Below are 57671 nucleotides of genomic sequence, written 5' to 3' on the forward strand. Positions count from 1 at the left end.
CCACCAGCGAGCTAACCCGCTCTTTCATCTCGCGGGCAGCCTTGTTGGTAAAGGTTACCGCCGCAATATGGTGGGATTTGATGCCACAGGATTCAATCAGGTAGGCGATCTTGCGGGTAATTACCGAGGTCTTGCCCGAACCCGCACCCGCCAGTACCAGCAAGGGGCCATCGATGTATTTGGCGGCTTCTTTTTGACGGGGGTTTAGATGGGATAAATCGACCACGGGCGCTTCCTCTGAACTGGCTGGGCATTCTAGCTCAGAGGTGTGTGAATTTCAGTGTGGCAATTGCAAAAATGCCATTGTCAGAGTTGTTCAGACAGGATTGCACGACGGGTTTTTGGGCCACCGCAAAGCAGGCGTGATGGGCGCAAGCGCACCATCCTGTGCGAGACCAACCGTTATCCACAGCCTACGATTAGCGGCCGTCCTCTTCTTCCGGCATATCACCAAAGAACAGTTCGTTCTGGTACTGGCCGGTTTTGCCATTGTGGTACTGCAGCAAGGCGTACACACCCGCTCCGATCACCCCTAACAGAATCAGCAAACCAAAGAAACGGCCCACCGCCGCCCAGGCATTTTTGCGCTTGATGGCCTTTTTGCGATCAGTCGCCATACGCGGTGCTCTCCCGATAAACCCACTACTGCAAAGTGTGGTTCAAATCGGTCGATTTACCAGCCAGTACGGTCAATCGCTTGCGGGGTCAGCTGCCGGGTTAAGCGGTTGCTCCGGCAATTGTTGAATCAGCCACAGCACGGCAACGCCTGCGAACATCACCAGCGTCGACACCAGCAGTGCCAGCCGGTATTCATCGGTCATGCTCAGCACATAGCCGGTAACGACCGGTGCCACCATTTGAGACACGCTGTAGCCCAGCGTTACGGCCGCCATGTAGCTAGCCGGATTATGCGGAAAACGCCGGCCCACCAGTGTCAGGGTCAAATTCACGATGCCAATGAAGGTGCCACCCCACAACACCGCAGCCAGCAGGTTCAGCACGACCCAGTCACTGATAGCAGGCAGCAACATGGAGAAGGCTTGCATTACGTAAGCCAGAATCAACGCGCGAATCTGGCCGATGGCCACCGCCACCTTGTCCCACAAGAAAGTAGACGGCGCGGCCGCCAAGCCAACAATCACCCAGCACCACGGGCCTGCGCCATTCAACAGCGGCAGGCGTTCAAGAATATCCACAATAAACGTGGCGCCCATCACGTAACCACAACCACCACAGAAATAGGCCAGCATCATCAGCACCATCCAGCGTTTACTGGTGGCGTTAAACGCCGGGTTATCCATCGAGGGTTGTGACGCCAGCGACGCGGGTGCAGGCATCCAGATCCAGGCAGGCACCAAGAACAGTAATCCGACGATGCCCAACAGCAACCATTGCTGGTCCCAGCTCAGCTGCTCCAGCATCAGTCCGGTGCACACACCGGTAACCACAATGCCCAGTCCGGCACCGGTGAAATGCAACCCCAACTGGGGTTTGTGGCCAGTGCGTATCAGCCAGTTCAATGCCAGCCCGGACGCCAGCAGCAGCCCGGCAATGCCACTGAAGCCGCCAATCAGGCGACTGATGTACCACACCAGCGGATCGTTGCTGAGCCCCATGGCCAATGTGCTGAGCACCGCCAGAATCAGGCACAGGCGGTACAGGTAAAATTTGCGATGAGGGTCTTTGGTGAAGGTCGCCAGCAAGGTGCCTGCGGTGTAACCAAGGTAAATAAACGTGGCCAACCAACCAGCCACCAGCGGCGACAAACCGGCTTGTTGCTGCATCACCGGCAGCAGCGGCGTGTAGGCAAAACGGGCAATGCCCAGCGACAACACCAGAGCGCACAGCCCTGCCGCCATCACTTTGTAGCGTTGTCCATCGGTGGTTGTGGATTCAATTGGGGTAGCGACATCCGGTTGTGACAAGACAGCAGGCTCCAGCCAGGAGATAACAATCAACGCAACACATTACTGCCAAAGCCGGTGGTCGCCTATGCCGCTTTGGTGGGTTTTGTGATTGTGCCAAATGGCTGACCTGTTATGTCCTGTGATTGTGAGTAGATACAAGGAGGGAATTCATTCCCGATTTCAGGTCAGGGGGTCGGTGATGGCGATTTGACGACACGGTCAAGGCTGCGATAGCCAATGGCTTCCATCAGATGAGGTTTCTGAATCTCTGCCGATTGCGCCAGATCGGCAATGGTACGGGCCAGCTTCACCACCCGATGATAACCACGGGCGCTGAGGTTGAGCTTTTCAGCTGCCCGTAAGAACCATTGCTCATCATCGCTGGTCAACTTGCACATCACGTCGCGCTGCTGGCCTGCCAATTCTGCATTGGTGCAACCCTGACGGTTGAGTTGCCGGGTTCTGGCCGCCAGCACCCGTTGCTGAACCTCGCGGCTGGATTCTCCCGGTGGCGACTGCTGCAAGATGGCGGTGGGAACCGAAGGGACTTCGACGTGCAGGTCGATGCGGTCTAATAGAGGCCCAGAGGTTTGGCCCTGATAGCGGCGAATCTGCTCTTCGTTACAGCGGCAGCGCCCGGACGGGTCGCCAAAATAGCCACACGGGCAAGGGTTCATCGCTGCCACCAGCTGAAAACGGGCCGGAAAAGTCACACTGCGCTGCGCCCGGCTGATGACAATACGGCCGCTTTCCAACGGTTCCCGCAATACGTCCAAAACCTTGCGGCTGTATTCCGGCAGCTCATCCAGAAACAACACGCCGCCATGGGCCAGTGAGATTTCTCCCGGTCTGGGGTTGGTGCCACCACCCACCAGAGCAACACCGGAGGCGGTATGATGAGGTGCCCGAAACGGCCGCTGACGCCAGCGGCTGAGCCAGTCCGAGCCGGTAGCCGCAATGGAGTACACCGCCGCTGACTCCAGCGCCTCGTTTTCATTCATGGGCGGCAAGATACCCGGCAAACGGCTGGCCAGCATGGTTTTGCCGGTACCGGGCGGGCCAATAAACAACAGGTTGTGGCCACCCGCGGCAGCCACTTCCAACGCCCGTCGCGCTTGCGGCTGGCCTTTGACATCCAGCAGGTCGGCGACAGATATATCGTGTCCTTCATCTGTTAGCTCCGCCTGCACCTTGGGCAGGGTGTCGTCACCGCGCAAGTACGACACCACCTGCGCCAGCGACAAGGCCGTCGACATGTCACACTGTTCCGACAACGACACCTCGGCTTCATTACCCATAGGCAACACCAGACGCCGCCCGGCCTGACCACAGCGCACCGCGCTGGGCAAGGCACCGGTGATGGCTCGTAGTTCGCCGTTCAACGCAAGCTCCCCCAGAAATTCATGGCCCAGAACGCTGTCGACCGGCACTTGCCCGGAAGCCGCCAGAATACCCAGCGCAATGGCCAGATCGAATCGACCACCGTCTTTGGGCAAATCGGCCGGTGCCAGATTGATGGTGATGCGCTTGGCGGGAAAGTCGAAACCCGACGTCAGGATGGCGCTGCGAACGCGATCCTTGCTTTCACGCACGGCGGCTTCCGGCATGCCGACCAGACTGAGCGACGGCAAGCCGCCAGATAAATGGACTTCGACCTGAACATCAGGGGATTCAACGCCCAACTGGGCGCGGGTGTGCACACTGGCAAATGACATAAGCAATCCTTGCTATCGTTTGCGGACATAAAGAAGACGACGGGGTCGAGTGTATTTCCGGTCCCGGTTCGGTCAATGGTCGGTCCGGGCCAGCACTCGCTTTACAGTACTGACGATCAAGTTGGGATGCCCGCGCCAAATCCACGCTATCCTTACAGTTTTCATCGAGTAAGAGGTATTCCGATGCTGGCGCGTCTCCTAACCTTGGCGAAGTCTGTACTGATCGCCGCCCTACCATTGGCGTTGGCGGCCTGTGGTGGTTCATCAGGATCGGACAGTGAGGATAATACCATCGCCGTCAGCGGCCGCCTGTCGGTCGCCGATGGTGTCGCCGTTGACTCCGACATTAACGACATTTTCGCCACCTACGCCAGCAACGACACTCGTGCAGAAGCACAGGCCATCAACAGCCTGTTGTCGGTGCAGGGATTTGTTAATGCAGAAGGAACCGACGGCGATGTCTCCGGCTACCCGGAACTGGAACGCTTCGATGATGCCACCGACGTGCAGGATTTTTATCTGGTCAACCTGGCGGCAGCGCAAACCGTCAACCTGCGGGTCATCGACTACAGCTTCAGTTTCGATGACCCCGGCTATTACGGCGATGTCGATTTGCAGGTTCTTGATGCCAACGGCAACTCCGTTGCCATTTCGCACACCGATGGACCGCTGGAACGCATTACCGTCACCAGTGCCGGCCAATATTACATTCGGGTGTACGCCTTCGAAGGTGCCAGCAAGTACATCCTGAGCTTCGACTCAGCTTCTACCAGTAGCCGCAACACCACCGCCGTCAACCAGTTCGTGCCCGGCGAAATGCTGGTACAAAGCAGCGACAAAACCGCCGCCAGTGCCACGGCAACCGCCCGCAGTATTCTAAGCCAACGAGGCCTGCAAGCCGGTAACTCGGACGCTCTTGGCCATCGTGGCCCAACACTGGTGCAGTTCGACATCCCAACCGCTTCAACCCAACACGTCAGCCCGTTATTGAATGGCACAGCCGTGGATGACACCGAGGGTGACTATGAAGCCAAGTTCCAGACCATCATGGCCATCAAGGCCGTCGCCAAACAGGATGGGGTGGAATTGGCCGAGCCAAACTACCTTCGCCAACCGCTGGCGACCACGCCAAACGACACCCTCTATCGCTACCAATGGGATCTCGACATCATCGACCTGCCTGACGCCTGGGATATCACCACCGGCGAACGCGCCGACGGCGTCGACGTGGTGGTGGCCGTGATTGATACCGGCATTTACATGGATCACCCGGACCTGAGTGGCCAGTTAACCAGCGATGGCTACGATTTTATTTCCGACACCAACATCTCCAACGATGGCGACGGCATTGATGCCGATCCGGATGACCCGGGCGACAGCAATCTTGCTGGCCAAAGCTCCTGGCACGGCACTCATGTGGCGGGCACCATCGCTGCCGCCAGCGACAACTCCACCGGCATTGCCGGCATTGCCTGGGATGCCAAAATCATGCCGGTACGCGTATTGGGTGTGGGCGGTGGTAAAACCAGCGACATCGTTCAGGGCATGTATTACGCCGCCGGCCTGAGCAACAGCAGTGGCACCCTGCCAACCCAAACGGCCGACATCATTAACATGAGTTTGGGCGGTACCGAATCATCGACATTTGAAGCCAACGCCGTCAGCGATATCTACGACGCAGGCGTGTTGGTGGTCGCCGCTTCCGGCAACGACGGCACCAGCGAGATCACTTACCCGGCAGGCTACGACCACGTGATTGCTGTCGGTGCCACTGATGGCTACGACAACATTACCGATTATTCCAACTTCGGCAGCCATCTCGACCTGTCGGCACCCGGAGGCGATATTTCAGCCGATGCCCAGGACGACGACCAGGCAGATGGCATTGTCAGCACCGTTGCTGACGACACCAATGGCAGTCGCGAGGCGGCCTATGCCTTGTATGAAGGCACCTCGATGGCGACCCCTCATGTCGCCGGTGTGCTGGCGTTGATGAAAGCCGTGTATCCGGCCATCACCGTGGAAAATGTGGAAGCGCTGATCGCCAACGGCTACATCAGTGATGATCTGGGTGCGGAAGGCAAGGACAACTACCACGGCTATGGTCGCATCAATGCTCTCAAGGCCGTCACCTGGGCGCAGACTCTGGCCAACGGCGGCAGCGTTGATTTGCCAGTTATTTTGGATACCGACCCGGACACCCTGGCCATTGGTCAACAGGACAGCGCTACCTTTGAAATCAGCAACCGTGGCGCCGGTGATCCAACCATCACCAGTGTGACCACTACGGCCAGCTGGCTGAGCATCAACGTTTCCAGCGTCGACGCCGATGGCTTTGGCAGCTACACCGCCACAGTGGACCGCAGCGACCTGGCCGACGGCAGCTACAGCACAGAAATACGGATCACCTCAACGTCATCCGATTCCGATGACGAAACCACCCTGCCAGTGACCATGCAGGTCGGCGACTTTGATACCGAAGGGGAGATGGTGCAGCAATATGTGCTATTGCTGGATGAGAGTGGCGCAACCGTTGATACCGTGCGCGCGGACGCTAATGGCAACTACCAGTTTGGTGTTGCCGATGCGGGTAACTATTACATCCTCGCGGGCTCCGATATTGATGTCGACAACCACCTCTGCACCGCAGGGGAAACCTGTGGCCACTACCCGAATACTGCGGAGCCGGAGCTGATCACCGTCGCTGAGCGGGCCATTAGCGGTCTGGACTTTGAGGTTGATTTACAAACGACCCGTGGCGTCAGCTATCGCCGTCAGTCCAAAGGCACAGGCAGCGACAGCGCCGTCATCAATAAAGTCATCACTCAGGATTAACACCTCTGTTGCAGGGTGGGAGAAAGGGTAGCCGTACTTGCATGCGGCTACCCTTGGTTGCAAATTCATACGGGTATCATTAACGAATTCACCTTGTTGCCGTGACATTCCGACTAGACTTAATCGTTATGGTTATCAATACGTGGTTCGGAAAGGGGTTGTTCATGGCTTTTTCGTTGCTGAAGCAAACACGCACCCGATATTGGCCCGCTCTGGCCTTGAGTCTGATGTTGGTGGGCTGCGGTGGCGCAGCGGGAGGCACAGACGACCCTGTGGATAACACCATCGATTCTGTCACTGACCCAGATACCGACACCGATTCAAGTACCGACACCGATTCAAGTACCGACACTGACTCAGATACAGACACCGACTCAGATACAGACACCGACTCAGATACCGACACTGACTCAGATACCGACACTGACCCAGATACCGACACTGACCCAGATACAGACACCGATTCAGGTACTGACACTGACCCAGATACCGACACTGACCCAGATACCGACACTGACCCAGATACCGGAACTGAACCAGAGCCGGTGGCCGTCAGCCTCAGCGGCACCGTAACCGCTAGCGGCGGCATTCTGGTTGATGGCGACATCAACGATATCAACGCCGACTACGCCAGCAATAACAGCCTCGCCAATGCCCAGCTGTTCGACAGCCAACTGACCATCCATGGCTTTGTCAGCCAACAGGCGACCGGAGCGATTCTATCGGGCAACGCCGCGCTGGAACGCTTTGCCAATCAGGCCGATGAGTTCGACTACTTCTACACTACCCTCGATGCCGGCCAGCAGCTGGTTCTGACCGGGCTCGACAACAGCGCAGACAACGCCGCAGAACTGCCGGATCTGGATCTCTATCTGGTCGATAACAGCGGCAATCTGGTGGGCCAGTCAATCAGTACGGGCAACGATGAAGCCATTACCGTCACCACCCATGGTGACTATTACTTACTGGTCGCCGCGTTCAGCGGATTCAGCAAGTACACCCTCCGCATTGTCGATGGTTCACAAGCAACGGCTAGCCATAACGGCTCTACCGATGCCTTTGTCAGCGGCGAAATGCTGCTGCAAACCGCATCAACCACAGACCGATCCATCCAGAGCAAGACGCAAACAAAACAGGCCGAACAAAAAGCACTGATGGCATCCGGGCTGACGAGCGGTTTTGAGTTAAGCGCCACCACCCAAGGTCCAACCCGGGTTCGTTTCGAGATCGATACCGCTTCACGCACGGCCTTGAACAGCGGCCAGGATGTATCCGCTGGCGACTACCAGGACAAACTCCAGACCCTGAATGCCATCAAGCGCGTCGGTCAGCAACCCGGCGTGCTGTACGCCGAACCCAACTACATTCGCCAGCCATTCAATACCCCGAACGACACCTTTTACCGCTTTCAATGGCACCTCGACATCATCGATGGGCCGACTGCCTGGGACATTACCACCGGTGAACGCACCGATGGCAGCGAAGTTGTGGTGGCCGTCGTTGATACCGGCGTATTTCTGCAACATGAAGACCTCGTCGGCCAGCTGACCGACGACGGCTACGACTTTATCTCCCTGCCCAGCATGTCGAACGACGGCGATGGCCTCGATAACGATCCCAACGACCCCGGCGACAGCACCACTCAAGGGCAAAGCTCGTGGCACGGCACCCATGTGGCCGGCACCATTGCCGCAGCAACCAACAACAACCTGGGCATTGCCGGCGTTGCCTGGGGTGCCAAAGTGATGCCGGTGCGGGTACTGGGCATTGGCGGAGGCACCACGTATGACATTCTGCAAGGCATGTACTACGCCGCCGGACTGCCCAATGACAGCGGCACCGTGCCGAATCAGGCCGCCGACATCATTAACCTTAGCCTCGGTGGCACCGCCTACTCCTTTGCCGAAGAGCAGGCCGTCAACGACATTCATGCTGAGGGTGTGATCATTGTGGCCGCTTCTGGCAACACAGGTAATGACGTGATCAATTACCCCGCGGCTTACGACTATGTAGTGGCGGTGGGTGCCACCGATAGCACCGACAGCATCACCTACTACTCCAATTACGGCAGCCATCTGGACTTGTCGGCTCCCGGTGGTGACACCCGCCTCGATACCAACAGCGACGGGCAACCGGACGGCATTCTCAGCGGTCTGGTGAACGACTCGGGGACAACACCGACATCCGGCTATGGTTTCTACGAAGGCACCTCCATGGCTGCGCCTCATGTTGCCGGGGTTATTGCCCTGATGAAGGCCGTTCACCCATCACTGACAGCGGAACAGCTCGATCTGCTGATCATGGCAGGTCACCTGAGTGACGACCTCGGAGACACAGGCCGGGACGACTACCACGGCTACGGCCGCATCAACGCCTTGAAAGCTGTTACGGCCGCGCAACTGGCAGCCGACGGCGACACCGTCGTGTTACCCGTGGTGCTGAGCCTGGACAGCAGTAGCCTCAACATTGGCTATGCAGACCATGCCAGCGTGACGATCAATAGCATTGGCGGCGGCACGCCGGAGTTAACGTCGGTGCTGAGCGATGTCGACTGGCTATCAGTCACTGCGGAAGCGGTCGATGCACAAGGGTTTGGTCGCTATCAGGTGACACCCAATCGCACCGAACTGAGCGACGGCAGTTATAGCGCCACCATTACCTTCAGCACCGACGACGGCACACAAGCACAGGCGGAAGTCAGCATTACCGTGGGCGATCTGGGCAGCGACAGTGATCTATCGGTTCAATACGTGATCCTGATGGACGAAGCCGGCAACACGCTGGCTGTGACCCTCACCGATACTGAGGGCCAGTATCAGTTTGATGATGTGACAGGCAATCAGAGCTACCAAATCATGGCGGGATCGGATCTGGATGCCGACCTGACCCTCTGCAGTAGCGGAGAAACCTGCGGCCAGTACGGCGGGCAAACCGGTGATGACAGCACAGTGGACGTAGCCGAGGAAGATCTGACGGGGCTCGATATCAGCGTCGAGCTGCAAACTGATGATCAGGCAGCCCTTGCACGACCTTGAATTGCACGACCTTGACCCGGTTTCAGAAAAGCAAAAAGCGAATAGAAAGAAGCAGGAACTGACCCGAGCCGCATGTCCGACTGGTTGAAAACGGAGAACAACCAGCCACACCAGCGCCGCTCGGGTCAGTCCCTGAAACTTTAAAAGGAAAACGATCAGCCGACCAAGGCAGCCTTCACACTGTCAGACATTGGTGTGGTCGCACGGCCAATCAGTGCACTCAATGTTTTACTGTTGTCGAATAAACCACCTTTGGATGCGCCGGTATCGGATTCTGCCAACATCACCGCCAACCCTTCTGGCAAACCGGCCTGCTTCAGCGCACCGGCGTAGTCTGCTTCAGGCAGGTCCACGTAAGGGATTTGCTGACCCGACTGCTGGCTGATTTCCGCTGCCAGCTCGGCCAGACTGTAAGAGTGATCACCGGCCAGCTCATACACCTTGCCTGCCTGATCGTCCGCAGCCGTCAGTACCGCCACGGCGGCCGCGGCGTAATCCGCACGGGAAGCTGACGCAATACGGCCTTCACCGGCACAGCCGTACAGCGCATTCAGCTGCAGCGCGGCAGGCACACCGGCGGAGTAGTTTTCGGAATACCAACCATTGCGCAGCAGCACATGAGCCAAACCACTCTCAGCCAGCAAGGCTTCGGTTTGTTTGTGCTCTGCCGCCAAAGGCAGCGGCGACTCTGCGGCATTCAGAATTGAGGTGTAGGCAACCAGTGCCACACCGGCTCCCTTGGCCGCCTCAATGGCGTTCTTGTGCTGCACAAAACGCTGACCCACTTCACTGGAAGAAATCAGCAACAGCTTGTCGGCACCGGCAAAGGCAGATACCAGGGTTTCCGGTTTGGTGTAATCGGCTTCACGCACGACCACGCCCTGCTCGGCCAAATCCGCCACTTTTTCCGGGCTACGCACCGCAGCAACGATTTCCGTGGCAGCAACCTTGCCACTGGCCAACAACTGTTCAATCACCAGACGGCCCAACTGGCCGGATGCACCTGTTACAACAATCATGGGACTCTCCTGTTTTTCTTTCTGTGTAAAAGCGAATGACAACAGGCTAATACCAATGCTAACTTTTAGTAAGTACACACAAAAAGGTTAGTATGATGAAATCGTCGACCACGCCACCAGAAAAGGCCCAACAAGATACCCAAACGGCCACCCTGACCGACAAGCTGAGAAGCGGCAATTTGTTCGCAAATCCTTGTCCTTCAAGGCAAATTCTGAAAAACGTCAGCAGTCGCTGGGGTGTGTTGATCCTGATTTCCCTGCGCGATGGAACACACAGATTCAGCGAATTGCGCAAGCGCATCGGTGGCGTCAGCGAAAAAATGCTGGCGCAATCGCTGCAAGCACTGGAAGCCGATGGCTTTGTGCAACGCATCGCCTATCCGGTAGTACCACCCCATGTGGAATACAGCCTCACCAGCATCGGCGAGGAAGTCGCCCGCTTGGTAGCCGCGCTGGCCGACTGGATTGAAGTTAATACAGACGACATTGTTGCCGCCAAAGAACAGCGGGCTGCGGAAGCTGAGGTCTGATGTATTGGTGGGCTTGGCGTTTGGCGTCTGGCGTCTGGCGTCTGGCGTCTGGCGTCTGGCGTCTGGCGTCTGGCGTCTGGCGTCTGGCCAATAGTGTGAGAGAGAGCTTGCTCTCGATAGACACAAACCATCGGCAGCAAGCTACCTCCCACAACTTTCTTGTAGGTCGGATAAGCTTGCGCCATCCGACAAGGAGACCACCAAAACACGTCAGATGGCAGCCGCTTCGCGTCTGTATCTGACCTACGATGATTCTCCCAACACCCAACCAATCCTACAAATGCGCCGCCCGGAAGTGCCAATCACGGGTGCCCATACGGTTATAAACCGCTTCTCTTAATACCGGGTCGATCTCGGAGGAGTTGGGATCAAACAGCCCACACATGGCGAATGCCTTGCGGAAATTGATTTCGGCACCGAGGTATTCGTACACCACCCGGGCGCAGCAGGGCATGCGTTCGCCACTGCCCGATACCCCGATACGTAACCCCGACAAGCGGGTAATGCGGTTTTTGAACGAGGGGAACAGGATGGTTTGGGTCATCTCGTTACCGGTGAGGGATTCGTAATCCGATAAGAAAATACGGTCGCTGAGGAAATTCACCAGCCCAACGTATTTGCCGTGGCACATTGGACTATCGGGTGTTTCACGCAGCCGTTCACTGCGCTGGTAATAAATGCCGTCGCCCTGACGCTCGATGCAGACCAGTGTGCGCAAAATCTGGCCGGGGCACGCCATCGACAGGTAATACTCAAAGTAGTAACCCAGATAACGGTCAACATCGTCGCTGTTAAAGCCCTGCAAGCGTTGCAGATGCTCGGATTCCATCGGTGCCTCAGTCGTCGAGACACTGTTCACCGCCACTGGCCGCACCTGAATCAGTCGTCGGAACTGGTCATGGGGCAGCAGAATTTCATGCTCTTCCACCCCAAAGAAGTCGCAAATGCGCCGCATGGTGTTGGCCGATGGTCGGGCCTTGCCAGCCAGATAGCGATTGAACTGTGGGCGGTTCAGCGTCAGCTGCCGACACACTTCGGCAATCGAACGGTAGTAGCTGCTGAGTAATCGCAAATTGTGTGAAAAGTCTTCCATCTGGAATCCGGTGTGACTGGTGGGGATGCGGCTTGCGGGTTGTACAGCATCACATTATACCAGCCGAGCTGATGCACTTTTGTTCAAAAGTGGCGCTATTTGATGCCACAAAGGCTCCCATTAGCGACAAATGGAGACAAGTCGACAACTTCTTCATACCGAGCGGCTTTGTTGCAATAAATCCGTCATCAATAAGAACAAATCCCGCTCTGCCGGGATGGAGAAAAAAATGCTCGATTATCTGAATGACCTGCTGTGGGGCAAGGTCCTGATTGCCTTCCTGATCGGCCTCGGTTTGCTGTTCACGGTTGGCTCCCGTTTTGTTCAATTCCGCTACTTCGGTCGTATGTTTGGCATCCTGCGTGCTAGCGAATCTGCTCGTGACAAGCACGGTCACTTGAGTTCTTTCCAGGCACTGTTGCTGTCGGTTGCCGGTCGTGTTGGCGGCGGTAACATCGCCGGTGTTGCGGTTGCGATTACTCTGGGTGGCCCGGGTGCGATTTTCTGGATGTGGGTGGTTGGCCTGATGGGTATGGCAACCAGCTTCTTCGAATGTACGCTGGCACAGGCTTACAAAAAGAACGATTCTGACGGCGCTTACCGTGGTGGCCCTGCTTATTACATCCGTCGTGGTCTGGGCAAGCAGTGGACCTGGTTGGCCGGTCTGTACTCTGTATTGCTGCTGCTGACCTTCGGTTTTGGCTTCACTGCCATGCAGTCATACTCCGTAGCGACCTCTTTCGAAGACGCTTTCGGTATTCCTGTTTACCACACCGGTATTGGCCTGGCGCTGATCGTTGGTCTGATCATCTTCGGTGGCGTGAAGCGTATCGCCCGCGTTTCTGAAATTCTGGTACCGGTAATGGCCGGTGGTTACCTGGCCATCGCGCTGGTGGTTCTGGGCATGAACATTTCTGCAGTGCCTGACGTGATCGCCCTTATTGTGAAAAGCGCTTTCGGTCTGGAACAGGCTGTTGGCGGTGGTGTTGGTGCTGCGATCCTGATGGGTGTCAAGCGTGGCCTGTTCTCCAACGAAGCCGGTCTGGGTTCTGCTCCAAACGTTGCAGCTGTCGCATACGTTCCACACCCTGCTGCTCAGGGCATCGTGCAGTCTTTCTCTGTTTTCATCGATACCATCATCCTGTGTTCCTGTACTGCGTTCGTGATTCTGTTGAGCGGCATCTACGATCCAGCCACCATTGGTGAGCACGGCGGTGTTGCCCTGACCCAGATCGCGCTGGCAGATCATGTCGGTGAATGGGGTCGTGCGTTTGTTTCCGTCGCCCTGCTGATGTTTGGTTTCAGCACCATTCTGTACAACTACTACCTGGGCGAGAACTCCCTGAGCTTCTTCCGCGAAGGCAGCGCAACCCTGCTGAACGGCTTCCGTGTGGTACTGATCTGTCTGTGCTGCTGGGGTGCCATCATGGATCTGGGTACGGTATTCGCCTTTGCCGACGTCACCATGGGCCTGCTGGCACTGGCTAACCTGTTCGCTCTGGCGCTGCTGTTCAAGAAAGGCCTGCGTCTGATGAAGGACTACGACGAGCAGCTGAAAGCCGGTATCAAACAGCCGGTATTCGATGCCAAGCAATTTGAAGACATGAACGTTGATGCTGCTGCCTGGGAACTGGAACCAGAGCATCAGGCAGTACTGAAACAGCGCGCCAAATAACACGCTTCACAGCTTTGACGGGCGGTCGTTTGGTCGCCTCTGCCCGTCACCCCTTGCGCCACTCCACCCCGCTCTCACCGTTGGAGTGGCGCCCTTTTTAACCAAACCTCTATTTCTTATTCCCTTACTTCCACATTTTCGGGGTGGACACTATGACTACGCGACGCGAACACGATTTACTGGGTGATCTGGACATTCCGGCCGAGGCCTGGTTCGGCGTTCAAACCCAACGAGCGGTAAATAACTTTGCCATTACCGGCGTTCCTATCAGCCATTTTCCACAATTGATTCGCGCGCTGGCACTGGTCAAAAAGGCCGCCGCCAAAGCCAACGAAGACATTGGTTACCTGCCAGCAGCCAAGGCCAGTGTCATCATGGATGCCTGTGACGACATCATTGACGGTGCCTTGCACGACCAATTTGTGGTCGACCTGATCCAGGGCGGTGCCGGTACTTCCACCAACATGAACGCCAACGAAGTGATCGCCAACCTGGCGCTGCACAAGTTGGGGCATGGCAAGGGCGAATACCAGTTCCTGCACCCGAACGACGACGTTAACTGCTCGCAGTCCACCAACGACGCCTACCCGACCGCCGCCTGTCTGGCCATTCAATTTGCCGCCGAGCCGCTGATGGAAGCCATCAAGAGTCTGGTTGCGGCCTTTGAAGCCAAGGGCAAGGAATTCGCCGATGTGGTGAAGATGGGCCGTACCCAGCTGCAAGACGCCGTGCCGATGACCCTGGGCCAGGAATTCGAAGCCTTTGCGGTTAACCTCAACGAAGACATCGACCGTCTGAAAGAAGTCTGCCTGCTGCTGTGTGAAGTAAACCTGGGCGGTACCGCCATTGGTACCGGCATCAACACCCATCCGGATTACGCCCAAAAAGCCGTCAGCTACCTGGCCGAGTTCTCTGGCAAGCCGATGGTACCGGCCGCCAACCTGGTCGAAGCCACCTCCGACATGGGCGCGTTTGTGATGTTCTCTGGCGTGCTACGCCGTTTTGCCATCAAGCTCAGCAAAATCGCCAACGACTTGCGCCTGCTGTCCAGCGGCCCACGCACCGGCTTTGGCGAGATCCGTTTGCCGCCGATGCAGCCAGGATCATCCATCATGCCAGGCAAGGTGAACCCGGTGATTCCGGAAGCGGTTAACCAGACGGCTTTCCAGGTGATTGCCAACGACCTCGCCGTCACCCTGGGCGCTGAAGCAGGTCAGTTGCAGCTCAACGCCATGGAACCGCTGATTATCTACAATCTGTTGAATTCCATGCGAATGCTGGGTAACGCCTGTGATATGTTCGAGAACAAGTGCATTCGCGGCATTGAAGCCAACCGCGAACGCTGTGCCGAGCTGCTGGAAATCAGCATTGGCAGCATCACCGCACTGGTGCCACACATTGGCTACTCGAATGCCTCCCGCATTGCCAAACAGGCGTTGCACAGTGGCAGCACCGTACGGGAACTGATTCTGTCCGAAGGACTGCTGGATGAAGCCGAGCTCGAACGACTGTTAAGCCCACAGTCGATGCTGGCACCCAAAAGCCGAGACAAGTGAGGGCCATGAATGAATAACACCAAGAGAATACTGGTGATCTACACGGGAGGCACCATTGGTATGGTGCCGTCCGATCAGGGTTACGTTCCAGCGCCGGGCTTCGAAGCCCGGGTACGTAAACACCTGAATGATGACATTGTTCAGCAATTGCCTGAGTTCGAAGTACTGGAGATGGATCAGCTGATCGACAGCTCCAACGCCGTGCCTGCCGATTGGGCACGGGTCGCGACGCTGTTGCAGCAATACTGGCAACAATACGACGGTTTTGTGGTACTGCACGGTACCGATACCATGGCCTATACCGCCGCGGCATTATCTTTCATGATAACGCCAATGGATAAACCGGTTATCGTTACTGGTTCCCAGATTCCACTGGGTGTTATTCGCTCAGATGCTGTCGATAATTTAACCAATTCTTTGCTATTTGCGACCTCAAATGAACTGTTTGAGGTCTGTATTTGTTTTGGCAATCGTTTATTGCGCGGTAACCGTGCCAGTAAACTGAAAACCACCGCACTCGATACTTTTGACTCGCCCAACTTTGATCATTTGGGAAAAATGCAAATAGACGTCGAATTGTACGGCGATTTATTACTACGCGGTGACAAAGCCGACTTTTGTATTCCCGAGTTCAGCAATTCGTCCGTAAAACTACTGATGCTGTATCCGGGCATAACCGCCGATATGATCGAAGCGCCTCTTAAGGCCGCTGATACCCACGCTGTGATCATGATCAGTTACGGCGTTGGCAACCCGCCAGACGCCAACCCCACGCTGATTCCGGCGCTTGAAGAAGCCATTTCACGGGGCATCACAGTGGTTAATTTGAGCCACTGTTTATGGGGCGATATTGAGCAGGGAGCCTACTCAACCGGCGCCACCCTGAACCGCATTGGCGTGATTGGTGGACGCGATATCACCCTCGAAGCCGCCTTCGCCAAATTGCACTGGCTCACTTCCATGGGCTTTGAACAGAATGGAATCAGTGCCGGATTTACGACGCCGAAGGCCGGTGAGATCAAGGCTTGAGGACATTGTAAATAAGCCGTCATCATAGGTGTGACATATTTGTCAATTCCCAATTTATTCAATAAAAACGGGAACCATATCATGACATTCGGCGCAGATTGGGTAGATACTCAGGCCACGTGAACGCAGCGTATTTCCGCCATAACCCTGTGATATGAGTCACCTATCGGGAACTTCTAATCATCAATATAAGCGGTTTTACGGTTGATTAACCGATAGGGTTTGTTTTATATACTTACCCGCCAATTGGAAAACGCCTTTAGGCTTACTCTAAAAAACGGAGAACATCATGAAAAAACAGGTTCTGGCTCTGGCTATCGCAGCCGCCACTTCCGCCCCAGCATTCGCTGTTGAAGCTACTACTGACTTCTACGGCTCCCTGCGTCTGAAGCTGACCGACGGTAGCGATTCCGCTATGGACGTTACCAACAACTACTCCCGTATTGGTATCAAAGGTTCTGTTGAAACTGATCTGGACAACGTAAAAGCCCTGTACCGCTACGAAGTGGGTGTTGGCAAGTGGGACAACGATGACGAGCCTACCAACGCTAACGAAGGCAACATCCGCAGCCGTCTGGCATGGGTTGGTCTGGAAGGCGACTTCGGTACTGTTAAAATCGGTCAAGACTGGACTCCTTACGCTCAGGCGCTGACCTTCACTACCGATATCACCAGCTCCTACTCCCCAGCTCAGTTCTTCGGTAACCACTACCGCGCTGACTCCCAGATCTCCTACTACTCTCCAGACATGAGCGGCTTCAAGTTTGCTGCTGCTGTTATGTCTGACAACGACGTAGAAAGCGGTTCTGGTGCTGACTCTTTCGAAGTGACCGGTACTTACTCTGCCGACATGTTCACTGTTTCCCTGGGTACTATCCAGGAAGAACTGGAATCCATGCCAGACGTAATGTCTCTGGGTCTGGGCGTGTCTGCTGACGCTCTGTACGTTGGCGTTCTGGTTGAAAACCTGGACGACACTGACACTGAAGACAGCCGCACTGCTCTGTCCCTGGCTGCTCAGTACGACGTTGAAACCGGTGCTATCGTTGCTTACGCATACGACCTGGGCGATGACGACAACTCCAACGGCTTCGCTGCTGAATACCAGCACTCTCTGGGCGACGCTACCACTCTGTGGGTTGAGTTCGCTAACAACAGCTCCGACAGCTCTGACGACACTCAAGACTACTCTGTTGGTCTGAAAGTAGACTTCTAATTGCTGCTTTAGCAAATTAGAACGTCAGAAAACGGCCCTTCGGGGCCGTTTTTGCGTTCAGGGCCGATGTATTAGCGACTGATTCCTGACCTCACAACTCCCCGCTTTCCAAACTCACACGCCCCCCTCAAGCCCGCTGCAAGCGCCACTGCTCCGGCGTCATGCCCACCTGATTACGGAACATCACAATAAACGCCGAGGCACTGTTGTAGCCGAGGTCCAGGGCAATGCTCTCAACCGCCTGACCGCTTTCCAGCAAGGCAAACGCCTTCACCACCTTCAAACGCTGACGCCACTCTCGCAACGACAAGCCTAACAGCCGATCGAATTTACGAATCAGCGTCCGCTCACTGGTGTGTACCAGTGCCGCCAACTGAGCCGCTGTGCGTTCATCCGCCGGGTTTTGCCACAAGATGTCCAGTATTGGCCCCAATACGCCGTCATCCGACATCGGCAAGTAGGAACCCTGCACCTCTGCGGCAACCAGTTGATCCACTAGCACGCGCAACAACCGCTGGGTCGCCGCCGCCGGCTGCTGACTGGCATCCCGCAACTGATTCAGCAGCGCCCGGGTCAGGGCATTCACCTGCAACAGAGCAGCCTGCTGCGGCAATCCCTCACACAGGTCCGGCCGGATATAGAAGGAGCCATGACACGCCTGCGCCCGGCTGATGCCATTGTGCTCGGTGTTGGGTGGCAACCAGATGCCAAACTGCGGCGGCGCCACAAAATGAAACCCTTCTACCTGTACCTCAATCGGCCCGGTGTAAGAGCACACAAACTCGCCCCAGGCATGGGTATGAACCGGGTACAGGGTGTCATTGCGGGTAACCGCCGCCCGGTACACCAGCGCGTCGGTTTCTGCACCGTACAACACCACACTTTCTTGCGGGTCAGCGCTGCCCGTATGGCGGGAATCAAACTTGGGAGACAGCAACTCCCGTTGCGGGCTGCTGTTGGGGCCATGGGCCAGGAATCGCGGATTTGGCATTTATTCATCCACAGATGGCGTTAATTCAATATCGATATTCAAAAGTGCCAAACCATAATAGCCAATCCAACCCATCTTGTCCGGTGACCATCATGCCAAGCAACAAACCTCTCGATGCCCTTGCCATTGGCCTGATGGTGATCACCACCTTTGTCATGAGCCAACAGCAGATCCTGTCGAAACTGGCCGCGGATGATATGAGCCCAACCTTGCAAATCGGCTTGCGCTCATTGTTCAGCGTGATTCTGATTGGCGGTTGGGTCTGGCTGCGCGGTCTGCACCGCAGCTTTGTCAGCGGTGCAGTGTTACCCGGTATGCTGGCAGGCGTGCTGTTCGCGCTGGAATACCTGGGTCTGGGTGAAGGCCTGAAGCACACCACCGCCTCTCATGCGGTGGTGTTCCTCTACACCGCACCGGTGTTTGCCGCACTGGGGCTGCATTTCACCGTCGCTCACGAACGGCTGTCCAGTATTCAGTGGCTGGGCGTCTTTGCGGCCTTTGGAGGCATTGCCCTGGCGTTCCTCTGGAACGACACCGCCGGTGGAGAGAGCAGCCTGCTGGGCGATTTCTACTGCGTTTTGGGCGGTCTGGCCTGGGGCGCGACCACGGTGTTGATTCGCAACACGGTATTGAGTCAGGCGCCGGTGATGCAAACCCTGACCTGGCAATTACTGGGTGCCAGCGTGATTCTGGTTGGCTACGGCCTGATCAGCAACGACAGCCCGATTGTGTGGAGCAACAAGGTGCTGTTGAGCCTGTCGATTCAGACGCTGATCATTTCCATTGCCGCACTGCTGACCTGGTTCTGGCTACTGCGTATCTATCAGGCGTCCCGGCTTGGCGTCCTATCCTTTATGACTCCCCTGTGGGGAGTGGCCATGGGCGTGCTGCTGCTGGACGAGCCGCTGGAAGCTGGCTTTGTTGCCGGTGCGCTGCTGGTACTGGGGGGGATTTTGCTGGTCAGCGGTGACGACTGGTTGCGCCAGCGTGCCATCAAGCGCCAGCAGGCATTGCAGAACTCCGCCTCAACAACTACAGCCAAAGACCCCCAAACCGTGTTGTAATCGAACATCCAGGCGGCCTGTTGCGCCGCCATTATGGACAGGAGAGCGCTATGGCCGACGCTAGTTACAATACCAGCCAGACCAACAGCCAGACCAACAGCCAGACCAACAGCCAGAACACCACGCCAGACTCCGTAACAGCCATCAATCATCTTGAACAGTGGTTGCAGAAGCACAAGATGCAGCCACTGATTCAGGCGCCAATGGCCGGTGTGGCCACGCCAGAATTGGCCGCAGCGGTGAGCAATGCCGGCGCACTGGGGTCGATTGGCATTGGCGCCACCTCCGTTGATCAGGCCCGCGATATGATTCGGGCAACCCGGGCACTGACCGACAAACCATTCAATGTAAATGTGTTCTGCCATGCTGAAGCCCAACGCAACGCCGACCGCGAAGCCAACTGGGTTGCCAGCCTGACGCCCTTCTTTGACGAATTTGAAGCACCAGCCCCGACACAGCTCAACGAGATCTACACCAGTTTTATCCACAGCCCCGAAGCCCAGGCCATGCTGTTGGAAGAAGCCCCCGCCGTGGTCAGTTTCCACTTTGGCTTACCAGACAAAGAACTCATCACAGCTTTCAAAGCCGCAGGCACCCTGACGTTGGCAACGACGACCAACTTGCACGAAGCCGAACAAGCTCGGCGGGCCGGTATCGACGCGATTGTTGCCCAGGGCTATGAAGCCGGTGGCCACCGCGGCATGTTCGATCCCAGCGCCAGCGACCAGCAATTGCCCACCGCCGTATTGGTACGAATGCTGGCAACCGAACAGCCGTTACCAGTAATTGCCGCTGGCGGCATCATGGACGGGGCTGGCATGAACGCCATGAAAGCCCTCGGTGCTACCGCCGTTCAACTGGGTACCGCCTTTGTGCTGTGCCCGGAATCCGCTGCCAATGCTGGCTATAAAGAGCGTCTGAAAAACGCCACAGAACACACCACAGAGATGACGCTCGCCATTTCAGGGCGTCCTGCACGTGGGCTGAGCAATCGGCTGACTCGCCATGGTGCCGAAGCCGCCATAGCGGTGGCAGATTACCCATTGGCCTACGACGTCGCCAAGCAACTGAATGCCGCTGCCAGCGCTCAGGGCAGTCATGAATTTGCAGCCCACTGGGCAGGCCAGGGCGCGCCACTGTCACGGCAAATGACAGCGGCCGGGATGGTGAAGGTGCTGATAGAAGAAGCGGACTGGTAAGGCTTATTCCACCGTGACGCTCTTGGCCAGGTTACGAGGCTGGTCGACGTCAGTGCCTTTGATCACGGCAACGTAGTAGCTCAGCAGTTGCAGCGGCAAGGTGTAGACGATGGGTGCGATCACGTCGTCACAGGCAGGCACCGGCACCACGATCATGTTTTCAGCGGCGCTGATGGCGGCAGACTCTTCCGCGAAGACGTACAGCTCGCCGCCACGGGCGCGCACTTCCTCAATGTTGGATTTGAGCTTTTCCATCAGGTCGTTGTGAGGCGCGACCACAACGATCGGCATTTCTGCGTCGATCAACGCCAGCGGGCCGTGCTTCAGCTCACCGGCTGCGTAGGCTTCCGCATGGATGTAGGAGATTTCTTTCAGCTTCAACGCCCCTTCCATCGCAATCGGGTACTGGTCCCCACGGCCCAGGAACAAGGCGTTGTGCTTGTCGGCGAAGTGCTCCGCCAGACGTTCGATGTCGTCGTTCATCGACAGTGTTTGCTGAATCAGGCCCGGCAGGCTTTCCAGTGCCTTGGCGATGCGCTGTTGCACGTCGGAGGCATCGGCAGTGCGTTCGGCCAAAGCGGCAGTCAGCAGCAGCAAGGCTGTCAGCTGGGTGGTAAAAGCCTTGGTGGAGGCAACGCCAATTTCAGCCCCGGCCCGGGTCAGTACCGTCATATCAGACTCACGCACCAGCGAGGAGCCCGGCACGTTGCAGATCGACAGAGTTTTGGTGATGCCCAGTTCCTTGGCCTGACGCAGCGCGGCCAGCGTGTCGGCGGTTTCGCCACTTTGGGAAATGGTCACCAACAGGGTATTCGGACGAATTACCGGACGGCGGTAACGGAACTCGGAGGCAATTTCGACGTTGCAGGAAATCCCCGCCAGCGACTCAATCCAGTAACGAGCGGTTACCCCGGCGTGGTAGCTGGTGCCGCAGGCAATGATCTGAACGGCATCGACGTCGGACAGGTCGCCCAGCGCTTCCAGATTGAGCTGGCCATTCAGCAAACGGCCCTCCAGCGTGTTGGCAATCGCCTGCGGCTGCTCGTGGATTTCTTTCAGCATGTAGTGGCGGTATTCGCCTTTGTCACCAGCGTCGTGCTCAACCGAGCTTTCGCGCACTTCACGCTCTACCGGCTGGTTTTCAAGGTCAAAAATACGCACGCTCTGGCGGGTAATTTCCGCCACATCACCTTCTTCCAGAAAGGCAAAACGACGGGTGACAGGCAGTAGCGCCAGTTGGTCGGAGGCGATAAAGTGTTCGCCGATACCAAAGCCCACCACCAGCGGGCTGCCCGAACGGGCTACCACCATGCGCTCTGGCGTCTGGCGATTGATCGCCACCATGCCGTAGGCACCTTCCAGACGACTGCGAACCTGCTGCACCGCCGTGAGCAAATCGGCACCGTCGCTGACCGCACGCGCCACCAGATGCGCGATCACCTCGGTATCAGTCTGCGACTGGAACTGGTAACCATCGGCTTGCAGTTCTGCCCGCAGGGCTTCGTGATTTTCAATAATGCCGTTGTGTACTACGGCGATATCGCCGGACACGTGTGGGTGCGCGTTGGCTTCGGACGGCTCGCCGTGGGTCGCCCAGCGGGTATGAGCGATACCGGTACCGCCAGGCAGGCCTTGTTCAGCCACTGCATCGGCCAGCGCTTGCACTTTGCCCAGACGACGCAGGCGTTGCAGTTGAGGCTCACTGGCACCGGCGTCCAGCACGGCAACACCGGCGGAGTCGTAGCCACGGTATTCAAGACGACGGAGTCCTTCCAGCAGAATTTCAACCACATCACGCTGGGCAACCGCACCCACAATGCCACACATACGAGCTTCTCCTGAACCAAGGCTCTGACGTTAACAACAACCAATTCGCAGACTCAGACACCACCAGTGCGGCAGAAATTCCGGCTGCAACAAAAGAGCTGAGGTTAACACAAAGGACTGTAAAGAATTGAGCGACGGGCAGGTTTCGGGCGGGATTTCAGAGTGAATCAACCACTACCTGATTGCGGCCACCTTGCTTGGCCCGGTACAAGGCTTTATCGGCCCGTTCAAAGACGGTTTCCAGACGTTCGCCCTTACGGGCTTCGGCCAGTCCGAATGACATGGTGATGGACACCGGGTCACCCTTGAAGTGGTACGGCAGGGATTCAATAGCCGCGCGCAACTGTTCGGCACTCTGACTGGCTTCTGTCAGGGTTTGGGATTGCAGGATGATGACAAACTCTTCGCCGCCATAGCGGGCCAGAAAGTGCGGTTTGGCCACATGCTTACCGAGGGTTTTGGCGATCAGCTTCAGCACCCGGTCGCCAGCCTGATGACCAAACTGGTCATTAATGCGCTTGAAGTAATCAACATCGGCCACCGCCAGCACCAGCGAGCCCCCCTCGTCCAGCTGCTTCCAGAGCTTGCGGGTGTGAGCACTGTAGGCATGGCGGTTGGGTAATCCGGTGAGGGCGTCCTTGTAGGCCAACTGTTGCTGGCGCTCAAACGCCTGCCGCGTGGCACTGGCCTGACGTTCAACGTCCTGCAACCGTTGGTTCAGTGCAACGATTTCCTGCTGCTGGGCTTCTTCGCGCTGCTGTTCGTGGGCGTCGAAGGTTTCCAGCGCCGAGACGATGGCCACCAGATGGGATTGCAGCCGCGCGCCCAGGGTTTCGAGTTCGCCGTCGTCATTGGCGAGGCTGCGTAAATGCCCCACCTGCTGCTGCACTTCGTTGCTTAAATTCAATCGCGCCTGCTGGCTGCCTTCACTGCTGAAGCACTCTTTTTGCAGGTGCTGTTGCAGGTTCATCAGCTGATCATCCAGCTGGTGCAGGAAGCTCTGCATCGCTGTCTGGCTAGCTGACAGTGCCGTCATGACCAGATCAGCCAGCTGCTCCAGCAGGTCGACCAGATCGGGCAAGGAAGGCCCAGCCAGCAGTTGCTGGCGCAAGCTTTGGGCAGCGTCCTGCTGGCTATCCGACAGGTTCAGCTGATCCAGCAAACGCAGCAACCCCTGACACAGGTTCTGCTGCACCTTCATGGCTTCTTGCAACGTCTGGTCATCTGCCTCAACCAAGGGGGAATCTGGCATTGATGCGGTGCTTTCTTCCAAATGGTTGCCTTCTTTGCCAACGGCGACTTTCTTGCTGCCAAACAGCCGCTGCCACAGTGACGGGCCTGTTTCGGCTTCCGCATTGGCGCCAGCCACTGGGGATGATGGCATGGCGTCGAGCCAGTCGGCGACCAACTGCAAGGCACTCAATGAGGTATCCAGCTCACTGTCGAGCCGTTTGCGTAACGACCGTAGCCGCTGCAACTCAGTGCTCTCAAGCGGTAAATCCAGCAATGTGGCGGCAGAATGTTGCAAGGCCTGCAGTAATTGTTGATTCGTCGCCGACTGACGGCTTTCAAAGGAACGGATCAGGGTTGATAGTGAGTCGGTTTGAGGGGCGTTGCCCTGCTTCTTGATTTGCTGTCGCAGGCCCTGCAATTCAGGATCGAGCGCGCTGTCTTGCCCCTCTGCCAACAGGCAGACCACCACAAAGGAACGCCGCCAGGCTTCCTGTTGTTGCTTCCACGCCTCCTCATCCTGTTCCTGCTGCTGCAACAGATCGAGGTATTTGGCTCGCCAGCGCTCTGCGTCGCCGAGGGACTTATCCATACGATTTATCCAAACGATTGTTCCATACGAGGGCCCGCAGGTTCAGTGCATTCTGTCATTAGGGGACATCTATTTAATCCTGCACGGCTCTGCGCGAGTGTTGCCGTTGTTCAGTGCAAGGCGACGGATGCAGCGAAATGACGAACCTGTCCGGTCGAGTCTTTTCAAATTCGTCAACACCGCACTGGGCGGCGGCAATCCGCGCCCTGCGGGGGCTGCCGGATGATCTCGACTCTGTGTCGCCGACTTTTGACTTGACCCGTCAGGCCTGCAAGTCGGCTTCGTGATTCGAAACCACCCGGTAGCCCAGAGTGAGCACCGGATAAAATAGATGTCCCCATTAGTATAGATTCCCTTGTCGATTCGGCTAACGCAGTGATGTAACAAACGGTTGCAGCCAAACGGCAGGCACAAAAAAACCGGGCATTGCCCGGTTTTTACTGCACAGACGGCTGATTAGTTGCCGTTGCGCTCTTTCTCGATGAGGAAGTTCACCACATTGATCATATTGTCCTGGCCGCCAGCAGAGCTGGCGGAAACAACGTACTTGCCGTTAACAATCAGCGCCGGAACACCACTGATCTTGAACGAACGAATGCGCTGATCAGCTTGCTTCATGCGGGATTCCACCGCAAAGCTCTCGTAGGTTTTGTCGAACTGATCGGCGGTGATGCCGCCGTGCTGTACCAGGAAGTCGCGCTGGTCATCTTCAGACAGCAGACGCTGCTTTTCCAGATGGATGGCACGGAAAATCGGCGTGTGTACCTTGTCGAGGATGCCCAGCACGTCAGCGGTGTAGAACAGACGGGCATGAGCCACCCAGGCTCGACCGAACATCGCAGGCACCGCGGTGAATTTCACATCAGATGGCAGCTCGGCCTTCCATGGCTCAACGTAGTTTTCCAGGTGGAAGCAGTGCGGACAGCCAAACCAGAAGGCCTCTTCAACGTGGATTTTGCCATCGGCCATTACCGGCACCGGTTGACTCAGGGTGGTGTAGCCATTGCCGTCGCTGTAGGTATCTGCGACAGCCAGTGAGGCCAGCATCATCAAGGGTACGGCCATCCAACGTTTGATCTGCGCGAGCATAGGGGTCTCCATTTCAATGTCGCAAATTCTTGTTCGCTATTGAGCGTAATTCTCACATAAAGGTTCCGTTGCATACTAGGGACCCTCTGAAAAACTCCGCACAGCTCTGCGCGAGTCCTGCAGGTTGTCAGAACAAGGCGGCGAATGCAGCGGAATGACGAACCTGTCCGGCCGAGTCTTTCCAAATTCGCCAACACCGTTCTGGCGGGCTGCAAGCCGCGCCCTGCGGGGATGGCAGGGCATTGATGACGAACGGCCAGATTCGAGAGGATAAACGGTAGCAACCGCTTTGTATGCCGGCAGCCAGGTTGATTTATGAAAACACAAAAAAAGCGGCCGAAGCCGCTTTTTTCAATCTCAGGTTACCCGAATTAACGCAGGCCCTGAATGTAGTTGGACACGGCTTCGATTTCAGAGTCGTGCAAACGGTAGGCGATGTCACGCATCATGCGGGTGTCGCCATCGTTCATACGGGTGCCGGCACTGAAGGCATGCAGCTGCTTGCTGGTGTAGGCATCGTGCTGACCAGACAGCATTGGGAAACCCGCCAGGTCCATGCCTTTACCGGCTGGGCCATGACAGGCCATACAGGCTGGCACACCTTTTTTCTCGATGCCTGCACGATAGATCTTCTCACCCAGAGCCACCAATTCTTCCTTGGCACCGCCACCAGTCGCGTCTTGCGCGCTGAAGTAAGCGGACAGGTCGGCAATGTCGTTGTCGCTCAGGTTGGCAACAAACGCGGTCATTTCCGGTACCGAACGATTGCCATCGCGGATGTCCTTGATCTGCTTGATCAGGTAGCGTTCACCCTGACCGGCAATTTTCGGAAACGTTGGCACCATGCTGTTACCGTCTGCTCCGTGGCAGGCTGCACACATTACAGATTTTGCTTTGCCCGCTTCCGCGTCACCACTGTAGGCGGAGTTCGCGTCACTGGCATGTGCCGCGGACATGAGTCCGGCTGAAACAAAGAGGCTAATCAACAGGTTTTTCATCGTCAGATCCAGGTTGTAAGTGAATTCTTATCGTTGCAGGCGTTATATCTCCACGAGCCTGTTATTTTGGCGTAGACATAAAGGTGATCAGCGCCTTGTATTGTTCGGCTGTGCAATCCATACACAGCCCACGTGGAGGCATGGCATTAAAGCCATTGGTGACGTGGTTTACCAGCGTATCCATACCCTTCTCCAGGCGCGGGGCCCAGGATGCGGCATCATGGGCGGCAGGCGCTCCCAGCATGGCGGCAGTTTGAGGGGAGTGGCAGGCAGCACACGCCATGTTGTACTTGGCTTCGGCATCGAAGGCTTGCACGTTGGCAGAGAGGGCTACTGCAGATACGGCGAACAGGGTAAGAAGTTTGTTCATATTCAGATCTCTCATCATTATTAGTTTGATACTTCTGAAGGTCTCTCATTGAGCTCTTGGCGGCTTTGTTGAGACTCTTACCCATGAATGATACACGCTGTGGTAGACTGACTACGCCATTCATTAGGTCATGCATTATATATCATCAAAAACCGGACGGTCATTACGTTTACCCCATGCCAAATCAGCATTCCTTGACTTATACCAAGACCCACTACCTTCGTAGTGCCGCAAAGCTCAGCCAATGTCCTGAGGAGATTACCCGGGAAGTTGCATTTGCCGGTCGCTCCAATGCTGGCAAGTCGAGCGCGTTGAACTGTTTGACCGGCCAAAGAAAGCTGGCCCGAACCAGTAAAACGCCTGGCCGCACGCAATTGATCAACTATTTCCAGATTGGCGAACTGCCACTGGCGATTGTCGACCTGCCAGGATACGGCTATGCCAAAGTACCGGTGGGCGTAAAAAATGCGTGGCAAAAAGAACTGGGTGACTATCTTCAGAACCGGGATGAATTGGTAGGCCTGGTACTACTAATGGATATACGTCACCCACTGACGGATTTCGACACTGGCATGATCCAGTGGGCGGAAGACAACGGCATGCCGTTGCATCTGATTCTGACCAAGGCCGACAAGCTAAAGCGCGGTGCGGCCCAGAACACTCTGCTGCAAGTGCGCAAAGCGGTTAAAGATATGAGCACTCCCGTGACGGTGCAGACGTTCTCGTCATTGAAAGCCCAGGGGCTGGATGTGCTAAAGCAGCGCCTGAATGAGCTGCTGGTGCCGGATCAGGAAGACGACGCCGACAACGCCGAAGTCGATTTGCCGGAATCCCCGGAGTCTAACGACTAACACGCTGTCTTACTTGCCCTTACTGCCCTACCGAACATCTATTCACGGCTACCTGCCAAACCCGGAGGCCACTCCGGGTGACCCATATTTGGCCAGCACCAATCAGGCCCCTGTCACAATAAATAACAAAAACCCCACCTTTTTGCTGTTATCGGGAACTTTGTCAACGAATCCCTGTTCTATATTCAACATATTCCCGGTGTGGAATTGTGATGGTGCGAACCGTCATCTCTTCATAGGTAGTTCTACTCTTCGGTTATTCCCCCAGAATCCGAAGCTGGCCCGCCCGTTTCCCCTTACGCGCGGGTCTTTTTTTGTCTGTTGTTTATGTACCGCTCAGCCCCGTAGGGTGCGCACTGCGCACCACACAGCTGGCCAACATCAGTGCGCCTGTTCCCAGTTATCACCAATGCCCGCTTCTACCAGCAATGGCACCTTCAGTTCCGCCGCCGCTTGCATGCGTTGCTTAAGGGCTTCAGCAAAAGCCTCGGCTTGCTCTGCCTTCACTTCCAGAATCAGTTCATCGTGTACCTGCATGATCATGCGGGCGTCGAAGCCGGATTCTGGCAGCCAATCGAACACCTGTACCATGGCGCGTTTGATGATGTCGGCGGCACTGCCCTGCATTGGCGCGTTGATCGCGGTACGCTCGGCATGCTGGCGACGCGGCACGTTGCGCGATTTGATTTCCGGCAGGTACAGACGACGACCAAAGATGGTTTCAACGTAGCCTTGCTCTTTGGCGTGCTCGCGGGTGTTTTCCATGTAGTCGGCCACGCCCGGATAGCGCTGGAAGTACAGGTTGACGTAGTCCTGCGCTTCGTTGCGGCCAATGCCCAACTGCTTGGCCAGACCAAAGGCCGACATGCCATAGATCAGACCAAAGTTAATCGCCTTGGCGCTGCGACGCTGGTTATCGGTAACTTCGTCTTCAGCCACTTCAAACACTTCCGCAGCAGTAGCACGGTGAATATCGCGGCCCTCACCGAAGGCTTTCAGCAAGCCGTCGTCGTTCGACAGATGCGCCATGATGCGCAGCTCGATCTGGGAGTAATCCGCCGCCACCAGCTTGTAGCCTTCCGGCGCAATAAACGCCTGACGAATGCGGCGGCCTTCCTCGGAGCGCACAGGAATGTTCTGCAGGTTAGGGTCACTGGACGACAGTCGACCTGTCGCTGTGACCGCCTGATGATAGGAGGTATGCACGCGGCCAGTTTTACCAGCAATCATGGTGGGCAGCTTGTCGGTGTAGGTGCTTTTCAGCTTCGACAGACCACGGTGATCAATGATGATTTGCGGCAGCTCAAAGCCGTCTTCCGCCAGCTGCACCAGCACTTCTTCCGCGGTGGATGGTGCGCCTTTCGGGGTTTTCTTGATCACAGGCAGTTCGAGCTTCTCGAACAGGATTTCACCCAGCTGCTTCGGTGAACCGAGGTTGAACACCTGTCCGGCGGCATCGTGGGCTTGCTGCTCCAGCTGTTGCAGCTTCTGTTCAATTTCGGCGCTTTGGGCATGCAGCTTGTCGGCATCGATCAAGGCACCCAGTGATTCCATTGCCGTCAGCACCGGCATGGCAGGCATTTCGATGTCGCTGAACACACTGGCGAGGCTGCCGTGCTTCTGCAGTTTAGGCCACAGGGTCTGGTGCAAACGCAGGGTAATATCAGCGTCTTCCGCAGCGTATGGGCCTGCGACATCCAGCTCAATCTGATTGAAGGTTTTCTGCTTGGCACCCTTGCCAGCAATCTCTTCAAAGCTGACGGTTTTGTAACCCAGATATTTCAACGCCAGGCTATCCATATCGTGGCGGGTGGCGACAGAATCCAGAATGTAGCTTTCCAACTGGGTGTCGAACTCCACGCCTTTCAGCTCGATGCCATGGTTGGCCAGCACGTGAGCGTCGTACTTCATGTGCTGGCCGACTTTTTTCTGGTTTTCGTCTTCCAGAATCGGCTTCAGCTGCGCCAGAACCTCGTCCCGGTCGAGCTGCGCTGGCGCGCCTTCGTAGTCGTGCGCCAGCGGCACATAGGCGGCCTTGCCCACTTCGACAGCAAACGACACACCGACGATTTCGGCTTCCTTGTACACCAGTGATGTGGTTTCGGTATCGAAAGCGAACAGCTCGCTGGCTTTCAGCAGCTTGATCCAGCCATCGAGACCTTCCTGAGTCAGGATAATTTCGTATTCGCCTTTTTCGCTGGATACCGCTGGTTCGTCGTCAACGTTTTCTTCAGCAGTCCCAACAGAGCCAGCCGCAGTGCCCGTCACAGAGCCTTCCACAGAACCAGAGGCTTCAGAGGCATCCGACAGCTCGGCAATCCAGCCCTTGAACTCCATGGTTTTGAACAGCTCCAACAGTGCTGGCTTGTCGATTTCGCTATTCTTCAATTCACCTAACGGCTGTTCCAGTTCAACATCGCATTTGATGGTTGCCAGCTCTTTCGACAGCAGCGCCTGATCCTTGTGTTCTTCCAGTTTGGCGGCCATGGTTTTGGCACCACGGAAAGACAGATCTTTTACCTTGTCGAGGTTGGCGTAGATGTCCTCCAGCGACCCCAAACCGGCCACCAGACCAACCGCGGTTTTTTCACCGACTTTCGGTACACCCGGGATGTTATCGACCTTGTCGCCCATTAAGGCCAAATAGTCGATGATGTGCTCAGGCGGTACGCCGAATTTTTCTTTCACGCCGTCAACGTCCATAAACACGTTGGTCATGGTGTTGATCAGCGACACATGCGAGTCCACCAGCTGCGCCATGTCCTTGTCGCCGGTAGAGACAATCACCTTGCAGCCACTGGCCTCGGCCTGTGACGCCAGCGTGCCAATCACGTCGTCGGCTTCAACGCCTTCAACAATCAACAACGGCAGGCCCATGGCGCGGATGATGTTGTGGATAGGTTCAATCTGCTCGCGCAGCTCACCCGGCATCGGCGGACGGTTGGCCTTGTACTCGCTGTACATGTCATTACGGAAGGTTTTGCCCTTGGCATCAAACACCACCACCATCTGGGCACCTTCGTAATCCTTTTGCAGTCGCTTGATCATACTGATCACGCCCTTCACCGCATTGGTATGAAGGCCGTTGGAATTGGTCAGCAGCGGGATCGCGTGAAAAGCGCGGAACAGATAGGAAGAGCCGTCAATCAGAACGACTGTCTTGGACGCTGTCTCAGACATAGGAAGTTACCCGGGCAGTAGCGGTAGAGTGACGCAGACTTGACCAAAACGCTGGGGTTGCTGGCCAAGGGCACCTACAATAGAACGAAGATTTGAATGGAAGGCATCCTAACATGAAGACCAACAATCGTCTGGCTCGCAACGCACGCACGTTACTCTTTTCACTGGCTTGCTGCCTGCCATTGGCGACGGTCTTAATGCCAGCGCACGCGGCCGGTTCGACCGAAGAAACCGTGACCATCCGCAACGATGGCGACAAAACGTATTATGAGTTCCGGGTGAACGGTGAACTGGTTGAAATCAAGGTGCAGCCGAAGGTCGGCAAACCCTACTATCTGGTGCCGTCACCGGATGACGACCAGAACCTGATGCGCCGCGACAACCCCGACATTACGGTGCCGAAATGGGTGATTTTCCGCTGGTAAGTCAGATCAGCGATTTCAGACCAGGGATTGCAGTGCGGTGCGCAGCTCACGGGCGTTCCAGATGCCCTGAGCGCCGTACCAGAGGCTGTTCAGACAGGCCAACTGACGGTTGGCTTGTTGCCAGTCAGACTGTTCCGGATCGATGCCAAGGTCGACCAGCAGCATGGCTTGTTCGGCAGGGTTGCCTTCCGACATCTGTACCAGACTGGCGATGTCCCACAGCGGATGACCCACTGTGGCGTACTCCCAGTCGATCAGTCGCCATTGGTTGTTCGACCACTTCCAGTTGTCCGGATTGGGGTCCATATGGCACAGCGAACGCTCCGGCCCGGGCAGTTCGGCCATGCCCGCTTGCAGTTGCTGTTTAAGCTGCTGCCAGTCGCTGTTCCAGCGCCCTTCCAGACGCTGTTCAATGGCCTGCCAATACACCTCGGCCTTGGCGCACACATCCATCACTTCCAGACCAAAATGCCATTCGCTGGTCAGCGGCAGGTCATGCAGGCTGTGCAGACGTTGTTGCAGCTGTGGCCAGGGCTGATGCCCCTGTTTCAGCACGTCACGTAGCGACGGGCCATCGAGGTATTCCACAATCCAGTACACATCGTCCGGGCAGCGGTACAACACCCGCGGTGCCAGACCGGCTTCCGCCGCTCTTTGCTGAATGAAGTATTCGTGGTCGCGACGGATATCCAGGTCGCCGGAGTTGGCGGCGTTGATGCGGATTACCCAGCGCTGTTCGTTAACGCTGAGCAACCAGCTCTGATTGGTCAGGCCGCCGCACAGTGGCCGCAGCTGATTGGGCTGCGGTGGTTGTTCAAGCAACTGCCAGAGTCTCGAGTCAGACAACACCTCAGACAACACGTCAGCCGACTGGTGTGTGCTGGCAGCGGCTTGCTGCGCGGACAGCAGAGTAGAAGAAGGCATTAATTCGATATCAGGCTGACTGACCCAGCGCCAGATCCTCCTGCTGACTGCGGTAGTCTTTCAGCCACAGCCAGAAACCGCCAACGGCCAGCACCACGTAAATGGCCATCAGGAAGGCGGTTGGGTACAGTCCACGGTCGATGTACAGGTAAATCGCCACGGCATCGATGACCACCCAGTAGATCCAGTTTTCCAGTACCTTACGAGTCACCATCCAGGTGGTAATCACTGCCCCCAGGTGGTGAAGGAGTCCAGATACGGCAGCGCCGCCGAGGTGTTTTCCGTCAGCAGGTAGCCGCTGGTAAAGGTCAGCACGGCGATCGCCAGTAGCACCAAAGCATGCTGTTTAAAACCCCAGCTTTGCACCGGCAATGGTGTTGAATCGGCGCTTGAGGCCTTACCAGCACTGCTGTTACTGCCCGAACGCCAGGCCCACCAGCCGTATACCGCCATGACCAGATAGTAGACATTAAGTGCCGATTCCATCACCAGACTGACATCCCAGAACAGCCAGCTAAAAATGGCGGTACTGCCAAACGCGGCATACCAGCAGAGGTTATTCTGGCGCATGGCGAACACCAGATAGGCAACGCCGAGAATCACAGCAATCCATTCGGCCATGCTCTGGGCGGCAAAGCCTTCAACGATGGCATTTACGATATCAGTCATAGTCAGTATCCGGGGTGGAGAAATCAGCCGTGGGGTTTCAGTGCAGGGTCGAGGTTAACCCCCGGGATCATCTTGTAGACAAAGATGGCCTTGCCGTAAGTTTCGAACGAGCGCTTCATTTCGGCACTGATGGTGTTCATCACCAGGTCGTATTCACCAAACACCTGAGTGCTCATGGTGTTGCACTCCACCACCAGGCCTTCTACCGCTTGCAAGCGTTCGATAAACGCCTTGATGGCCGGTTTGTATTCGTCAGCCAGTGGGTATTTGCTGATATCAACGGAAAGCTCCATAGCGGGCTCCTTGCAAGGTTGGGTGTATCGATGGGGTGCCCGGCTGGCTACAGTATGCCTCCCGCCGGGCGTCTGATTCCGCATCAGAAGTAGTATTTGCCTTCTACGCCAAACAACCGTGGGGTGCCGTACTGCACCCAGCGCTCATTGGTATAGCCATCACGCGGGTCATTACCGAAGTGGAAACCACGCACTTCGTAATCAACGTTGGTCAGGTTACGGCCATACAGCGCCAGTTGCCACTGGCTGGCATCGTAGCCAATACGCGCATGCCACAGCTGGTAGGCGCTGGATTTTTCGTTATGGCTGTCGGACAGGTAGAAGCTGTCCTTGGCTTCCTGCTCTACCGTCAGGCTGAAGCCGTTACCCAGCAGGTAGTTCAGACGGTTGGTGAAGCTGTATTCCGGCGACTGAGCCTGCTCGCGGCCGTTCATGCTGAACGTGCCATCGTCGGTTTCATACTGGTAGTCGAGGAATTCGGTTTTCAGGTAACCACCGGAGAAAGTCCAGTCAACTTGCTCGGAGAGTGCCAGGTCGAACTCCACTTCTACACCGTAGTTCTGACCTTCAGCCGCGTTGGCCAAGTAATCCTGGAAGGTGAAACCACCGCTTTCGTTTGGAATCGCGTACGAGCTTTTCACCTGCTGGTCCTTACGCAGGATATAAAACGCGGCAACGCGGGTTTGCAGGCGGTCGTTGAGGCTGCTGGATTTCAGACCGGCTTCCCAAGCGTAATTGTATTCGGTATCGAAGGTGCGGTTGGCTTCGCTGATGTCCGGGTCGGTGTTCACGCCACCGGCTTTGAAACCACGGGCCAACGAGGCATAGGCCAGCTGGTTCTCGTTGAGCAGGTATTCGGCGGTGATTTTACCGCCCCAAAGGTTCTCGGTGCGATCTTCATCAATGCTGTTGCTGTCGTTGTAGTCGGTCGACCAGCGCTCGGCACGCAAGCCCAGAGTCAGACTCAGCTGTTCATTGATGACGCTGCTCAGCTCGCCGTAAAGCGCCTGGGATGCGGTCTCCAGTTTGCTGTCGAACGGGTCCTCCCAGGTGTATTCCCGATCCAGTGATTCGTCCCGGCTCATGCGGTAGTAGCCCACCACCCAATCAGTGCTATCGCCAAACAGACGGCCTTGCTCGGATGAGGTCAGGCGCAGGTCCAGTTCACGACGCTGATAGTCACGCAGGTAACGGTCGGTAGACGAGTAGCCATCGATATCCGCCAGACACTCCCCCTGGGTGGTATCACACGGGTCCGGTGTATACACAGGGTCGTCAGACATCCAGATGTACTGGCCGTAGGCCCAGTCTTCGTCGTAGCTGTATTCGGTATCCGAGTTGCTGCCAGACAGATGGACACGCAGGTCGAAGGCGTCAGCGGCTTCGGAAGTCCAGGTCAGCGCGGCAGCGTTGGTGTTCTGCACGTCCTTGCCCGGCTCATCGGAATAGGTGGTACGGGTATTATCCAGCGAGAAACCGTCGTAGCCGTTATCCACGTTAATACGCAGCAGGGTCAGATCGAGCTGGTTGCGAGCGTTCAGCTCCACCGCGGCTTTCAGACGCAGCAGCTGCTCGTCGATGTTCTGGGTATCGTCACGATCCAGATACGCATTGCGCATATAGCCATCGGAGGTGTTTTTGTGGGCCGCCAGACGCAGTTTCACCTTGTCGGATACCGCACCGGATACCGCCGCCCCCAGGGCGCGGGTGTTGTAGTTGCCCAGCTTGCCGCTGACCATGCCTTCAAATTCATCGGTCGGAGCGTTGCTTTCAATATTGATCATACCGGCCAGTGCGTTGGCACCAAAACGGGTGCCTTGCGGGCCACGCAGTACTTCTACCTGCTGCACATCAAACAGGCCAGCACCACCGCCCAAACCGGTCATGTCGATGCCGTCCACACGCAAACCCACCGACGGGTTCACCGGGTCGACAAACTGGCTGCGCTCACCAATACCGCGAATCTGGTAGTAACGGCCACGGGACGCGCCGGAACTGAAGTTCACGTTGGGGGCCAATGACAGCACGCTTTCCAGATGATCGGCGGAACGCTCTTCAATGGCTGCCGCGCCAACCACGGTGGTGGCTTCCGGAATGGTTTGCACATCGGCCTGACGGAAGTCGGCGGTCACCACCACTTCTTCGTCAATGTTATCCACAGTGCTTGCCTGAACTGGCAAGGCAACGGCGGCAGTCAGTGCTACTAACAAGGGAGATTTCTGGAACTTCACTGGGGTCAATCCTCTTTAATACTGAGCAAAAGGAGACCCGGTTCAGACGGAACTGCGTAGGTGATTGCGTCAGGCAACCGCTAGAAAAAACCGAACTGCCGCAGAGCTGCGACACTCGCCCATTCCTACGCCGGTACTAACCGGATCAGGTTCTAGGGGTTTATGCCGATAGCAAGTCTCAGGCTACAAAGTGAGCCACCCCCTGGGACGGGCGCAATTATACAGTTTTCGGCCGACAGGCCAAGATTTATACAGGGTTGTACACGCTGACCGGGGAAAACGACTATTCCCCCTGAGAATCGACGGTCACTACGGTGTAGGGGACATCTATTTAATCCGGTGCTCACTCTGGGCTACCGGGTGGTTTCGAATCACGAAGCCGAGTTGCAGGCCTGACGGGTCAAGTCAAAAGTCGGCGACACAGAGTCGAGATCATCCGGCAGCCCCCGCAGGGCGCGGGTTGCCGCCGCCCAGTGCGGTGTTGACGAACTTGAAAAGACTCGACCGGACAGGTTCGTCATTTCGCTGCATCCGTCGCCTTGCACTGAACAACGGCAACACTCGCGCAGAGCCGTGCAGGATTAAATAGATGTCCCCTGTAGCGACAGGCGTCATCAAATTCCACTTGAATTCCGCAGTAAAAGACTCAATTTTATAGTCATAGATTTCGTGATTAAGCGCTTATAACAACTCGGGAGAATCCGCTCATGTTGCGCATTGCATTATTCCTGGCCACTAACCTGGCCGTTATTTTTATTGCCAGCATTACGCTGCGATTATTGGGCTTCGAAGGCTACATGAACGCCCAGGGGCTGAACTTCGGTGCCTTGCTGGTGTTCTGTCTGGTGTTCGGCATGGTCGGCTCGTTTATTTCCTTGCTGCTGTCCAAGTGGATGGCCAAGAAAGGCATGAACGTGCAAATCATCGACTCACCGCAGAACGCCGGTGAGCAATGGTTGCTGAGTACAGTACAGGAGCTGTCTCAGAAAGCCGGTATCAAAACCCCGGAAGTGGGTATTTTTGCATCTCCGGCGCCTAACGCGTTCGCCACCGGCTGGAACAAGAACGACGCACTGGTGGCAGTTTCCACCGGTTTGCTGCAACGCATGGACAAAGAACAGGTAAAAGCCGTGCTGGGCCACGAGATTGGTCACGTAGCCAACGGTGACATGGTGACACTGGCGCTGATTCAGGGTGTGGTGAACGCCTTTGTGATGTTCTTCGCCCGCATCATCGGTAACTTCGTCGACAAGGCGATTCTGAAGAACGAAGACGGCCCTGGTATTGGTTTCTTCGTTGCGACTCTGGTTTCTGAACTGGTGCTGGGTATTCTGGCCTCGTTCATTGTTGCCTGGTTCAGCCGTCGTCGTGAGTACCGTGCCGATATCGCCGGTGCCGACCTGGTCAGCCCGGTAGCTATGATCAGCGCATTGGCGGCGTTGCAGGACGCCTACGACCAACCGTCCGAGCTGAACGGCGAACTGGTGGCCTTTGGTATTCGTGGTGAAGGCAAGCTGTCTGCACTGGCGGCGTCCCACCCACCACTGCCAGACCGTATCAACGCCCTGAAGCAGCGTTACGGCGTGTAATTCGTCTGGCGTCTGGCGTCTGGCGTCTGGCGTCTGGCGTCTGGCGTCTGGCGTCTGGCGTCTGGCGTCTGGCGTCTGGCGTCTGGCGTCTGGCGTCTGGCGTCTGGCGTCTGGCGTCTGGCGTCTGGCGTCTGGCGATCAACATCGTAAACGCCAGACACAAAAAAACCGCCACTCTTGCGAGGGGCGGTTTTTTATTACCCGAAAGTCAGGTCGCAGATCAAACGTCAGCGATGGACTTCAGTGGGTAGTTGGCAGGCAGTTCGGAAACGCCAGCAACACCGGTTTCGATTGCAGCTTGAGCAACGGCACCGGAAACAACACCCAGCAGACGGGAATCAACGGCTTTAGGAATGATGTAGTCCTTGCCGAATTCCAGAGAGTCCAGACCGTAAGCGTCCAGAACTTCCTGAGTCACAGGCTCTTTCGCCAGCGCAGCCAGTGCCTTGGCAGCAGCCAGTTTCATTTCTTCGTTGATGCGCTTGGCACGTACGTCCAGAGCACCACGGAAGATGAATGGGAAGCCCAGTACGTTGTTTACCTGGTTAGGGTAGTCAGAACGGCCAGTTGCCATGATGGCGTCTGGACGTGCTTCTGCAACGATCTCCGGCATGATTTCCGGAACCGGGTTGGCACAAGCGAAGATGATCGGGTTTTCAGCCATGGTAGCGATCTGTTCGCCAGTTACCATGTTTGGACCAGACAGACCCAGGAAGATGTCGGCACCGTTCAGTGCGTCGTCGATGGTGCGCTTGTCGGTATCAACAGCGAACATGGACTTGTACTGGTTCAGGTCGTCACGACCGCTGTGGATCACGCCTTTACGGTCACACATGAAGATGTTTTCTGGCTTCATACCGGCCAGGATCATCAGCTTGGAGCAGGAGATCGCTGCAGCGCCAGCGCCCAGTACGGCCATTTTGGCGTCTTCGATCTTCTTGCCAACCACTTCCAGTGCGTTCAGGGCACCGGCAACGGTCACAATCGCAGTACCATGCTGGTCGTCATGGAATACCGGAATGTCACACTGCTCGATCAGGGTGCGTTCGATTTCGAAGCACTCAGGAGCCTTGATGTCTTCCAGGTTGATGCCACCGAAGGTGTTGGCAATGCGACGTACGGTGTCGATGAACGCTTGTGGGCTTTCGCTTTCCACTTCGATATCGATGGAGTCAACGCCAGCGAAACGCTTGAACAGCAGGGACTTACCTTCCATTACTGGCTTGGAAGCCAGCGGACCCAGGTCGCCCAGACCCAGAATCGCAGTACCGTCAGAAATTACGGCAACCAGGTTACCCTTGGCGGTGTATTTGTAGGCATTCTCAGGATCGGCGGCAATTTCCTTTACCGGCTCAGCCACACCTGGGCTGTAGGCCAGTGACAGGTCGCGAGAGGTCGCTGCAGGCGTGCTCAGCTCAACGCTGATTTTGCCTGGCTTTGGAAATTGATGGTAATCCAGAGCTGCTTGCTTGAAATCTTCTGACATAGTGCTCATCCAGTCGTTTTTTGTGTTGTGAATACCTCACGACCGCTGCCTAACACCATTGTCTAACTGGACAGCGGGCAAAGAGGGGCATCTTTAATAACAAAAAGAAATTGGCTTTTCCACTAAATCAATGGAAATGGTGACTATAAGCAGAACAGACATTTATGCCCATTTTTCACAGCTCAGTTGGTAGAAGTACCTACAGGGAAGCGTAATGTCACTCTTAGTCCCGGTTCGCAATTGCGGGCATATACATTTCCTGAATGGAGTTCCGCCACGCGATAAACCAGCGCCAGACCAAGGCCGTAACCGGAATCAGAGCCGATTTTGGGACTGCGAGCCGGGTCAATCTGGGTAAATGGCGTGAAAATACGCTCCAGCATGTCGTCTGGCACCCCTGGACCCTGATCCTGAACCGAGATTTCGACCCACCGTTCGTGCTGTTGCACGCTCAGGGTCAGCACACCGCCTTCTGGCGAAAAACGGATGGCATTACGCAGCAGGTTGTCGACCGCCCGCTCTACCAGCATCCAGTCCCAGTGGCAGGCATCAAGATCGGTCTGAATATCGGTGTTGAGGGTCAGCCCCTTGTCGTCGATTTCCACTTCGGCATCCATCAGCCAGATTTTGACGTGATGGGCCGGGTTGTCGGTTTCGGCCTGCAATTGCCCGGCGTTGAGCTGTGCCAGCCGGGCCAGATCGAGAATCTGGGCAATCAGGCCATCCACCTGCTCGACCGCCCGTTCAATGCGGTCGTGTTCTTTCAGCACAATGCCATCGGTGTCTTTTTTACGAGCAATGCCCAGTGCCATTTGCAATCGGGTCAGCGGCGAGCGCAGTTCGTGGGAGACATCCCGCAGCAACTGTCGTTGGCTTTGCAGCAGCCGGTTGGTCGCCCCGGCCATGCTGGCCACTTCAGCGATCAAGACACCAATTTCATCGTGACGGTTCTCATCAGCACCCAGCTCGGACACGTCGAAGTTACCCTGCGACATTTGCCGCACTACACGCTGCAAACGCCGCATCGGGTGCGTCAGGCTCCAGACCAGCGCGAAACACAACAGGGTCACGACCACAAACACCACAATCGGCAGCACCCAGCGCCGGTTGTCGTCGAGGAAGTTCGACCAGGCCTGACGGGAAACCCCCATATACAGGTAATTGCCGCTTTGCACTGGCCCCAGCATTAGCCAGCCATCGTTCTGGCCGTACATCACCTTGCCTTCCAGTGCTGCGGTATCGGCAAACTCTTCGAGATCGTGGGGTAACTCACCGACCCGGTTTACCTGCACCGACACCAGATTCCAGCCAGGCTGCAATTGGCTCCAGAGCATGCGACCTTCGGCCATGATCGGGGGTTGGCGTTCAATCAGCGATACCAGCAAACGGGCATCGTTCTGGGAGGCGGGTTTGATAAAGTCGTTGGAGAGCCAGTCGCTGGTCACGACCGCAACGGCCATTGCCAGCGACAACGCCAGCCAAAACCAGAGAAACACCTTGAGGTACAGGGATTGATACCAGCGTACTCTTTTCTGGCCTGGACTGACGGTTTTCATAACATGGAAGGAATCAGGATTTCACCAACAGGTAGCCACGGCTGCGCACGGTCTTGATCCAGTCACCACCATCGATACGGCGGCCCAGTTTCTTGCGCAGGTTGCTGACGTGCATATCAATCGAACGGTCGTAAGCCATCAACGCACGGCCCAGTGCCGCCATCGACAGGTTATCCTTGCTGACCAGTTCACCGGCGTGTTCCATCAGGCATTGCAGGACACCGAATTCGGCGCCCGTCAGGGTCAGGTGTTCGCCACTGATGGAAACACTGCGATCGGTCGGTTTGAGGGTCAGGTCGCCCACCGCCAGAATGCCATCGTCACTTTCGTGAGCAGGCTCGCCCGCCAGCTCAATACGGCGGAACAGGGCACGAATACGCGCCACCAGCTCATGGTGATGATACGGCTTGGCAATGTAATCGTCGGCGCCGTGTTCCAGACCCAGCACCCGATCAACGCTTTCGCCACGGGCAGTCAGCATGATCACAGGAATGGTCGACTCAACACGCAATTTGCGCAGCAGTTCGAAACCGTTTAACCCCGGCAACATAACGTCGAGCAACACCAGATCGTAACGGTCGCTGAGGGCTTCCGTCAGGCCGGTTTCACCGTCGTGTACGGCGTTAACTTCAAACCCTTCCATGGAAAGGTATTCTTGCAGCAGTTCGCCCAGTTCAACGTCATCGTCAATAAGCAGTATAGATTTCATCATGATCCTCCGGCCGCCAGTCTAGGCGCTATCCGGTCTATCCCAAATCGGGTTTACGATAATTTGCAACGACCCGCGCAGTGTCGCGCAAGCCGGGTTAATGATCCATTAAGGTTGCCATCCAGCGGCTTTGCGGGCGGGTTTCCAGGGCGATTTTCACCACCATGGTCAGCGGGATCGACAACAACATCCCCACCGGCCCCAACACCCAGCCCCAGAATACTAACGACAGAAACACCACCAGCGTTGACAAGCCCAGGGTTCGACCCATCATTCGAGGCTCAATCACATTGCCAAACAAGGTGTTGACCACCATGTAGGTAATGATGGTGGCCAGTGCTTCCGCCGGGCCGAGCTGAATCAGCGCAACCAGTACCGCTGGCACCGCTGCAATAATGGAACCGATATTGGGGATATAGTTCAGCAAAAATGCCACCAGTGCCCACATCGGCGCGTAATCCACCCCGATGATCCACAACACCAGACCAATACTGACCCCGGTGCCCATGCTCATCAGGGTTTTGATGGCCAGATACCGTTGCACCAGTGCACTAAAGCGTTCGAAATTGCTTAACGCTGAGGTGTGTTCACCGAACGCCCGTTTCAGCTTGTCCGGCATGCCCGAGGCTTCCATCAGAATAAAGATCACGGTGAACAGAATCAGGAAGGCATTGGTGAGTACACCGCCCAGGCCATTGAAGACAGTGGCGACCGCGTTCATGGCCACGCCCGGATTGATGTACTCCTTGAGAACATTTTTGGGCACGTCGATGCCAAAGCCCTGCACCCAGTCGATGGTTTGTGAAAACAGGGACTGCAGTTTGGTTTCGTAGGTTGGCATGTCCTGATAGAAAGCATTAATAGTCCCCCCCAGAAACATCGCCAGCGCCGATCCCAGCACCAGAAAACCAACGACCAGTATCAGTACGGCCAGAATGCCCGGCACGCCACGGCGCCCCAGCCAATGCAGCAGCGGCGCACTCATCACCGCAATGAACACCGATAACAGAAACGGCACAAGCATGTCTGCCGCACTTTTGATACCCGCAATAACGATAATGGCGGATGCCAGCGTCAGTAATACACTGCTGGCCAATTGAGTATTATTCGACACGTTCCACTCCATGATGCATGGTCGATCTTTAGCATTTCTCCACGGAAGGTACATCACTCCCATGAAATTCGCACCACAGATACTTTCCCGCTGCGGCAGACTTGGCAAAGGTAATTTACTCGCGTATAGTCCGCGACCTTCTGCGGAAGTGGCGAAATTGGTAGACGCACTGGATTTAGGTTCCAGCGCCGCAAGGTGTGAGAGTTCGAGTCTCTCCTTCCGCACCATTCCTGATTTCAGGGGCCGGTTATGATTGGCTTTCTGATCCTGCTGTTTTTTCTTGTTGCTGGCATGTTCGCCCAGCAAACCCTGTCATTACCCATCCCGGCATCCATTGCTGGCATGTTGCTATTGATGACGTTTTTGCTGTTACGCGGCTCTGTGCCTCAGTCGTTGCGCCAAACCACCCAATTTTTGGCCCCCTGGTTGCCGATGTTTCTGGTGCCCGTCAGCGTTGGCATTGTGATGCACAAGCAGCTGCTGGCGGATCATGGACTGATGCTGCTGATGATTCTGACCGTCAGTCTGATTCCCGGTGTACTGGTGTGCGCGGCCTGCATGCACATCGGTGTTGCTGCGAAAGTTGCCGCGAAAGAAAGCAACGCCAGTGGGGAGAACGACCAATGATGACCCTGCTGCAAACCCCGCTGTTCTGGGCCATGCTGTCCATTGCCGCGTTTGTTCTGAGCCAGCAAGCCTATCTGAAGCTGCGCAAGCCGGTGTTCCTGCCACCGATTTTGTTGGCCATCGTGATCCTGATTGCGGTGCTACTGCTGACCCATACCGATTACGCCGTCTATATGGAAGGCGGCCAGTACCTGCACGACATGCTCGGCCCATTGATTGTGATGCTGGCGGTACCGCTCTATCAGCAGCTCAAGCACATGAAAAAACACTGGCTGCGGATCATGCTGGCAGTATCCTGCGGCAGCCTGACCACCGTACTGGTGGCCTGGGGCATGACCGTTTGGCTGATTGGCGACCCGCTGATCAGCACCACCATGGTGACCAAGTCGATCACAACGCCGGTGGCGGTCGCTATTACCAACCAGATTGGCGGCAACGCCTCGCTGGCGTCAGGTTTTGTAATTATTACCGGAATCCTCGGTGCCGTGCTGATTGTGCCTATACTGAAACTGCTCAATATGAATCAGCCAGCAACGGCGGGGTTGAGCCTGGGAGTGTGCGGCCATGCCATTGGCACCGGCCGGGCACTGGAACTGGGCGAAACCGAGTCGGCCTATGCCGCCATGGCCATGACCCTGACGGCCACCCTGCACGCAATTTTACTGCCCTGGCTGATGCTGTGATGCCCTTGTTTGGCCGCTGACGTTCTGCCGTTCAGGGCCTGCTTGGGCACTTTAACCAGAACCAGCCAAGGGATTGCCATGTCACTTGTAGCCCGTCAGCTCGTGCTGTTGCTGACCCTGTTTCTGATTGCCACGGCCATGATGGCAGTCAGTATCTTCGACATTCTGGATCAGGCTGAAAAGCTCAACGGCCTTGATGACGCGGTGTCGATGCTGGCGGCCGCCCTGATCCTGATGTTTCTGGCTGGGCTCGCCAGTCTGGTGTTGTTTTCCGGCTACTGGCGCAAAAACCGCCACCACGTACTACGCAAGGGATTCAGCTGGGACCACGTCAATGGTCTGGTGCTGCACATCAACAGTAAACAACAGATTCTGGATGCCAACCCCCAGTTCGAACAGCTGTTCGGTTTACGCAAGGGGCAGTCATTGAACCAGCTGCAAGCGGGCGACGAACGACAGGAAGTCGCCAAGCAGCTACGCCATGCCCTTACCACTCAATCCATGGTGCAGTTTGAAGTCAGCTTGTTGGATCAGGCCGACGAATGGACCCGTTGGAGTGTGGTTGCCCGCCCCTGGCAAAACGATGAGCACCGTGCTGGCAAAGGCCAGACCGACTGCCTGCTGCTGACCGCCGATGACATCAGCATGCGCTTTTTTGCCGAAGAACAATTGCGCGAAGAACGCCAACGGCTGTCGACCTATATCGACACCATGCAAACCCTGCTGATTGTGTGCAATCAGGACGGGCTGGTATTACACACCAACCCGGAAGCCCAAAAACGTTTGCAGCTGCCCGAACACCAGATCAAAGGCTACCCGTTAACCTACCTGTTGCCGAGCCATGCCAGCACCATTCTGAACCAGCAGTGGCAGAACCTGCTCAGTCGCGCCAGCGGCAGCCTGACCACCGAGTTTCCACTGATTACTTCCACCGGCAAACAGCACATCATTCGCTGGCGCATGACGGTACTGAAACTGTCAGGCCAAACCCAGGTGCTACTGGCAGGGCTGGATATTTCTGAGGACGTTGCCAACAAGGAAGCGCTGGAATCCGCCAACATCAAGATTCGCGAAGCGCTGGCCCAGGCAGAGCAGGCCAACCGCTCCAAGTCGGTGTTTCTGGCCAACATGAGCCACGAGATTCGCACACCGATGAACGGCATTCTGGGTGCTTCCGAACTGGCACTGGACACCGAGTTGGACGAAGACCAACGCCACTATCTGGATATTATCCACAGCAGCAGCCATGCCCTTCTGGATATTCTGAACGACATTCTCGACCTGTCGAAGATTGAATCCGGCAAGCTGGAGCTGGAACAGATTGAGTTCGACCTCGACACCCTGCTGACCGAACTGCATGCGCTGTTTCGGGAGCCTGCCCGCCGCAAAGGACTGGATCTGGTGTATTTGTACAGCGGTGACTTACCGGTGTTCTGGCTTGGTGATCCCAAGCGCATTCGCCAGATCATCACCAACCTGATCAGCAACGCCATGAAGTTTACCGAGCAGGGCCGTATCAGCATTCGGGTCGATGGCCAACAGGATGACAAGGGCCAGCAGCACCTGAACATTGCCGTCACCGATACCGGCATTGGCATTCCACCCGAGAAGCAGCAACAGATCTTTTCTGCCTTCCGTCAGGCCGACAGCAGCACCAGTCGCCGCTTTGGTGGTACCGGTTTGGGGCTGACCATTTGCCGTTACCTCGCTCGCGCCATGCAAGGTGAAGTCAGCCTCCACAGCGTGCAGGGCGAAGGCAGCACCTTTACCCTCTCCATCCCGCTGACCGCAGCGCAACATCAGCAGTCTTCCGCGATGGCTGCCGAAGCCAAACGTCATGCACGCCTGAAAGGTTCGGTGCTGCTGGCTGAGGACAATGACGTTAACCGCCGGGTGGCAGTGAAGATGCTGGAGAAACTCGGTTTGCACTGCACCGTGGCGGAAGATGGTCTGGCAGCGGTGCAAGCCGTTCAGAGCCAGCACTTTGATCTGGTGTTAATGGACATCAACATGCCGGTGATGGATGGTATTACCGCCACCCGTCGTATTCGCGAATCGGACATGCCCAACAACAACCTGCCGATTCTGGCGCTGACCGCCAACGCCATGATGGAAGATCGCCAGCGCTGTTTGCAGGCCGGCATGAACGGGTTTATCAGCAAACCCATCAAGGTCGATGCCTTGCGCATCGCCATTGCCGAAGCCCTGCCACGACTAACGTTCAATTAATCCAGGAGGCCCTCTCATTATTCGCAGGGCCCTGGCGGCGCTTACAGCACCTCGCCTTCAAACTGCCCCGCCAGCCAGCTGCGCGCCAACGACAACGCCGCCAGCGCCCGGCCTTCGGTGAAATCGTCGCGGGCAAACAAGGCATCCAGCTGATCCAGTGGCCACGGCACCAGCTCCAGCGGCTCTGGCTCATCGCCTTCCAGCCTGGATGGCGTCAGCCCGCGAGCCAATACCACATCGATGCCGCCACTCATGTAGCTGGGCGACAGACTCAAGCGCTTGAGATAAACAAATTCACTGGCGGCAAAGCCAATCTCTTCCTGTAATTCCCGGTTACAGGCATCACGGATGGTTTCGCCCATATCCACCGCGCCCTTCGGCAGCGTCAGGGTGTAGTCATCAATACCGCCACCGTATTCACGGATCAGAGCGACCTGATTGTCGTCCATCAAGGCCACCATCATCACAGCACCATGACCGCCGGAGACCAACCGCTCATAAGTGCGCTCGACGCCATTACTGAATTGCAAATCAACCGACTCCACCGTAAACAAACGGCTACGGGCGACAACAGAACGGTGCAGAATTCGAGGTTTTTTATCCATATCAGCCACGCTTACAATAACCTCACATGAAAAAGTAGGTGAGCGGAGTATAACCCCCATGACTGTAATCGACTGGCAGCAGATTGACATCGTACTTCTGGACATGGACGGCACCCTGCTGGACCTGCACTTCGATAACTATTTCTGGCTCACCCACGTTCCCGCTGAATACGCCCGCCTGCACAACCTCAGCCTTGATGACGCCCTGACCGAACTGAACAAAAGCTTTATTGGCCTGCGCGGCACCCTCAACTGGTATTGCCTCGACCACTGGACCGAGCTCACCGGCCTGCCCATCGCCGAGCTGAAGAAAGACGTCGCCAACAAAATTGACTGGCGTCCACACACCCGGGAATTCCTGACCCGCCTTGGCGACATGGGCAAACGCCGGGTAATTGTCACCAACGCTCACCGCGACAGCGTCGACCTGAAATTGCTGCACACCGGTCTGGACCAATACGTCGATCGCATCATCAGCTCCCACGATTACCGCGAACCGAAAGAAAGTCAGGCATTTTGGCAGCACCTGAGCCGCAACGAAGCCTTTCAACCCGACCGTGCCCTACTGATTGATGACAGCCTCGCTGTGTTAGAATCAGCGCAACGCTGGGGCATCGGCCAACTGTTGGCAATCCAGCACCCGGACAGCGCCAAACCGGCTCAGCCGCAGGATCGCTTCCCCGGCATTCATCATTTCGACGAACTGGACATACTCAGGGGACATCTATTTAATCCTGCACGGCTCTGCGCGAGTGTTGCCGTTGTTCAGTGCAAGGCGACGGATGCAGCGAAATGACGAACCTGTCCGGTCGAGTCTTTTCAAGTTCGTCAACACCGCACTGGGCGGCGGCAACCCGCGCCCTGCGGGGGCTGCCGGATGATCTCGACTCTGTGTCGCCGACTTTTGACTTGACCCGTCAGGCCTGCAAGTCGGCTTCGTGATTCGAAACCACCCGGTAGCCCAGAGTGAGCACCGGATTAAATAGATGTCCCCTCTAGGGAGAGTAACGACCGCATGACTGACAACAGCCAGAAGGTACGCCTCGACAAATGGTTATGGGCGGCCCGTTTTTTCAAGACCCGCTCGCTGGCCAAAACCGCCATCGAAGGCGGCAAGGTGCATTACGAAGGCCAGCGCTGCAAGGTCAGCAAAATGGCCGACGTCGGCGATACTCTGCTGATTCGTCAGGGCTTCGACGAGAAAGAAGTGGTCATCAAGGCGTTATCGGAACAGCGCCGTGGCGCCCCTGAAGCCCGCTTGCTTTATGAAGAAACGCCCCAAAGTATCAAGGCCCGAATGGATAAGTCCGAACAGCGCAAGGTGCTGAAAGCCTCGATGCCGACCCCGGACCACAAACCCAACAAAAAAGAGCGCCGCGATATGCGTCGCTTTGAAAAGATCTACCAGGATCTCTGACCCGACAGGTGAATTGAATGACCCAGACCAGTGCGGACCAGCTCCAGCGCTTCTCTTTTGACGACGTTGCGATTCGTGGCGAAGTGGCCCACTTGAATCAGGCCTATCAAGACGTTCTGAGCCGTCACCAGTACCCGCAACCGATTGCTGTGGCAGTGGGTAAACTGATGGCCGCCACCGCGATGCTGAGCGCCAACCTCAAGTTCAAGGGCCGTCTGACCTTGCAAATTCGTCTGCCGGGCAACATCTCGCTGATTCAGGCAGAAACCGACGAACAAGGCCGGTTGCGCGCCATCGCCCGCTACGACGAAAACCAGCCCAGCGAAGAACTGAGCTTTGAAGACGGCCAGATGGTGATCACCATCGAACCGGACCAGGGCCAGCGTTATCAGGGCATCACCCTGATCGAAGGCGGCGACGTTGCTGCCGCTCTGGAAGAATATTTCGTGCAGTCCGAACAGCTCGCCAGCCGCTTCTGGCTGATGTGCGACGGCCAGCAAGCGGCTGGTTTCATGCTGCAACAGCTGCCGTCCAAGCGCACCGACGACGACATTGACGCCTGGGATCGGGTCAGCCATCTGGCCGCCACCATCAAGCAGCAAGAACTGCTGGAACTGGCTAACGAAGAGTTGCTGCACCGCCTTTACCACGAAGAAAACGTGCGCGTGTATCCGGCCAGTGCACTCAGCTTCCATTGCACCTGCTCACGCGACCGTCTGGCCAACGCCCTGCATCAGGTTGGCAAAACCGCCATCAGCGAAATGATTGAAGAAAGCGGTCACATCGACGTTAACTGCGAGTTTTGTCAGCAACACTACCGCTTCGACGAAACCGACATGAGCGAATTGTTCCCTGAGAATAATTTGCATTAAGTGATATAGTACCGCGCCGCGATTGCCTGGCAGGCAACCGCGGCGCGGTACTGAACAGAGAGCCTCTAACACTCGTAAGGTCAGCAGAATAGCAGACTGTTATACGGGTTATTGATCTGGCCAATGGCCAGACACTTAGCGCAAGGCTGGTTTTCTGGCATACTTGCGCGTCTCTCAGCACAAGATCACTCGAAAGCACACGAGTGAATGAACAAAACGACTGGTAATGGCCCACAAGGCCACCGCAACTGCGAGGACCCATCTGGGTATCGATATGACCACTGTATACACGGATTTATCTACGCCTTTTCTGGTAGAACAAGCGATTGCTCGTGGCGAAGGCGAACTGCAAGACAACGGCGCACTGGTAGTAAAAACCGGCGCACGTACTGGCCGTTCCCCGATGGACAAGTTCATCGTTGAAGAGCCAAGCAGCAAAGACGCTATCGACTGGGGCAACATCAACCGTCCATTTGATGCCGACAAGTTCGACGCCCTGTGGGACCGTGTAGAAGAGTTCGTATCCCAGACTGATAGCTTCGTTTCTCACGTCCACGTAGGCTCTGACCCGCAGCACTACCTGGCCGTTAAAATGACCACCCAGACTGCCTGGCAGAACCTGTTTGGCCGTAACCTGTTCATCCTGCCAGAAAGCTACAACCCTTCCGACAAGGAAGAGTGGCAGATCCTGAACGTTGCTGGCTTCGAATGTGTTCCAGAGCGTGACGGCACCAACTCCGACGGTTGTGTGATCGTTAACTTCGCTCAGCGCAAGGTACTGATCGCTGGCATGCGTTACGCCGGTGAAATGAAGAAGGCCATGTTCGGCGTGCAGAACTTCCTGCTGCCAGAAAAAGACGTACTGCCAATGCACTGCTCCGCCAACGTTGGCGAAGATGGCGACGTTTGCCTGTTCTTCGGTCTGTCCGGTACCGGTAAAACCACCCTGTCCGCCGACCCTGAGCGTTACCTGATTGGTGACGACGAGCACGGTTGGGGCAAGGGCACCGTATTCAACCTGAAAGGTGGTTGCTACGCCAAGACCATTAACCTGTCCAAGAAGAACGAGCCAATCATCTGGGACGCCATCCGCTTTGGCGCCATCGTTGAAAACGTAGTGATTAACGAGACCACTCGTACTGCTGACTACGACGACACTTCCCTGACTGAAAACGGTCGTTGTGCCTACCCTCTGACTCACGTTGAAAAGCGTGTTGAAGAGAACATGGCTGGCGAACCAAAAGCCGTTATCTTCCTGACCTGTGACATGACCGGCGTACTGCCTCCAGTGTCCATCCTGAACAACGAACAGGCGGCTTACCACTTCCTGTCTGGCTACACCGCACTGGTTGGTTCAACCGAAATGGGCGGCGTAAAAGGCCTGCGTTCTACCTTCTCTACCTGCTTCGGCGCACCATTCTTCCCACGTCCAGCTGGCGAATACGCCGAGCTGCTGATCAAGCGTGTGAAAGAATTCGACTCCCAGGTGTACCTGGTCAACACTGGCTGGACCGGTGGTCCAAACGGTGCTGGCGGTGAGCGTTTCTCCATCCCGACTACCCGTGCTGTGATCGCTGCGATCCAGACTGGTCAGCTGCGCGGTGTTGAAACCGAAACCGTTCCTGTGTTCGGTCTGGAAGTTCCAACCGCACTGGAAGGCGTTGACAGCAAGGTTCTGAACCCACGCAACGCATGGGCCGATCAGGACAAGTACGACACAGCAGCACAGCAGCTGGCTGGCCAGTTCATCGAAAACTTCAAGAAGTACGATGTATCTGACGCCATCCTGGCAGCCGGTCCTAAGTTGGACTGAGCGCGCTGTTGAGGCCCTGCTCAACTAACCAACGTTAGACTGGGCAACCAAAGAACCGCATTCCCTTAAAAGGGGTGCGGTTTTTTTGTGCCTTCAGAATGCAAATCCGACTTCCATCACAATCCCGTTATACCCTGCCAAGTATCATCCCGCGCGCCAAATAACGATCAGTCACAAACGAACGGCAAGGGAGCAAAACAACATGGCATTTTGGGGAATTCTGATTGGCGTACTCTGTATCGTCGCCATCATCGCACTGGGTATGATTCGCTCGTCACAACGCATGAAAGTAGAACGCATGCGATCCGAACTGGAAGCACAAGGTAAGGACAGCGATGAAATCAATCACCGAATGGACAGCATCCAGTATGACATTCCACAGCAAATTACGCCGGTACTGATTGGCGCCGCCGTACTGTCCTTCATGCTAGGGGCGTTCAACCAGATCTTCTTCTACGCCGAGCCCGGCTACGTCTATCATGTGCGCACCATTACAGGGGAAGAAAAGGTCGTATCCGACGTCGGCTACAACGTCTATCTGTTTGGTCGCTACAACGCCTGGAAACGCTCCATGACGGTACAGGCGGTGGCGGGCCGCTCGGAACGGTTTGATGCCGAAAGCGATCGTTCCGATGCCAGTGCCAGCCTGCCGCCACTGAACATCATGTTTCTTGACCAGGTTGATGCCGACGCCGAAGCGACAGTCCGTTTCTCCATTCCGGAAGACGAACAAAACTTCCTCAAGCTGGCCCACGAATACCGTTCTCCCGAAAACCTGCTGCGCACCGCCCTGATGCCGGCCTTCAAGGAAACCCTGCAAGCCACCGCCTCATTGATGAGCGCGGAAGAGTACTACTCCGGCAGCCGCTCCGAGTTCAATACCGAGTTCGAGAACCAGATGAACAGCGGCATCTACATCGTCCGCCGCGAAGAAGTACTGAAAGCCTCCGGCCGCAAGGTCAAGTCCACCGCTAACGCTGCCCTGGGTGACAACCAGCAGGAATACGGCGACGAAACCAAAATTACCTTTGAAGTGAACAAGGTACTTGGAGAAGACGGCCAACCACGCCGTAAAACCCAAAAATTCACCAACTTCGGCATTACCGTATTGGACGCCCGTGTAACGGACATGCGTCCGAACAGCAAATTTGTTGAACGCATGCAGCTGAAACAAAAAGCATCCGCCGACCGCGCCATTGCCCGTGAACAACGAATTCAGGAAGAAGAACAGCGCCTGCTGGCCATCGCCAAAGGTGAACGCGAAGTAGCGGAACGCCAGGCCCAGGCCAAGGTTGAGCAGATCCAGCGCACCACCGAAGCCGAAACGGAAAAGCAACTGGCCCTGACCAACGCCCAGAAGCTGAAAGAACAGGCTGAAATCGCCAAGGACACCGCCCAGATCGAACTGGAAAAAGCCCGCATCGAAGCCGAAACCCAACGCACTCTGGCCGACGCGGAGGCCTACCAGAAAGAAGTCATTCTGAAAGCGGATAACGCCCTCGCCCAAAAACTTCAGGCGGAAATCGAAATCCAGAAAACCTGGGCCGACGCTTTCGCCCGACGCGCGGTACCCACCAACGTATTTGGCGGTGGTGGCAGCGGTTCCGGTGCTCCGACGGGTTCAGACTCCGAAGTCAAAGCTTTCATGCAGCTGTTAACCCTCGATGCCGCCAAGCGGTTGAGCTACTCGCGTGAGATTGAAGATAAATAAGCCACCTGTTGCCACTCTACACAGGGTAAATCCTGCCAAAGGGCGGGATTTACTCAAAATGTCACTGGTTCGTGCTACCCTAACCCCTGTATATTTAACCATACAAACTGTGTTTTCCAGCGATCACAGAGCCATCGAATTCAGAAGAAACAAGACGGACCCCCTTCCCTATGCTGCTCGAATCCATTGGCCAACGCCTGGCCGAAGAACTCAACATTCGCCCGCAACAAGTCAGTGCCGCTGTAGGCCTGTTGGATGAAGGGGCAACAGTTCCCTTTATTTCCCGTTATCGTAAGGAAGTCACCGGCTCACTCGACGACAGCCAGCTGCGGACGCTGGAAGAACGCTTGCGCTACCTGCGTGAGATGGAAGACCGCCGCGATGCCATTCTCAAAAGCATTGAAGAACAGGGCAAACTCAGCGACGAACTGAAGCGCGACATTCTGGGTGCCGATACCAAAACCCGTCTGGAAGATTTGTACCTGCCATACAAGAAGAAGCGTCGCACCAAGGGCCAAATCGCCATTGAAGCCGGTCTGGAGCCGCTTGCCGATCGCCTGTTAGACAACCCGGATCTGAACCCGGACTCTGAAGCGTCTGCATTTGTTAACAGCGAAAAAGACATTAACGACACCAAAGCTGCGCTGGATGGTGCCAAGTACATCCTGATGGAACGCTTCGCTGAAGACGCCAACCTGCTGGCCAAGCTGCGTCAGTTCCTCAAGCAGGAAGCCACCCTGTCTGTGCGCGTTGTGCCAGGCAAGGAAAACGAAGGTGCCAAGTTCGCCGACTACTTCGAACACGACGAAGCCTTGAAAAGCGTACCAAGCCATCGTGCACTGGCGATTCTGCGCGGCCGTAACGAAGGCGTTCTGAACTTCTCACTGGCGACCGCCGCCGAGCTGGAAGACAAGTTGGCTAGCAGCCCTTGCGAAGCCATGATTGCCGAACACTTTGCCATCAAAAACGAACAGCGTGGCGCCGACCGCTGGCTGGCCGAAGTAGTGAAGTGGACCTGGCGCATCAAACTGCTAACCCATCTGGAAACCGAACTGGTTGGCCAGTTGCGTGAAGTCGCGGAAGAATCGGCCATCAAGGTATTCGCCGACAACCTTAAAGACCTGCTATTGGCCGCTCCGGCAGGCTCCAAAGTAACCATGGGTCTGGACCCCGGTTTGCGTACCGGTGTGAAGGTCGCGGTTGTGGATAACACCGGTAAGGTGGTCGACCACAGCACTGTTTACTGCACCCCGCCGCAGAACAAATTTGCCGAATCCGAAGCCGTGCTGATGGCCATGATCGCCAAACACGGCGTACAACTGATCGCCATCGGCAACGGTACAGGCTCCCGCGAGACCGACAAGTTCGTCGGCGACATGCTGAAGAAGATCAATCCAAAACTGGACGCCAGCCAGAAGGTTCAGAAGATCATGGTCAACGAGGCCGGCGCGTCGGTGTACTCCGCCTCCGAGCTGGCCGCAAAGGAATTTCCGGATCTCGACGTCACCATTCGAGGTGCCGTCTCCATCGCCCGTCGCCTGCAAGATCCATTGGCAGAACTGGTGAAAATCGAACCGAAATCCATTGGTGTCGGCCAGTACCAGCACGACGTGAACCAGAGCCAACTGGCGCGCTCACTGGACGCCGTTGTTGAAGACTGTGTGAACTCGGTTGGTGTCGACCTCAACATGGCCTCCGCGCCGCTGCTGAGCCGTATTTCCGGTTTGAACAGCACACTGGCCAACAACATCGTTGCCTTCCGTGACACTAACGGTCGCTTCAACAGCCGTGACGACCTGAAACAGGTACCACGCCTGGGGGCAAAGACCTTCGAACAGGCGGCAGGTTTCCTGCGTATTATGGACGGCAGCAACCCGCTCGACGCCTCAGCAGTGCACCCGGAATCCTACAAGGTGGTGCAAACCATCGCGCAAGAATCCGGCCGTGACATCAAGAGCCTGGTGGGCGACCGTGGCTTGCTGAAAGCCGTCAACGCCGAGAAGTTCGCCACCGAACAGACCGGTGTGATCACCATCAAGGACATTCTGGCCGAGCTGGAAAAACCCGGCCGCGATCCACGTCCTGAGTTCAAGTTCGCCGAATTCCAGGAAGGCGTCGAAAAGATCTCCGACCTGAAGCCGAATATGGTGCTGGAAGGCGTGATTACCAACGTTGCCGCCTTTGGTGCCTTCGTCGACATCGGCGTACATCAGGACGGTCTGGTACATATTTCAGCCTTGTCTGACACCTTTGTGAAAGACCCACGTGACGTCGTCAAAGCCGGTGACATCGTCAAGGTGAAGGTTATGGAAGTCGACGTACCGCGCCAGCGTATTGGTCTGTCGATGCGCATGAGCGACGACGCCAACGAAAAAGCCGCGGAAAAACTCGGGGGTGGCGACAAACGCAGTCAGTCCCGTCGCGGCGGTAATGGCGGCGGCAAAGGCAATCAGAAAACCTCGTTTGGCGGCAACCAGCAAGGTCAGGGGGCCATGGCGGGCGCTCTGGCAGCAGCGTTTGCCAACGCCAAGAAGAAGTAAGTAAAAACAAAGGCCCCTGCTTGGAATCATCAGGGGCCTTTGGATTACGTCGCTGCTGAAAACGTCCGAATGGTCTTCATCGTCTGCTTGGCAAGCTCACTGTTTGGAAACTCCTGCAACGCCCGTTCGAAGGCAGCAATTGCCTCCTCTCCACGTTCCAACTGCACCAGACAGCTGCCGATATTCACCAGCGCCAATTCCCGATAACAAGGCTTGCTACAAGACAACAGAAACAGATAACGCCCTTTATCGATCCACTGGTGCCGACTGAAAAAATCGTAGCTGTCCTTGAAGTGCTGCATCGCCTGCTCAAAATTCCCGGCATGAGCCGCCGACATACCCGCCCGATGATGCCTTGCGACACCCTTCCGTAAAGCCAGAAACAAAACGAAATAGGCAATGATTGACCATGTGAAGGCATCACCTGTCTGCAACCAGTTAAACAGCGCTTCAAAGCCAAACATCACGGCAAGATGGATAAACAATGTGTACCACGCCACCTGCTGCGTGGTTGGTTTACTGGAAAACATGGCTGCTCCTTAGCCTGCGTCTATCTTGTCGAAGAAGGGCTGGAATCCTTGGTCGAAATCCAGATAGACCTGTTTGAAGTACAGATACTTCTTTTTGATTTGCGGGTATTGATCGATCAACGAGGCCATACGTGCTGGCTCAGTGAACACCAGACGGGCGTATTCATTGAAGTCGTTTTCAACCCCCGTTGTCCCGTAGTCAGAAACAAGCCCCTGTTGATAATAAAACTCTGCCGGTTCAATTTTGACGTCTCCCGCCAAATACCTGGATGTATAGAAAAAGTCTTTTGCAGAAGGATACTCAAATCCAGAGGGCTCCAGATCTCTCCAGGTTCTCACATCAAAAACACTTGAGTGGACAACAAATGAGCTCAGCTCATGATGAAACGTTCCACGGATAAACAGGTCGCTATAAAAATCGTCATCGCCATCCTCGCTGCCAATCGTGATGGAATGCTCAGCTGCGTCATAGGTTCCCGCTGCAGTTATATCACCAGACCGAAACACCTTTGTGAATATGACTTTATTCAACACATTGGCAACAGAACCCGGCAACAACTGTAATTCACCGCCAACAATCTGGCACAGTCGATACATACGATACTCATCGATGTGCCTTTCAGTATTATCGGATGAATGCGAGTCGACGCTGACAATTTCAATACTGCTCTTATATCTAACGCGACAAGGATTTGGCTCCTTCGAATAATCGAGATTAATCACATCAGCGATTCCATACCCATGAATGCCAATGAAGTGCCTTTCATAGGCTCCCAGTCCGATGATAAAAAGGAAGCCTATTAGCAATGACAAGAATAGGTATTTAATCATTTATTAAATCTACCTGATCATTCGACATAGCCATCGTTGGAGTTGCGAGCCCCAAACCTAATCCTAACCATTTAAGGACACTCAGAATATTATCCCGTACAGCCATGTTCAATCTTTCAGCGTGGATAAAAGCCTTATAGAGAACGCGACCAATGGGGCCTTTGCCAAGCTTATACGCCAAGGTTACAAGCCTCGCAGCCGTAGCAATCGCAACAACATCGTCAGCAAATCCAAGACCCGGAATAATAATATCTGTAAGAACAGCTGCACCAATGATGGCCCCAGCCTGTAAAACCAGCTTCCCGGCTTTGGCAAGATCGGCGAATTCAGACTCCAACTGCGCCTTCTCATCTACATGTTGCTTACCGTTGTTACGGAAATTTTCTTTTTCGACTTCGATGGTGATTGTTATCGTTTCATCCGCCGCGACATTATTTATAAACTCCTTACGGGTTTTAAAGGAGGCAGTGCCTCTAATTCCCACATTTCCCCATAGGTCTGTCACCGTCTCTACCTTGATCGTTGTATTGTCATTCAGAAAGTGGGCAGCAAGACCATTACTCAACGTCACTCCTTTTGGCTTGCCTGAGCTGTCGGTATCTACCTTGAATGACGTGTTACTGATGAGCTTTCCAACAACCGTATCCGCTTCTCTGGTTGCCGATAGCTTGATGCTGCCAGAGTCATTGATTGCTACCTGATACTCAGGAGAAAACGTGGTTTTGACCAATACCTTGCCATCAATACTCACTTTGATGACCAGACCACCACGTCGAATGTCCGGATACTGAATTTTGCCCAAATCCACTTCTACTGCCGGAGCAGCCAATACCGAAGCCTTCTTCCTCGCCATTGGCTCGCCACCTTTTGGAGGAGCTGGCTGAGTACAACGCATACGGTCGATCTGTCTGCTTTCCTGAACGCCTTTACCTGAGTGCTCGCGACGGTTGGCAATGATCGCGTCCCGCACCTTCAACATTTTGTTGCGATCCACCGCCTTGGCTTTATTGGCCGCTGGAATCACCAGCTTCTGGCCAACCAGAATCAGGTCAGGGTCCAGAATCACGGTGCCGGTCTCGCACACCACGCGAGGCTGGTTGTTGTAGTTGAAGATCACCGGCCACAGGGTCGGGTCTTTATAGAAACGTTGGGACAAATCCCAGAGGCAGTCGCCTTTCTGGACGGTGTAGTGGATGTTTAGGTCGGCTTGCATTCGGGCATTCCTTGCGCGGTCAATAAAATTGCCGCCAGTTTCATGCCCTGTTTTGCTTAATTCCGGTAAGCCATCACAGTTCCGGGCCTGTAGACGAAACTTTATCCCTGTATGAGACCTGTGCAGCGATTTGGAAAAGTGATTTTCTGTTGTGCCCGATTCGCCCCGTACTACCGCTGGCCAGTTTCTTTTATACTGCGCCGATATTTGCCCGGAATCGAGACGACCTTGGCCACTACAACTTCCACCATTGCCTCCCGAGATCCTGCGTACCAGCAAGCACTGGATATGCTTGGAGATGACACCGTTGCTGCGGCGCTGGCGCGTTTGCAGCGTGGTATCGAAAAAGAGGGACTACGCTGTTCCAATGAGGGCGTGATCAGTCAGAAACCGCACCCCAAAGGTCTGGGCTCAACGCTGACGCACCCGAGCATCACCACGGATTATTCGGAAGCGCTGCTGGAGTTTATTACGCCGGTGTATGGCAGTGCCCACGAGGCCATTGCCAGTCTGGATGTCGCGCATCGTTTTGCTTTCAGCCAGATGGAAGCCGAGCTGATCTGGCCAAGCTCCATGCCGTGTGTGCTGAATGGTGAAATGTCG

At 55.9% G+C, this 57671-nt stretch carries 47 protein-coding genes, 1 tRNA gene, 1 pseudogene and 1 riboswitch (2 of these 50 cut by a window edge); of the genes and pseudogenes, 23 read left to right on the plus strand and 26 right to left on the minus strand.

Features of this window, described 5'->3' with window-relative positions; translation table 11 throughout:
• The 4 genes from rep to ACXADJ_RS15165 form a co-directional block, all read right to left on the minus strand.
• Positions 1-226, minus strand: the 5' end (the start) of a protein-coding gene (gene rep / locus ACXADJ_RS15150; protein ID WP_028292226.1) for a DNA helicase Rep. It extends 1802 nt beyond the left edge of the window; only the first 226 of its 2028 coding nucleotides appear in the window; the start codon lies at positions 224-226; the stop codon falls past the left edge of the window.
• A gap of 193 nt (positions 227-419) precedes the next feature.
• Positions 420-617 (minus strand): hypothetical protein, encoded by a 198-nt coding sequence (locus ACXADJ_RS15155; RefSeq protein WP_028292225.1) that lies wholly within the window; start codon positions 615-617, stop codon positions 420-422.
• Positions 618-689: 72 nt separating this feature from the next.
• A complete protein-coding gene (locus ACXADJ_RS15160; RefSeq protein WP_475067420.1) occupies positions 690-1925 on the minus strand; it encodes a YbfB/YjiJ family MFS transporter in 1236 nt (411 codons plus the stop codon).
• Positions 1926-2092: 167 nt separating this feature from the next.
• Positions 2093-3622: a YifB family Mg chelatase-like AAA ATPase gene (locus ACXADJ_RS15165; protein ID WP_475067423.1), complete on the minus strand. Its 1530-nt coding sequence runs from the start codon at positions 3620-3622 to the stop codon at positions 2093-2095.
• 204 nt (positions 3623-3826) lie between these two features.
• Between ACXADJ_RS15165 and ACXADJ_RS15170 the strand changes: the two genes are divergently transcribed.
• Positions 3827-6457: a S8 family peptidase gene (locus ACXADJ_RS15170; protein WP_475067425.1), complete on the plus strand. Its 2631-nt coding sequence runs from the start codon at positions 3827-3829 to the stop codon at positions 6455-6457.
• Positions 6458-6621: 164 nt separating this feature from the next.
• A complete protein-coding gene (locus ACXADJ_RS15175; protein WP_475067428.1) occupies positions 6622-9492 on the plus strand; it encodes a S8 family peptidase in 2871 nt (956 codons plus the stop codon).
• Between the two features lie 155 nt (positions 9493-9647).
• Here ACXADJ_RS15175 and ACXADJ_RS15180 read toward each other — a convergent pair whose 3' ends face one another.
• Positions 9648-10511 (minus strand): SDR family oxidoreductase, encoded by an 864-nt coding sequence (locus tag ACXADJ_RS15180; protein ID WP_475067431.1) that lies wholly within the window; start codon positions 10509-10511, stop codon positions 9648-9650.
• A 95-nt stretch (positions 10512-10606) separates the two neighbouring features.
• Here ACXADJ_RS15180 and ACXADJ_RS15185 point away from each other — a divergent pair, with 95 nt between their 5' ends.
• Positions 10607-11041 (plus strand): winged helix-turn-helix transcriptional regulator, encoded by a 435-nt coding sequence (locus ACXADJ_RS15185; protein WP_475067433.1) that lies wholly within the window; start codon positions 10607-10609, stop codon positions 11039-11041.
• Between the two features lie 274 nt (positions 11042-11315).
• Here ACXADJ_RS15185 and ACXADJ_RS15190 read toward each other — a convergent pair whose 3' ends face one another.
• On the minus strand, positions 11316-12134 hold the full coding sequence (locus tag ACXADJ_RS15190) for a helix-turn-helix domain-containing protein (RefSeq protein WP_475067435.1): 819 nt from the start codon (positions 12132-12134) through the stop codon (positions 11316-11318).
• A gap of 229 nt (positions 12135-12363) precedes the next feature.
• Here ACXADJ_RS15190 and ACXADJ_RS15195 point away from each other — a divergent pair, with 229 nt between their 5' ends.
• The 4 genes from ACXADJ_RS15195 (at position 12364) to ACXADJ_RS15210 (ending at position 17610) form a co-directional block, all read left to right on the plus strand.
• Positions 12364-13809, plus strand: a complete 1446-nt coding sequence (locus tag ACXADJ_RS15195; protein ID WP_475067437.1) for an alanine/glycine:cation symporter family protein — start codon at positions 12364-12366, stop codon at positions 13807-13809.
• Between the two features lie 152 nt (positions 13810-13961).
• Positions 13962-15365: an aspartate ammonia-lyase gene (locus tag ACXADJ_RS15200; protein WP_475067439.1), complete on the plus strand. Its 1404-nt coding sequence runs from the start codon at positions 13962-13964 to the stop codon at positions 15363-15365.
• Positions 15366-15374: 9 nt separating this feature from the next.
• Positions 15375-16394, plus strand: a complete 1020-nt coding sequence (locus ACXADJ_RS15205; RefSeq protein WP_475067441.1) for an asparaginase — start codon at positions 15375-15377, stop codon at positions 16392-16394.
• A 289-nt stretch (positions 16395-16683) separates the two neighbouring features.
• Positions 16684-17610, plus strand: a complete 927-nt coding sequence (locus ACXADJ_RS15210; protein WP_475067444.1) for a porin — start codon at positions 16684-16686, stop codon at positions 17608-17610.
• Between the two features lie 127 nt (positions 17611-17737).
• On the opposite strand, the gene ACXADJ_RS15215 is transcribed toward ACXADJ_RS15210, so the two are convergent.
• Positions 17738-18601 (minus strand): AraC family transcriptional regulator, encoded by an 864-nt coding sequence (locus ACXADJ_RS15215; RefSeq protein ID WP_475067446.1) that lies wholly within the window; start codon positions 18599-18601, stop codon positions 17738-17740.
• Positions 18602-18693: 92 nt separating this feature from the next.
• Here ACXADJ_RS15215 and ACXADJ_RS15220 point away from each other — a divergent pair, with 92 nt between their 5' ends.
• On the plus strand, positions 18694-19665 hold the full coding sequence (locus ACXADJ_RS15220; RefSeq protein ID WP_475067448.1) for a DMT family transporter: 972 nt from the start codon (positions 18694-18696) through the stop codon (positions 19663-19665).
• A 50-nt stretch (positions 19666-19715) separates the two neighbouring features.
• Positions 19716-20864, plus strand: coding sequence for an NAD(P)H-dependent flavin oxidoreductase (locus tag ACXADJ_RS15225; protein WP_475067449.1), 1149 nt, complete (start codon positions 19716-19718; stop codon positions 20862-20864).
• A gap of 3 nt (positions 20865-20867) precedes the next feature.
• Here ACXADJ_RS15225 and glmS read toward each other — a convergent pair whose 3' ends face one another.
• The 5 genes from glmS to ACXADJ_RS15250 all read right to left on the minus strand — a co-directional run bounded on the left by glmS (position 20868) and on the right by ACXADJ_RS15250 (position 26970).
• A complete protein-coding gene (gene glmS / locus ACXADJ_RS15230; RefSeq protein ID WP_475067451.1) occupies positions 20868-22691 on the minus strand; it encodes a glutamine--fructose-6-phosphate transaminase (isomerizing) in 1824 nt (607 codons plus the stop codon).
• A 157-nt stretch (positions 22692-22848) separates the two neighbouring features.
• Positions 22849-24513, minus strand: coding sequence for a GGDEF domain-containing protein (locus tag ACXADJ_RS15235; protein WP_475067453.1), 1665 nt, complete (start codon positions 24511-24513; stop codon positions 22849-22851).
• Positions 24514-24969: 456 nt separating this feature from the next.
• Positions 24970-25602, minus strand: a complete 633-nt coding sequence (locus ACXADJ_RS15240; protein WP_475067455.1) for a thiol:disulfide interchange protein DsbA/DsbL — start codon at positions 25600-25602, stop codon at positions 24970-24972.
• A gap of 371 nt (positions 25603-25973) precedes the next feature.
• The gene (locus tag ACXADJ_RS15245) at positions 25974-26600 is read right to left on the minus strand and encodes a c-type cytochrome (RefSeq protein ID WP_475067457.1); all 627 of its coding nucleotides are present in this window, start codon (positions 26598-26600) and stop codon (positions 25974-25976) included.
• A gap of 61 nt (positions 26601-26661) precedes the next feature.
• On the minus strand, positions 26662-26970 hold the full coding sequence (locus tag ACXADJ_RS15250; RefSeq protein ID WP_475067459.1) for a c-type cytochrome: 309 nt from the start codon (positions 26968-26970) through the stop codon (positions 26662-26664).
• Between the two features lie 176 nt (positions 26971-27146).
• Between ACXADJ_RS15250 and yihA the strand changes: the two genes are divergently transcribed.
• A complete protein-coding gene (gene yihA / locus ACXADJ_RS15255) occupies positions 27147-27821 on the plus strand; it encodes a ribosome biogenesis GTP-binding protein YihA/YsxC (protein WP_475067461.1) in 675 nt (224 codons plus the stop codon).
• Positions 27822-28202: 381 nt separating this feature from the next.
• On the opposite strand, the gene polA is transcribed toward yihA, so the two are convergent.
• The gene (gene polA, locus ACXADJ_RS15260; RefSeq protein WP_475067464.1) at positions 28203-31001 is read right to left on the minus strand and encodes a DNA polymerase I; all 2799 of its coding nucleotides are present in this window, start codon (positions 30999-31001) and stop codon (positions 28203-28205) included.
• 113 nt (positions 31002-31114) lie between these two features.
• On the opposite strand from polA, the gene ACXADJ_RS15265 reads away from it, so the two are divergent.
• Positions 31115-31426: a DUF2782 domain-containing protein gene (locus ACXADJ_RS15265; RefSeq protein ID WP_475067466.1), complete on the plus strand. Its 312-nt coding sequence runs from the start codon at positions 31115-31117 to the stop codon at positions 31424-31426.
• A gap of 15 nt (positions 31427-31441) precedes the next feature.
• Here the strand turns inward: ACXADJ_RS15265 and ACXADJ_RS15270 are convergent, their stop codons facing one another.
• The 4 genes and pseudogenes from ACXADJ_RS15270 to ACXADJ_RS15285 all read right to left on the minus strand — a co-directional run bounded on the left by ACXADJ_RS15270 (position 31442) and on the right by ACXADJ_RS15285 (position 35543).
• Entirely contained in the window at positions 31442-32350 is a 909-nt protein-coding gene (locus ACXADJ_RS15270; RefSeq protein ID WP_475067469.1) for a phosphotransferase, read from the minus strand.
• Positions 32351-32360: 10 nt separating this feature from the next.
• Positions 32361-33019: pseudogene (gene pnuC / locus ACXADJ_RS15275) on the minus strand (nicotinamide riboside transporter PnuC).
• A 23-nt stretch (positions 33020-33042) separates the two neighbouring features.
• Entirely contained in the window at positions 33043-33312 is a 270-nt protein-coding gene (locus tag ACXADJ_RS15280) for a hypothetical protein (protein ID WP_028292198.1), read from the minus strand.
• A gap of 83 nt (positions 33313-33395) precedes the next feature.
• Positions 33396-35543: a TonB-dependent receptor gene (locus ACXADJ_RS15285; RefSeq protein WP_475067471.1), complete on the minus strand. Its 2148-nt coding sequence runs from the start codon at positions 35541-35543 to the stop codon at positions 33396-33398.
• Between the two features lie 105 nt (positions 35544-35648).
• Positions 35649-35756, minus strand: a riboswitch (TPP riboswitch).
• A gap of 494 nt (positions 35757-36250) precedes the next feature.
• Here ACXADJ_RS15285 and htpX point away from each other — a divergent pair.
• Positions 36251-37132, plus strand: a complete 882-nt coding sequence (htpX, locus tag ACXADJ_RS15290; protein ID WP_475067473.1) for a protease HtpX — start codon at positions 36251-36253, stop codon at positions 37130-37132.
• On the opposite strand, the gene ACXADJ_RS15295 is transcribed toward htpX, so the two are convergent.
• The 5 genes from ACXADJ_RS15295 to ACXADJ_RS15315 form a co-directional block, all read right to left on the minus strand.
• On the minus strand, positions 37120-37293 hold the full coding sequence (locus ACXADJ_RS15295) for a hypothetical protein (RefSeq protein WP_475067475.1): 174 nt from the start codon (positions 37291-37293) through the stop codon (positions 37120-37122). The genes htpX and ACXADJ_RS15295 overlap by 13 nt on opposite strands.
• 59 nt (positions 37294-37352) lie before the next feature.
• Positions 37353-38618: a malic enzyme-like NAD(P)-binding protein gene (locus ACXADJ_RS15300; RefSeq protein ID WP_475067477.1), complete on the minus strand. Its 1266-nt coding sequence runs from the start codon at positions 38616-38618 to the stop codon at positions 37353-37355.
• A 182-nt stretch (positions 38619-38800) separates the two neighbouring features.
• Positions 38801-40174 (minus strand): HAMP domain-containing sensor histidine kinase, encoded by a 1374-nt coding sequence (locus ACXADJ_RS15305; RefSeq protein ID WP_475067479.1) that lies wholly within the window; start codon positions 40172-40174, stop codon positions 38801-38803.
• Between the two features lie 13 nt (positions 40175-40187).
• Entirely contained in the window at positions 40188-40886 is a 699-nt protein-coding gene (locus ACXADJ_RS15310; protein ID WP_475067483.1) for a response regulator, read from the minus strand.
• 94 nt (positions 40887-40980) lie between these two features.
• Complete coding sequence (locus tag ACXADJ_RS15315) at positions 40981-41997, minus strand: AI-2E family transporter (RefSeq protein WP_475067487.1); 1017 nt, start codon at positions 41995-41997, stop codon at positions 40981-40983.
• 142 nt (positions 41998-42139) lie between these two features.
• Between ACXADJ_RS15315 and ACXADJ_RS15320 the strand changes: the two genes are divergently transcribed.
• The 4 genes from ACXADJ_RS15320 to ACXADJ_RS15335 all read left to right on the plus strand — a co-directional run bounded on the left by ACXADJ_RS15320 (position 42140) and on the right by ACXADJ_RS15335 (position 45536).
• Positions 42140-42224 (plus strand) — tRNA-Leu (locus ACXADJ_RS15320).
• Between the two features lie 22 nt (positions 42225-42246).
• Positions 42247-42624 (plus strand): CidA/LrgA family protein, encoded by a 378-nt coding sequence (locus ACXADJ_RS15325; RefSeq protein ID WP_475067489.1) that lies wholly within the window; start codon positions 42247-42249, stop codon positions 42622-42624.
• Positions 42621-43307, plus strand: coding sequence for an LrgB family protein (locus ACXADJ_RS15330; RefSeq protein WP_475067491.1), 687 nt, complete (start codon positions 42621-42623; stop codon positions 43305-43307). Before ACXADJ_RS15325 ends, ACXADJ_RS15330 begins: the two co-directional genes overlap by 4 nt.
• Before the next feature lie 78 nt (positions 43308-43385).
• Positions 43386-45536: a PAS domain-containing hybrid sensor histidine kinase/response regulator gene (locus tag ACXADJ_RS15335; RefSeq protein ID WP_475067493.1), complete on the plus strand. Its 2151-nt coding sequence runs from the start codon at positions 43386-43388 to the stop codon at positions 45534-45536.
• Between the two features lie 41 nt (positions 45537-45577).
• Here the strand turns inward: ACXADJ_RS15335 and nudE are convergent, their stop codons facing one another.
• Entirely contained in the window at positions 45578-46141 is a 564-nt protein-coding gene (nudE, locus tag ACXADJ_RS15340; RefSeq protein WP_475067496.1) for an ADP compounds hydrolase NudE, read from the minus strand.
• Between the two features lie 58 nt (positions 46142-46199).
• Here nudE and yrfG point away from each other — a divergent pair, with 58 nt between their 5' ends.
• The 6 genes from yrfG (at position 46200) to ACXADJ_RS15370 (ending at position 54494) form a co-directional block, all read left to right on the plus strand.
• Positions 46200-46937 carry a GMP/IMP nucleotidase gene (gene yrfG / locus ACXADJ_RS15345; protein ID WP_475067498.1) on the plus strand — a complete coding sequence of 246 codons (738 nt, stop codon included), beginning with the start codon at positions 46200-46202 and terminating at the stop codon, positions 46935-46937.
• Positions 46938-47156: 219 nt separating this feature from the next.
• A complete protein-coding gene (gene hslR, locus ACXADJ_RS15350; protein WP_028292187.1) occupies positions 47157-47558 on the plus strand; it encodes a ribosome-associated heat shock protein Hsp15 in 402 nt (133 codons plus the stop codon).
• A 17-nt stretch (positions 47559-47575) separates the two neighbouring features.
• The gene (hslO, locus tag ACXADJ_RS15355; protein ID WP_475067500.1) at positions 47576-48430 is read left to right on the plus strand and encodes an Hsp33 family molecular chaperone HslO; all 855 of its coding nucleotides are present in this window, start codon (positions 47576-47578) and stop codon (positions 48428-48430) included.
• Positions 48431-48656: 226 nt separating this feature from the next.
• Positions 48657-50243 (plus strand): phosphoenolpyruvate carboxykinase, encoded by a 1587-nt coding sequence (locus ACXADJ_RS15360; RefSeq protein ID WP_475067503.1) that lies wholly within the window; start codon positions 48657-48659, stop codon positions 50241-50243.
• A 202-nt stretch (positions 50244-50445) separates the two neighbouring features.
• Positions 50446-51954 (plus strand): SPFH domain-containing protein, encoded by a 1509-nt coding sequence (locus tag ACXADJ_RS15365; RefSeq protein WP_475067505.1) that lies wholly within the window; start codon positions 50446-50448, stop codon positions 51952-51954.
• Between the two features lie 170 nt (positions 51955-52124).
• Positions 52125-54494 carry a Tex family protein gene (locus ACXADJ_RS15370; protein WP_475067507.1) on the plus strand — a complete coding sequence of 790 codons (2370 nt, stop codon included), beginning with the start codon at positions 52125-52127 and terminating at the stop codon, positions 54492-54494.
• A 44-nt stretch (positions 54495-54538) separates the two neighbouring features.
• Here the strand turns inward: ACXADJ_RS15370 and ACXADJ_RS15375 are convergent, their stop codons facing one another.
• The 3 genes from ACXADJ_RS15375 to ACXADJ_RS15385 all read right to left on the minus strand — a co-directional run bounded on the left by ACXADJ_RS15375 (position 54539) and on the right by ACXADJ_RS15385 (position 57068).
• Entirely contained in the window at positions 54539-55024 is a 486-nt protein-coding gene (locus tag ACXADJ_RS15375; protein ID WP_475067509.1) for a tetratricopeptide repeat protein, read from the minus strand.
• A gap of 9 nt (positions 55025-55033) precedes the next feature.
• Positions 55034-55747: a hypothetical protein gene (locus ACXADJ_RS15380; protein ID WP_475067512.1), complete on the minus strand. Its 714-nt coding sequence runs from the start codon at positions 55745-55747 to the stop codon at positions 55034-55036.
• Positions 55748-55847: 100 nt separating this feature from the next.
• Positions 55848-57068: a LysM peptidoglycan-binding domain-containing protein gene (locus tag ACXADJ_RS15385; RefSeq protein WP_475067514.1), complete on the minus strand. Its 1221-nt coding sequence runs from the start codon at positions 57066-57068 to the stop codon at positions 55848-55850.
• 228 nt (positions 57069-57296) lie between these two features.
• Between ACXADJ_RS15385 and gshA the strand changes: the two genes are divergently transcribed.
• Positions 57297-57671 carry the beginning of a glutamate--cysteine ligase gene (gene gshA / locus ACXADJ_RS15390; protein ID WP_475067517.1) on the plus strand. The gene runs 1236 nt beyond the window's last position, so only the first 375 of its 1611 coding nucleotides appear in the window; the start codon lies at positions 57297-57299; its stop codon lies off the right edge, out of view.

Source organism: Oceanobacter sp. ABM4_470, assembly GCF_056158645.1.

Bases quoted from the DNA above. Each gene is read 5' to 3' on its own strand.
- ACXADJ_RS15235 (WP_475067453.1), bottom strand. From the start codon at position 24,513: ATGGATAAGTCCCTCGGCGACGCAGAGCGCTGGCGAGCCAAATACCTC.
- ACXADJ_RS15225 (WP_475067449.1), top strand. From the start codon at position 19,716: ATGGCCGACGCTAGTTACAATACCAGCCAGACCAACAGCCAGACCAAC.
- ACXADJ_RS15245 (WP_475067457.1), bottom strand. From the start codon at position 26,600: ATGAAAAACCTGTTGATTAGCCTCTTTGTTTCAGCCGGACTCATGTCC.
- ACXADJ_RS15220 (WP_475067448.1), top strand. From the start codon at position 18,694: ATGCCAAGCAACAAACCTCTCGATGCCCTTGCCATTGGCCTGATGGTG.
- ACXADJ_RS15195 (WP_475067437.1), top strand. From the start codon at position 12,364: ATGCTCGATTATCTGAATGACCTGCTGTGGGGCAAGGTCCTGATTGCC.
- yrfG (WP_475067498.1), top strand. From the start codon at position 46,200: ATGACTGTAATCGACTGGCAGCAGATTGACATCGTACTTCTGGACATG.
- ACXADJ_RS15300 (WP_475067477.1), bottom strand. From the start codon at position 38,618: ATGTCAGAAGATTTCAAGCAAGCAGCTCTGGATTACCATCAATTTCCA.
- ACXADJ_RS15385 (WP_475067514.1), bottom strand. From the start codon at position 57,068: ATGCAAGCCGACCTAAACATCCACTACACCGTCCAGAAAGGCGACTGC.
- ACXADJ_RS15215 (WP_475067446.1), bottom strand. From the start codon at position 18,601: ATGCCAAATCCGCGATTCCTGGCCCATGGCCCCAACAGCAGCCCGCAA.
- ACXADJ_RS15335 (WP_475067493.1), top strand. From the start codon at position 43,386: ATGTCACTTGTAGCCCGTCAGCTCGTGCTGTTGCTGACCCTGTTTCTG.
- ACXADJ_RS15325 (WP_475067489.1), top strand. From the start codon at position 42,247: ATGATTGGCTTTCTGATCCTGCTGTTTTTTCTTGTTGCTGGCATGTTC.
- polA (WP_475067464.1), bottom strand. From the start codon at position 31,001: ATGTCTGAGACAGCGTCCAAGACAGTCGTTCTGATTGACGGCTCTTCC.
- ACXADJ_RS15375 (WP_475067509.1), bottom strand. From the start codon at position 55,024: ATGTTTTCCAGTAAACCAACCACGCAGCAGGTGGCGTGGTACACATTG.
- ACXADJ_RS15280 (WP_028292198.1), bottom strand. From the start codon at position 33,312: ATGGAGCTTTCCGTTGATATCAGCAAATACCCACTGGCTGACGAATAC.
- ACXADJ_RS15360 (WP_475067503.1), top strand. From the start codon at position 48,657: ATGGCCCACAAGGCCACCGCAACTGCGAGGACCCATCTGGGTATCGAT.
- yihA (WP_475067461.1), top strand. From the start codon at position 27,147: ATGCCAAATCAGCATTCCTTGACTTATACCAAGACCCACTACCTTCGT.
- ACXADJ_RS15265 (WP_475067466.1), top strand. From the start codon at position 31,115: ATGAAGACCAACAATCGTCTGGCTCGCAACGCACGCACGTTACTCTTT.
- nudE (WP_475067496.1), bottom strand. From the start codon at position 46,141: ATGGATAAAAAACCTCGAATTCTGCACCGTTCTGTTGTCGCCCGTAGC.
- ACXADJ_RS15240 (WP_475067455.1), bottom strand. From the start codon at position 25,602: ATGCTCGCGCAGATCAAACGTTGGATGGCCGTACCCTTGATGATGCTG.
- ACXADJ_RS15175 (WP_475067428.1), top strand. From the start codon at position 6,622: ATGGCTTTTTCGTTGCTGAAGCAAACACGCACCCGATATTGGCCCGCT.
- ACXADJ_RS15165 (WP_475067423.1), bottom strand. From the start codon at position 3,622: ATGTCATTTGCCAGTGTGCACACCCGCGCCCAGTTGGGCGTTGAATCC.
- hslO (WP_475067500.1), top strand. From the start codon at position 47,576: ATGACCCAGACCAGTGCGGACCAGCTCCAGCGCTTCTCTTTTGACGAC.
- ACXADJ_RS15185 (WP_475067433.1), top strand. From the start codon at position 10,607: ATGAAATCGTCGACCACGCCACCAGAAAAGGCCCAACAAGATACCCAA.
- ACXADJ_RS15330 (WP_475067491.1), top strand. From the start codon at position 42,621: ATGATGACCCTGCTGCAAACCCCGCTGTTCTGGGCCATGCTGTCCATT.
- ACXADJ_RS15200 (WP_475067439.1), top strand. From the start codon at position 13,962: ATGACTACGCGACGCGAACACGATTTACTGGGTGATCTGGACATTCCG.
- ACXADJ_RS15190 (WP_475067435.1), bottom strand. From the start codon at position 12,134: ATGGAAGACTTTTCACACAATTTGCGATTACTCAGCAGCTACTACCGT.
- htpX (WP_475067473.1), top strand. From the start codon at position 36,251: ATGTTGCGCATTGCATTATTCCTGGCCACTAACCTGGCCGTTATTTTT.
- ACXADJ_RS15155 (WP_028292225.1), bottom strand. From the start codon at position 617: ATGGCGACTGATCGCAAAAAGGCCATCAAGCGCAAAAATGCCTGGGCG.
- ACXADJ_RS15365 (WP_475067505.1), top strand. From the start codon at position 50,446: ATGGCATTTTGGGGAATTCTGATTGGCGTACTCTGTATCGTCGCCATC.
- ACXADJ_RS15310 (WP_475067483.1), bottom strand. From the start codon at position 40,886: ATGATGAAATCTATACTGCTTATTGACGATGACGTTGAACTGGGCGAA.
- ACXADJ_RS15205 (WP_475067441.1), top strand. From the start codon at position 15,375: ATGAATAACACCAAGAGAATACTGGTGATCTACACGGGAGGCACCATT.
- ACXADJ_RS15180 (WP_475067431.1), bottom strand. From the start codon at position 10,511: ATGATTGTTGTAACAGGTGCATCCGGCCAGTTGGGCCGTCTGGTGATT.
- ACXADJ_RS15270 (WP_475067469.1), bottom strand. From the start codon at position 32,350: ATGCCTTCTTCTACTCTGCTGTCCGCGCAGCAAGCCGCTGCCAGCACA.
- glmS (WP_475067451.1), bottom strand. From the start codon at position 22,691: ATGTGTGGCATTGTGGGTGCGGTTGCCCAGCGTGATGTGGTTGAAATT.
- ACXADJ_RS15250 (WP_475067459.1), bottom strand. From the start codon at position 26,970: ATGAACAAACTTCTTACCCTGTTCGCCGTATCTGCAGTAGCCCTCTCT.
- ACXADJ_RS15370 (WP_475067507.1), top strand. From the start codon at position 52,125: ATGCTGCTCGAATCCATTGGCCAACGCCTGGCCGAAGAACTCAACATT.
- hslR (WP_028292187.1), top strand. From the start codon at position 47,157: ATGACTGACAACAGCCAGAAGGTACGCCTCGACAAATGGTTATGGGCG.
- ACXADJ_RS15305 (WP_475067479.1), bottom strand. From the start codon at position 40,174: ATGAAAACCGTCAGTCCAGGCCAGAAAAGAGTACGCTGGTATCAATCC.
- ACXADJ_RS15210 (WP_475067444.1), top strand. From the start codon at position 16,684: ATGAAAAAACAGGTTCTGGCTCTGGCTATCGCAGCCGCCACTTCCGCC.